Genomic DNA, 55612 nt, shown 5'->3' on the forward strand with positions numbered 1-55612 from the left:
GGCCATTGTAGGTATTGCGCTCTACCTCTAGTTCCGCCAGTTCCTCTAGTTTTGCCAAGTGCTGATCGTAGCGTTCCTGCAACAGCGGATCCCGCAGCATTGAAATTAATGGCGGCGTCATACTCATTGTGATTTTGAAGTCTACGCCGTCACGCTTTAGCCCCTCAAACATGCGGATCAGGGGCACGTAGGTTTCGGTAATCGCCTCAAAGAGCCACTCTTCTTCTAAAACGTAGTCACTCTCGGGGTGGCGGACAAAGGGGAGGTGAGCATGCAAAACCAGCGCTAGATAACCAATTGCCATAGGAAGCTTGCCTATTGATGTATTTGGGACAACGGCGGGGGATCAATGAGATCAGTTGAGTTTCCCCCATCTTAGGCGAAATCGCCAAATCTGCAACGGGTCATTTTTATCTTTTCTTCACATTTATCGTTAGTCTGACATTTTTGCCATGGAGGGTACTACGTATGGCCGCCAACCCCGGCCGCGGAATTTCGGTTCTGGGCAGGGGTGGAGAATCTCAACCAGAATTTCTAGGGAATCCACCAGGCGAGGACCCGGACGGTTGAAATAGGCGTTGCCATCCACAATGTACACTTGACCGCTTTGCAGGGCACGCAATTGCTGCCACTGGGGATAGGTTTGCAGGGCTTGGTCAAGTTCTTGCTGGGTGCGTTCCAGGTCAAAACCACAGGGCATGACAAGGATCACTTCGGGGTCGATCGCCAGCAGGGTTGACCACTCAATGTAGGGGGAATGCTTTCCGGCGGTACCCAGTAGATTTTCACCGCCCGCCAGCGCAATTAATTCTGGGATCCAGTTGCCACTGGCCATGGGGGGGTCAATCCATTCAATGGTTACCACCTGGCGGCGCGGGCGATCGCTCACCCGGCTTTGACAGGCGCGAATCCTGTCTTTCAGGGCACTCAGTAGGGGGTCTGGAGCAACCCCAAGGGCCAGACCCACCCGTCGGATATCTTCCCAGACATCCTCAAGGCAATGGGGTTGGAGGGAAATTAACTGCGGCGGCGAGTCCCAGAGTTCGGCGATCGCCCGCTGGACATCTGCCAAGGTAACCGCACACACATCGCATTGATCTTGGGTAATAATGTGGGTGGGTTTTAGCGCCTGCAGAGTCGCCAGTTCTAAGTCATAAATGCCCAAGGCCGCTTGCAGCAGATCCTGAACCGCTCGCTCAATGGCTAAACTCGACTGTTGGGCATCTAACCTAGGCCGGGTACAGACAGGCAATGCCTTGACCGCGGGCGGATAGTCACACTCATGGCTGCGACCCACCAGAAACGGCAGCAACCCCAGAGCAGCAATAATTTCTGTGGCACTGGGCAGGAGGGAAACAAGGCGCATCTTAGAGCTAATGCCAGGAGCCAGAATTGAACTGGCGACACGAGGATTTTCAGTCCTCTGCTCTACCAACTGAGCTATCCCGGCTTGAAAGTGCTTTATGATTGTAGCAAGCGTCTAGGGGCGATGACAAGTCTCTCAGAAAATCAACTAGGGCAGACGCAGACGTAAGCGGAAATTCCCGCCCAGGCCATCTGCTAGGGCATCAACTGCTGCCTGAGGATGCCTCTGTTTTGGGTCTTGACCACGATTCTTGAGCCGACTAAGCTGCCCTTATAGTGACAGTCCCCTTGTGGAGTCTCCTAATGGGTATTCAAGTTCTTGCCACCACTCCCTTCAAGGATCAAAAACCTGGCACCTCTGGCTTGCGTAAGCCAGTACCTGTTTTTCAGCAGCCCCACTACCTGGAAAACTTTATTCAAGCAATTTTTGACACCATTGAGGCACCGCAGGGGCAAACCCTTGTCTTAGGGGGCGATGGTCGCTACTTCAATGCCACAGCTATTCAAGTCATCCTCAAAATGGCAGCAGCCAATGGCTTTGCCCGGGTCAAGGTGGGGCAGAATGGGATTCTCTCAACCCCAGCGGCCTCCTGCGTGATCCGCAAGTATGGGGCAGTAGGGGGCATTATTCTCTCAGCCAGTCACAACCCCGCCGGGCCCCAGGGGGATTTTGGCGTCAAGTTCAACATTGCCAATGGGGGGCCTGCTCCCGAAAAAGTTACTAATGCGATCTATGAGCGCAGCCTTGCCCTCACCCACTACAAAATCTACACTGCCCCCGATGTGAATCTGCACACCCTTGGGGAGTTTCCCTTGGGTGAAATGATTGTTGAAGTCATTGACCCCGTGGCTGATTATCAAGCGCTGCTGGAGACCCTTTTTGACTTTGATCGCATTGCCGCGGTGATTCGTACAGGGAAGCTGCGCCTTGTCTTTGATGCCATGCACGCGGTTACAGGACCCTACGCCCAGCAAATTCTGGAAAAGCGCTTGGGAGCTCCCCAGGGCACGGTGCAAAATGGCGTGCCCCTACCCGACTTTGGCGGTGGTCATCCCGACCCCAATTTGGTTTATGCCCGTGACCTTGTGCAGCAACTGTTTGGTGAGCAGCCGCCGGATTTTGGGGCTGCCTCCGATGGCGATGGCGATCGCAACATGATCTTGGGGGCCAAGTGTTTTGTCACCCCCAGTGATAGCCTAGCTATTCTGGCGGCTAATGCCCAACTTGTGCCCGGCTACAAAGATGGATTAGCGGGGATTGCCCGTTCGATGCCCACCAGTCAAGCGGCCGATCGCGTTGCTGCTAAGCTGGGTATTGACTGTTACGAAACCCCTACGGGCTGGAAGTTCTTTGGTAATCTCCTCGATGCCGGTAAAGCAACCCTCTGCGGTGAGGAGAGTTTTGGCACTGGCTCCAACCACCTGCGCGAAAAAGATGGCCTCTGGGCTGTGCTCTTTTGGTTGAATATCTTGGCCGTCCGCCAAACCTCTGTGGCCGAGATTGTCAAAGCCCATTGGCAAACCTATGGCCGCAACTACTATTCGCGCCATGACTATGAGGGCATCGAGAGCGATCGCGCCCACACGTTAATGAGCCAACTGGAGCAAAAACTGCCCAGCCTCGTAGGTCAGCGCCTGGGGGCCTATACCGTTGCCACTGCCGATAACTTCAGCTATACCGATCCTGTGGATCACAGCGTCAGCCAAAACCAAGGCATTCGGCTCATTTTTGAAGATGGCAGCCGCATTGTCTATCGCCTGTCAGGCACAGGAACCCAAGGGGCAACGCTGCGGGTCTATTTGGAGCGCTTTGAACCCCATCCTTCCCAGCAACACCTCGATGCCCAAGTGGCACTCGCCGCTTTAATTCAACTGGCCAATGAAGTGGCGAATATCCAAGGCTTAACGGGTCGCGATCGCCCCACAGTCATTACCTGATTGGTATGAAAATTCTCCATGTGTCTGATATCCACCTTGGCAGTGGCCTCAGTCATGGCCACATTAACCCTGCCACGGGCTTGAACACGCGCCTTGAGGATTTTATTGCTGCTCTGGCCACCTGTATTGACCGTGCTCTGCGTGAACCCGTTGATTTGGTGCTTTTTGGAGGCGATGCCTTTCCCGACGCCACTCCCCCTCCCCTAGTGCACCAAGCCTTTGCCCAGCAGTTTCGCCGCCTGGCGGATGCCCAGATTCCCACGGTTTTGCTGGTGGGCAACCACGATCAGCACGCCCAAGGACAGGGGGGCGCCAGTCTCAGTCTCTATCGCACCCTGGGGGTACCCGGCTTTATTGTGGGCGATCGCTTGGCCACCCATCGCATTGAAACTCGCCAGGGCAGTGTTCAAGTCATGACCCTCCCTTGGTTAACGCGATCGACACTCCTCACGCGGCCGGAAACCAGTGGCCTTTCCCTTGCGGATGTGCATCAACTGCTCCTAGAGCGGCTCCACCTTGCCCTTGAGGGGGAAATTCGCCAACTCGATCCTGCCTTACCTACCGTCTTACTTGCCCATGCGATGGTGGACACCGCCCAGTACGGCTCTGAACGCTATTTGAGTGCAGGCAAAGGCTTTACAATTCCCCTCAGTTTCTTGGCCCGCCCCTGTTTTGATTACGTTGCCCTTGGTCATGTCCATCGCCATCAAGTCCTGTGTCACGATCCACCCGTGGTCTATCCCGGCAGTATTGAGCGGGTGGATTTTGGCGAAGAGGGGGAAGAAAAGGGCTATGTCTTGGTGAACCTCGTCAAAGGGAAAACAGAATTTCAGTTTTGTCCCCTACCCACCCGCCCCTTCCGCACAATTCGTGTGGACTTGACAGAGGTGGAACTCGATCCCCAAGCTGCCCTCTTGGCGGCGATCGCCAGCGTGGACATCACTGAAGCCGTGGTGCGGGTCATGTATCAACTGCGCCCCGATCAAATTCCCCTGATTAACCTCCATGAGTTACAAAAGGCTCTTGAAAGCGCCCATAGCATCAGCCTCCTGCCCCAACTTGCCAATAGTGAGCCCATTGCCCGGCTGCCAGAAGTTGCCCTCGAACAATGCCTTGACCCCAGCCATGCGCTGCAACTGTATCTAGATCATCGCCCCGATCTTGAACCCCTGCGGCAGGATCTGCTGGCGGCACTCCAAACCCTTGAGGGCAATCCTGCACCGGAGAGTCAAGACACGCCACAGATACCGCGATCGCCCAAACCTGTGATTGAGCAACTGCAATTGCTCTCCTAGGCTAAGGTTAAACCCTTAGGACTCCCTCAGCGTTGGCAACCTTTCTAACGGTTTCTAACGGCTTGGCATCCGCGGGCAAAAGAGGACTCGGGAGCCTGGGCAAACTTTTTTCTTGGAGCTTATTGACATTTTTTCTCATTTGATCTAGGCTAAGTCTCAGTGTTCTCCTCTCTGAGGAATCGGCAGGCGGGGTCAGTCATTGCGACGACCCCTTTTTTTCTTAATGAGGACTGTTGATTCCCACAAAGCACCGCACTTCCCCCTTTCTAGGGGCAGTCAACTATTGCTAAAAATTTGCAAATTTTTGGCAGGGAATAGGGCGGCTATAGTACCACAGGACAGTATAGGGGGGTAGGGTTCTTCTTGGGCCTTGAGAACAGCAATTTTTGGGCCAACCCACGGGATGACTGGGGTTGAGATATAGGGGGTTAGGGGCTACTGCCATTCATCGAGAGCTGTTAGCCCATAGGAGAAGCCGAGAATATCTAGGGTTTCCTGTTCTTCCTGCTTCAGGGTTGCTTCCCAAGGCATATTTTCTCTTCCCTCCCGAGACAATCCTCTATTCACTTAGCCAGTGATGTTTTTGCAAATATGCACTCGCCTGGCGGATTTTAGAAAAGATTTTTTGCCAAGCCTGGGGGCGGCTAGGCCCTACTCTATCAACGTCTAGCGTCACAGCAGGAGGATGATCCATATCACAAGTCAAGCGTGTTTTCTGTGGCACACTACGATCAAGATTTGCGATATGTCCATGTTTAACCCACTTACCATTCGGTTTTGGGGCGTGCGCGGCAGTGTTCCCTGTCCCGGTTCCCACACTGTCCGCTACGGTGGTAACACCCCCTGCGTGGAAATTCAAGCCAATGGTCAACGGATCATCCTTGATGGTGGTACAGGTTTGCGGGTTCTTGGGGAGCACTTAATGGGCCAACAGCCGGTGACGGCACACTTATTCTTTACCCATACCCACTGGGACCATATTCAGGGGTTTCCCTTCTTTCAACCCGCCTTTGTACCGGGAAATCAGTTCCATATCTATGCAGTGCCGGGGAAAAATGGTCAGGGCATTGAACGACGACTGAATGATCAAATGCTCCACCCCAACTTTCCCGTTCCGTTGCAAATTATGGGCGGAGATTTGCACTTCCATGACTTGCAGGTGGGGGAGCAGGTACCCCTAGGCGGCGGTGTGGTGGTGAGTAATGAGGCTCTGAATCATCCGGGCGGGGGGGTGGGCTACCGTGTCAGTTGGCAGGGCATTCATGTGGCCTATATTACAGATACGGAGCATTTGCCGGATGGGTTACATCCGGGGGCGTTTGCCCTGGCGGATCGCGCGGATGTGATGATTTACGATGCCACCTATACCGATGAAGAATACTATCACCCACAGCAGAGCAAGGTGGGCTGGGGGCATTCCACATGGCAGGAGGCGGTTAAGCTTGCCCAAGCAGCCCAGGTCAAGCAACTGATTTTGTTTCACCATGATCCCAGCCATGATGATGACTGTTTAGATCGCATTGGCGAGTTGGCACGGGCAAAATTTCCGCAGACGCTGCTTGCTCGCGAGGGACTTATTATTTCCGTCTATCCAAATGTGATACACTTCCCGGCAACGCCTCAAGCAAGTTAGCGCCTGTGTTGCCTGTCGTTGTTCTACCGGGATATTTAGCGGCTGCCCCTGACTACTACCCATTGCGGGATTATCTGCGGCAGTTGGGGTTTGTGGTGGAGGTGGTCCCCCTCAGGGGACGCTCGTGGTTGCCCACATTGGGAGGGCGATCGGTGGCGCCAATTCTGCGGGCTCTCGATACCACCATTGAGCGTGTTCTGAATGAAACAGGGGCCCCTTCTGTGCATCTCATTGGTCATTCAGCGGGGGGCTGGATTAGCCGCATTTACCTAGGGGATCAACCCTATGATGGCAAAGTTTGGGCAGGTCACAAATGGGTGCACACACTAATTACGTTGGGTACTCCCCATCGGAGTCAGGAGCGTTGGACCCGTCGCAATCTCGACTTTGTTAACACCACCTACCCCGGTGCCTATTACGCGCAAGTTCGCTATGTGTGTCTGGCGGGCAAAGCAATCTATGGGACATCACGCGGCTCCTTTGCCAATTGGTTTACGTATCAAAGCTATAAACTCACCTGTGGCGAAGGTGCCTGTTGGGGAGATGGGGTGACACCAGTGGCAGCCGCCCACCTCGAAGGGGCAGAGAATCTGGTCTATGAAGATGTGCTGCATGCGCCGCGCAGCCGTTGGCGCGATCGCCCCGATGCCCCTTGGTACGGCTCCCCAGAAATTGTTGCTCATTGGCAGCAGTATCTCAAGACCAGTTAGACAGCACACCGCTCAAATTGCCAGCGGTAAACGGCCAATCCTTTATTGAGGACGCATTTTTCCCGTTCTGTCGCGATGGGCCAAGGGCTCTGGGGTAACCAATCTGGACAGATTGAGCGAAAGGCGCCATGGGCACGAAACTGTTGCACCATTGATTCAGCCACTTCAAAAACATCCGACTGCAGGAAAACATGTCCACCAGCGGGCAGGAGTTCAGCAAGAGTGGCCACCAGTTCAGGGGTGACGAGGCGGCGTTTATGGTGACGGCGCTTGAACCAGGGATCTGGAAACTGGATCGTGACGGTGTGCAGGGGAAGGCCGCTGAGAATTTTGCGCAAGTGGACATTGGCATTGCCCCAAAGATAGTGGAGGTTCCGAAGTTGGTGGCGATCGCGCCGCTCATTGGCAGCGACCACTAACGGGTAGCGAATTTCCAGACCCAGAAAATTTTGCTCTGGGTAAAGTGCTGCCATTTCTAGCAAGAATGTCCCCCTTGCACAGCCAATATCCAGATGTAAAGGCTGCGAAGGTTGCTCGTAAATCCTTGACCAATCGGGAACAGCAATGTCCTGCTGGAATTTTTGACTGAGAGGGTTAACGTGTTGTCGCACCCGTACTGCCATGGCGCGATCGCCCATCCAAAACTCCCTAATGTACTGCTGCTATAGGGTAGCTTATCTCAAATGCAGCCTACGCCAGCTGTACCCTTTCAGACCTACAACCCTGATCAGAAGGATTGAAAATGCTCAAAACTGCTCAATAAGGCCCATACTCTACACAAGGGTTGGATCGTTGCAGCAGCCAGCCCCTAGACCGTTTGTTGTGAAGAGATTGATTCAATGCATTTAGAAGGTAAAGTTGCCCTGCTCACTGGTGGCGCACTTGGAATTGGCGAGAGGAAAATACCGTCTCTCGCGCTCCCGAAAATGCCTCCCTTAAAGCTTGGGGCTGAGTTGATGGGACAAACTTTGACGGCATGTTTCTGGGGTGCAAATACGCCATCCGGGCAATGGGTGGTCCTGGCTCGATACATTCACATTTCGCCACGTTCAGGTCCTGTTGGCATACCGGCAGCCGCTGCCTAGGCGTCAAGTAAAGCCGCCGGTGGCAATCACACCAAAACCATTGCCTTGTATTGCCCTCAGCAAGGGATGAACGTGCGTTGTCATTCTATTCACCCAGCAGCAATCCTTATCCCCATGGGAGAACCCATCCTTGGCACTGGCTCAGAACGAGAGTATGGCCATGTTCCGCCCTTAAGACAGTTTGGACTGCCTGCGGCAGTCGCTGCAGTAGCTGTCATCTTTACTGCTGACGCGTTGAGTTGCACCACTGGCGCAGAAATCAATATTGACGGCGCTGTTGTGGCAGCATCTGCAGCAATCCCCTGACAGTAGATCACTTCCCCTGCTGTTGATGATCAAAAGCAGAGATTAAAAAAACTGCCCTCAAAAGCCGAGGACAGCAAAAACCACCTAGGACAATGGGATCGTCCAGCGGCGTGGTACGACCCCAAACTTATTGGCGGGCGAGTTACTCCTTCAAGAAACCGCTGTAGGCCTCCATGCCATGCTCGCCGATGTCCAAGCCTTTAAGTTCCTCTTCCTCGGAAACGCGAATACCAAGGGTTTGTTTTAAGGCTAGCCAAAAGATACTGGTCAGGAGCACAGTAAAGCCACCGATGGTCAAGATACCAATGATCTGAGCAATCAATTGAGTTACCCCATTGCCGGTGAGCAAGCCTAACTCTTTGTCAAACAAGCCAACGGCTAGGGTACCCCAAGTGCCACAGACTAAGTGGACAGAGGTGGCACCGACGGGATCATCGATTTTGATGCGGTCAAAGAAGAGCACAGAATAGACCACAATGACGCCGCCAATGGCACCAATGATCACGGCACTCCAGTAAGATACACCTGCACAGCCTGCTGTAATGGCCACCAGGCCCGCCAGAATACCGTTGATAATCATGGAAAGATCAGGCTTACCAATAGCTAGCCAAGCGGTAATTGTTGCCGCAATCCCACCGGCTGCCGCCGCCAAGTTGGTGGTTACAGCAATGTAGGGGACGGCTTGGTCGGCAGCCAGTTGTGAGCCAGGATTAAAGCCAAACCAGCCAATCCAAAGAATCAAACACCCCAGCATAGCAAAGCCCATGTTATGCCCCGGTAGGGCTTGGGGAGTACCGTCGGCAGCATATTTGCCAATCCGTGGCCCCAAAAAAGCGGCCCCCATTAACGCAGACCAACCGCCCACTGCATGGACAACGGTTGAACCGGCAAAATCCTTGAAAGCCACCCCCTCGCCCAGGAAGCTGATATTACTGAGCAGGCCACCTCCCCAGACCCAATGACCGGTAATGGGATAGGAAATTCCCGTCAGCAGCAGACTAAAAATCAAAAAGTCAATGAATTTAATGCGCTCCGCCACGGCGCCGGAGACAATCGTCGCCGCTGTGCCTGCAAAGGCTGCCTGGAAGAGGAACGCCACTGGAATGACCAGTCCTTCTGGGAAGGGCTTCAGGCCATAGGTTTCTGGGTTTTCACTGCTGAGGAAAAAGCCCCCTGAGCCGATAAAGGCATTGCCCTCGGTACCAAACATGAAGGAGAAACCGATCGCCCAGTAGGCAAGGGTGGCCAAGGCAAAAACAATTAGGTTTTTAGCAAGAATGTTGACAGCATTTTTCTGGCGGCAGAAGCCAGTTTCCAACATGCCGAAGCCGGCATTCATGAAAATCACGAGAATTGCTGCCACCAATACCCAAATAGTATTGAGCACTCCTTGAACGTCTTCAGGGGTGAGGGGTTTATCCTGAGCCTGCGCAGCCACTCCCCAAACAGTCACAATGATTAAAGCTAGGGGAATGCAGGCGACAAGGGCGGGCGATCGCCAACGGAAATTGGGCTGCCAGTCGAGGTTTAGTAACGGGCGCTTTTGCCGTCTAGCACGTTTCAGTTTTAACTTGGACATCGCTTTCATTCTCAACGGTTATAACGGTTATGGCGTAGAGTTGCGCATGGGTTCCGCGGAGGAGAAATCGCAGTTGCGGCACCATTGCGCCAGAAAATCATCTGGCTGCTGTTTGACTTGAGCCAAGCAAAGCATTGACCCGCAGTTAGTTTCTGATTGCACCAGTTCTCAGATTGGAAAATCTGTATCGCGTTATACATTTACCTTGATGACCAAAACCGCCTATCCTAGGAAAGGCAAATCCCATCAAGTTTGCAGCTAACGTTCCTGACTAGGTGTGAATGGATACGATCTGGGAGTTGGATTTTTATTCCCGTCCCCTTGTGGATGAAAACAACAGGAAAATCTGGGAGCTGCTGGTTTGCGATCGCCAGCAACAATTTCGGTTCAGCAAAACCTGTGCAGGAGCTGAAGCCAATGCCCGCTGGTTAGCAGCGGCACTTAAGGAAGCCATGGTTCAATGGCGACAGCAACTGGGCCTGGCAGAGGGGGTTCAACCCCAGCGAGTGCGTTTTTTTCGCCGAGCCATGACCAGCATTATTACGCGGGGGGGAGAAGCGGCAGGATTAGTGATGGTGCCGAGTCGGCGCACGTTTGCTCTCTATGATTGGCTGCGCGATCGCGCCACAAACTTCTATCCAACCCTACCGAACTACCAAGCGGAGCTGGCAACGCCACCCCAGTTAATCCCGCCGGCAGCGCAACCTTTACCAGCGGCGCTGCGGGGCGATCGCTGGCAATTTAGTGGCCTCCCTCTTGGGGAAATTAAAACCGCCTCCGAATGGGAGCTGCCCTTTGGTGAGGTACCACCCCTGCCCTTTTTGAGCCTCAGCGACGATGCGCTCCTGCCAGGGTTAATTATCTATTCGCAGCGGGCACTGCCCTTGGCGGGTTGGCTATCGGGGTTAGAGCCGGCCTCTCTCAGTTTTGAGGAGACACCGCAGCCGTTGCTGATCTTGGAAACGGGGGCGAGCGATCGCTGGGTTCTCATTAGTGGCCGCAATCCTCAGATTCAAAGGGAACTGGCGGCCTTTAAGGACGCCTGTACCCAAAGCCAAGGGCTGCACTTTATCGCAGTGAAGGAACAACCGACACAGGAGACCCTGCAGGGCTTTTGGTTGTTGCAGCAAACTCCTGAAGTTTGACTAGAGCAGCTTCTCAAGGCCATAGATCAAGCGTTTGAGTTGCCTGACTTTGCGAATGGCGAGCAGTACCCCCGGCATATAGCACTGGCGATCGCTAGTGTCATGGCGTAGTGTATAAATTTGCCCCGGTGCCCCAAAAATCACCTCCTGATGGGCAATTAATCCCGGCAGGCGAACACTGTGGATGCGAATCTCAGCCATGGCACAGGCCCCCCGCGCCCCCGTAAGATGTTCCGATTCCTGCACCTGGGGTGGGTTAAAGGTTTTGCCCAATTCAGCTAAACGCTGTGCGGTTTGCAGGGCAGTACCACTGGGGGCATCGGCTTTTTGATTGTGGTGGAGTTCAATGATCTCCACATGGTCAAAGTATTGGCTGGCGCGGATGGCCGCCTCTTGGAGCAACACCATGCCAATGGAGAAATTCGGCGCAATCACCACCCCCATATCGGCCTTGTCGGCGAGCTCGGCCAGTTCCTCAATTTGTTCAGGACTCAGACCTGTTGTGCCCACCACCGGATAGACCCCATAGGCGATCGCCATGCGCACATTCTCGTACACCGCTTGGGGATGGGTGAAGTCCACCATGACCACGGGTTGTTTTTCTTGGGCAGCCGCCACACACACCTCCTGCAAGCTGCCACTAATGGGAATTTCTAATGCCCCTAGCCCCAAAGCTTCGCCAATATCTTCTCCCACCTGCTTGCGATCGATGGCAGCATAGAGCACTGTGTCGGGTGCTTGGTGTACAGCCTTAACGACTTCGCGCCCCATCTTACCAAGGGCGCCAACAACAATGACTGAGATAGGTGTACTCATGCCAAACTCCGACACAGACCACAGGCTAGGATAGCGCGATCGCTTAGCGATACAATAACCCAATGGTGAAGATTTGTCCGGAAAAGCCAATGTTAGTTTTTTCTTTTCCTGAGTTGGTTGAGCGCTGTCAAACTTGGACACCCAAACGGCCTGGCTATGCCGTTTGTCCCTTGGATCACCATAACCCTGAACTGGCCTCTAGCCTCTACCGCATCGAACCAGGACAAGCCAATTATCCCCACTACCACCATCGGGGGGATGATATTTTCCTGATTGTGTCGGGTGTGGGTGAACTCATCACTTGCCCCATGACACCCCCTGCCGATTCTGTGGCGGCCACTGCCTTGACTCGCACCCCTGTGGAGACCGGCTCCTACGTCCATGTGGATGCCCAATGTCTGCACTGGCTGCGGAATTTATCCCCTGATCAGCCCTTGTATTACTTGAATATTGCACCGCTGTCCCACGAGAGCGATCGCGTCGATGTGACCATCGAGGGCTGGAACCCAAAAAGTACTTAACCAAAAAGTACTTAATTAGTACTTATTAGTGCTTATGCCCTCCTGAACCCACTGGCTGCTTCCTCAAAGGCCTTGCTCAACTCCTCCCCCGCGTCTTGAAACCCCGCTTTGATGGACTCCCAAGTATCATCTCCCCCTGCTTTGAGGGCAGCCAATTATTGAGTGACTTTATTGCGTTTGGCCTTCAAGGCTTCAATTTTGGCTTCAATATCTACTTTGACATCTTCACCAGCGCTGCCCTTGCTTTGGATTGAGTCAAGTTGGGCACCGCGCTGTTGCAGCTTGGCTTTTATCTCCCCTGGCTCGGTCAAGCGATCGGAGGTACAACCATCCTCCCGTTTTCAAGATCAATACCTATCATTGCCCAAGAATTGCTAGATGGATAACAATGCAACGGTGTCATACTTTCGTAGAATGAGGTCAAGGCAGTGGGGATATTTTGTAAAAGTTGCTTTCATTTCTACACAAAAATAAACTAAAAATCTAAAGAATAATTAAAAAACACATCTAATCATTTTATTTTGTGTAGTGTGCCCAGGGATACAGTCAAAGAACCAAAGAGTAAATCTATTCTTTCCATTAGATTCTTTGTATTAGACAGTCAGGGGGATACTCTGCATGAACAACCTGCTTCTAGACTAGGGGCGGGTTATCAGTAAGCCGGTTTCACACTTCCTAGCTTCATTGACAGCTTTGACTCCCGTATTGAAGTGATGCGCAAGAGGTTGCACCTAAGCCAAAATTTCAGTATTGTCGTGTGGGGAAAAGTATTTTAAGCCTCTAAGGCAGAGCGTTAGGTCAGCAGCACTTGTATTTTTCAGGGGGAATCGTTAATCATTTCCGAAATTTTCAGGTTTTGGCGGATTTTCTTGTTAACTTGTAAGAGCAGGCGCTTGACTGAATTCTCATCACTCAATTGTGAATAATCAGTCAATTCACTTGATCTACTAGCTAAATTCATGCAGTAATCATTCAGTGTTTCGAGGTAAAGAAGATGACAATCGAGCCAATCAATTTTATGGCAACAATGGTACGACGAGTCCAGTTGACCGATGAAGACAAATCGCTGTTAGCTGAAGCTGCCCCTTGGGGGAAAGAAATTGCTCCGCAAATGGCGGATATTTTTTATGACTATCTAGGCCGTGACGAAGAAATGAACGCTATCCTCAATGCCACGGAGGGGCGAATCCATCGTCTGCACCAAACCTTTGTGGACTGGTTTTATGAAATGTTCACAGGAATGGACAGTTGGGGCAAAGCCTATGCTGAGCGACGCTGGAAAATTGGCCTTGTCCATGTGCGCATTGGAATTGGCCCGCAGCACGTGGTGCCTGCAATGGCGGTTGTCGTGAATGCCGTACGCCAAAAATTAAGGGAAGCCAACAAATCCGAAGCCCTCAGTGACGCTCTTGGCAAAATTTGCATGATTGATCTTGCCTTTATTGAGCAGGCCTACTTTGAAGTTTCTTCCCAAGCAGTCCTCAAAGAAACCGGTTGGACACAGGCACTGTTTCAGCGTCTGATTGCCACGGGTGCGGCTGCTATGTAGGTCTCCCAACAAGGAGAGCTAAGTGTTCAAAATTCTGCACGAGTATTTAAAGAGGATTCAACCATGCCGATTAACGCTGCAAAACTGGAAGCCACACTGCAAAACTTTGTTGCCAATGCCAGTAATGTCCAAGGGGCAGCCCTCGTGTCTCCCGATGGTCTGACGCTAGCAGCAGCTCTACCAGGAGGCATGGACGATGAACGGGTGGCGGCAATGTCAGCCGCAATGCTGTCCCTAGGGGAGCGGATTGGCCGAGAACTGAGTCGTGGCCAAGTGGAACGAATTTTGGTTGAGGGAAGCAATGGCTATGGCATTCTCACTAGTTGTACTGAAGATGCGGTCTTTCTGGTGCTAGCGGATGCCTCTGCCAAGTTGGGAATTATCAATCTTGAAATTAAAAATGTGTTGGCCGATCTGCAAAACCAACTCACCGATGTGAGTTCAGCAGTGAATGTTTAAGCCACCCTGACTGGCAAAATCGAGGTGCGACCTATGGAAATTATGCGCATTGTCATTACAGGGCCTGTAGGGGCAGGCAAGTCCACATTCATCCGCACGATTAGCGAGATTGAACCAGTGGATACGGATCGCAAGGCAACGGATGAAACTGCTGCTTTCAAGGAAAAGACAACGGTGGCCATGGATTTTGGGCGGCTTCAGTTTGGCCCCAATGTTGCCCTACATCTGTATGGCACCCCTGGCCAAGAACGCTTTGACTTTATGTGGGATATTCTCATTCGCAAAGCCCATGCCTTTATCCTGCTGGTGAGTTCTCACCGTCCCCAGGATTTTCGAGCGGCACGGCGGATTTTGGCCTTTATGCGCCATCGCACAAAGATTCCGATGCTAGTGGGTCTGAGCCATGCCGATAATCCCAATGCTTGGCCTGCTGAAGAGATCGCGATCGCCCTTGGCTACTTAAGTCCCCATCGTCGCCCACCGATGCTGCCAGTCAATGCCTTGGAGAGGTCCTCTGTTGCTGCTGCCATGGTGGCACTCATTCAAGCCTATGCCCGTGCCCAGTCCTCGCAATCAAACTACAGCGCACTCACCACTTAACAATCACTCATTAGGGGGAATGTATGAAAATTACAGGTTATCTATCGGAATTTTCCTTGGGGGAAATTTTTCGTTTTCTAGAGCAAGGGCAAAAAACAGGCTGCCTCTCGATTAAACCAGTGGAAATGGCAGGGATAATGCCACCCATCCCCCAGGCGCAGGAGTACTATATTTTCTTTCGCTTAGGTCAGATTGTGGCAGCAACAACAAGCTTAGATCATCAAGGACTGCAACGGCTTATTGAGCAGCGGGGATGGCTCCGTCCCACAACGATCCAACGCCTCCTGCCCTTTTGTTCCCTCACGGGTTCCCTTGGCCTCTGCCTAAAAACACAGGGTGCCCTTGAGCCGGAACAGCTGCAGTTATTGTTTAAGCAGCAGGTACTGACACCGATTCCTCAGCTCTTTAGTCTCAATGAGGGCTGGTTCAAGTTTGATGCCAACCATCCGCTGCCCTTTCATGAAATGACGGGACTCAGTGCCTCACCGATGGACATTTCCTTAGCGGGTCTACGACTCCTGCGGGATTGGACAGCCTTGATGGATAAGCTGCCCTTGCCCAGTTCAGCGATCGCCAGCACAATTCAGGGACAGCCCCCCTACCGTCTAAATCGCCATGAGTGGCAAGTGTGGGAGTACGCCAAAGGCACAATGACACTTCAGGAAATTAGCCATGCTTTGAACTTACCGATTCTGGAGGTACAGAAAATCTGCTTCCGCTTAATGGTGGTGGGCATTGCCGAGGAGATTGCGGGCATTAGTGCCCCCTCTGCTATTGAGCCTGAACTGAGTGAAACGACAGAAATCAGCAGCTCCTTTTTGGCGGGACTCCTTACATTCCTAAAAACGAAAACCCATGTGAACGCTTCCTATGGAGCCAAAGGCAATGATACAACGCTTTGAATGGACAGATCGCCTGAGTACTGGCGTGCCAACGCTTGACATTCAGCACAAGGAGCTAGTTGCCGCGATTAATGATCTTGCCGATGCCATTGAACAGGGGCGGGGGGCTTCTCGTATTAAACAGCTCATTGTGTTTATGAAATACTACGCTGAGTGGCACTTTGAGAATGAGGAAAGCTGCGCTGCTAAATACCAGTGCCCCTTAGCAGAGGTCAACCATCGCGCCCATGAACAATTCATCGGGCTCTTTGAGGAGCTTCAGCAGCAGTATCGCCACAGTCAAGCGGATGAGTCTGTTGCCGTGATGATTCATGGTAAATTGGCGGATTGGTTGGTCAACCACATCATGAAAATTGATAAGGAAATTGGCCAGCACATCTGTGCCCACCGCTAGCCCAAGAATCGATGAGTAAAAAGCACGTCATCGTCAAACCCAATGCACGGCAGTCTTCTGTCTCTATCACCCCTGAAGGTCAACTTCTGGTTATGGTGCGTGCCCCTGCCAATGATGGTAAAGCCAATCAGGAACTCATTGCCGTCTTAGCAGAGTATTTTCGCGTACCCAAGTCGCGTATTCAGTTGGTTAAAGGGTACACCAGTCGCCATAAGGTGATTGAACTGCTGGATGAAGGGCATCTAGACTAATAACAGCGTGCGGCCTGATGATAACTTTATGACGTTTGATGTCACTCCTGCAAAATCCTTTGTTCTCAGTGGTGCCCGCCCCCACTACAGTCCCGATCGCCCCGGACGGGTGGAACATATTTTCCTGGATTTGACGCTGGATTTAGAGGCTCAAACCTGCTGGGGACAGTGCTACATTCACTTGCGCCCCCTCCACTCTCAATTGCGATACCTACGCCTCAATGCCGTGGGGCAACAGATCAAGGGTGTGACCGTGCAGCACCAACCCCAAACCTTCCACTACGATGGCGAATTCCTGGATATTTCCCTCGATGAGAGCCTAGGGATTAGCCCCGATCAGGCGCTGCTGATTGCCATTGACTATCGCCTTGAGAAGCCTCAGCGAGGGTTATACTTTGTCCCCACCCACCCACCCCAAGCCTGGACTCAAGGGGAAGATGAGGACTCCCGCTATTGGTTTCCCTGTTTTGACTATCCTGGTCAACTGGCCACCTCAGAGATCAGAGCACGAGTGCGCCAACCCTTACAGGCCATTTCCAATGGTGAATTGCGTGCCTGTTATAGCGAGGGGGAGTGGCAAGTCTTTGATTGGTACCAGCCCCAAGTTCACCCCACCTACCTGATGACCTTGGCAGTGGGGGATTTTGCCGTTTTTGATGATCAGTGGCAGGGCAAGCCCGTCACCTACTACGTTGCTAAAGATCGCGCTGCCGATGCCCTACGCACCTTGGGCAAAACGCCAAAGATGATTGACTTTTTCAGCCGCATCTATGGCTATCCCTACCCCTACCCGAAATATGCCCAGGTGTGTGTGGCCGATTTTATCTTTGGCGGCATGGAAAATACCTCGACAACGCTGCTCACCGATCGCTGTCTTTTGGATGAGCGGGCAGCTGCGGAAGATTTTCGCAGTGAAAGCTTAGTTGCCCATGAGCTGGCACACCAGTGGTTTGGGGATCTGGTGGTGATCAAGCACTGGTCCCATGCCTGGATTAAGGAGGGCATGGCCTCCTATGCCGAGGTGCTGTGGTTTGAAGAGGAATATGGCGCTGATTTTGCCGCCTACTACCGTCTTGGGGAGTTGCGCAGCTACCTCAGTGAGGATAGCGATCGCTACCGCCGCCCCATTGTCACCCACATCTATCGCGAGGCCATTGAACTTTACGATCGCCACCTCTACGAAAAAGGCGCCTGTGTCTATCACATGATCCGCCAAGAACTCGGCGAAGAACTATTCTGGAAAGCCATTCAAACCTTTGTCCAGACCTACGCCCATCAAACCGTTGAAACGGTGGATCTCCTGCGGGCCATTGAAAGTGCCACTGGACGCAACTTACTTCCCCTCTTTGACCAATACGTGTTTCGCGGCGGTCATCCCGACTTCCATGTCAGCTATCGCTGGGAAGCAGCGGATCAATTGGCGGTTCTCACGGTCAAGCAGCAGCAGGTGACCGCAGGCGTTACCCCCCTAGAGCGCAATCTTTTTGATCTGCGGATTCCCATCGGTATCGGTACCGTAGATGAGCAGGGACAAGTGTCAGTGAAAATCATGCCGCTGCGCATTCATGAACCAGAGCACACCTTCTATCTACCGCTGCCACAGCAGCCCAGCTTTGTGAGTTTTGATGCCGGCAACCACACACTAAAGACTGTTACCCTAGAGTACCCCCTGCCAGAGCTGAAAGCGCAACTTCAGGACGACCCCGATGTGCTCGGACGCATTCAAGCCGCGATTGCCCTTGGTAAAAAAGGCAACCTAGAGGTGGTTCAAGTCCTTGCAGAGGCGCTGAAACGGGAACCCTTCTGGGGGGTTCGCCGCGAAATTGCCAAAGTCCTAGGCACAATTCAACTGGATCAAAGTTTAGCTGCCCTGAAACTGGCGCTTGCCGATCACCATCCCCATGTGCGCGCCGCAGCAGTGGAGGCCATTGCAGGATTTAAGTCCGCGAAAGCCTACGAACTCCTCAAGCCCATTGCCAAGCATGGCGACCCCAGTTATAGCGTTGAAGCAGCCGCCCTCAAAGGAATTGGTGTCATTGCCGCTGCCAAACTGCAACCGAAACCCAAGCCCGCAAAGGTGCTGAAACGACTGCGCAAAGCCTTAGAAACGCGCCAAGGCTGGAACGAGGTGGTTCGCTGTGGGGCGATCGCTGGTGTGGGGCAACTTAAGAATTTGCCTGAAGCGGTGAATTTAGTTCTCGACTATACTGCTGCCGATGTCCCGCAACCGTTGCGTTTAGCGGCCATTCGTACCCTTGGCACGATTGGCGATCGCCACCATCCCCAACTGCAGCTAATTCTGGAACGGCTAGAGCAACTGAGCCATGAGACCTTCTTCTTTACCCAGATGGCCGTTGTGGAGGCCCTGAGTCAAATTGACCATCCACGGGTTTTGGGTATCCTGCAACAGGTGGGCGATCGCACCACCGATGGCCGCATCAAGCGATTCGTGGATGAAAGCATTGCCAAGGTGCAAAAAGCCATTGGCAGTGATGATCGTCTCAAGACTCTAGAGACCACCCTCAGCGAATTGCAAAAGGAAAATCAAACCCTGAAAAGCCGCCTTGAAGAATTGGAGGCACGAACTAAGGCTACCAATCCGGAATCAGCCCCCAGTTAGGGCTGTAGCATAGATAGAGCAGCAACTAAAGGAGGCTTGGGTGACCAAAAAACGGGTGCTTTCGGGCGTACAGCCCACCGGTAGCCTGCATTTAGGCAATTACCTCGGTGCCATTCGCAACTGGGTAGCCGGTCAAGCAGAGTATGAAAACTACTTTTGCGTCGTGGATTTACACGCGATTACAGTCCCCCACAATCCGGCCGAACTCGCTGCCAATACCTACACAGTAGCAGCTCTGTATTTGGCCTGTGGTATTGATCCTGCCCACGCCACTATTTTTGTGCAATCCCACGTCAGCGCCCATGCCGAACTCACTTGGCTCCTCAACTGCATTACCCCCCTCAACTGGCTGGAGGACATGATCCAATTCAAGGAAAAAGCCGTCAAGCAGGGCGAAAATGTGGCAGCAGGACTACTGGACTACCCAGTACTGATGGCAGCCGATATTTTGCTCTACGATGCCGATCTTGTGCCCGTGGGCGAAGATCAAAAACAGCACTTGGAACTCACCCGCGATATTGCCGCCCGTGTAAACTACCTCTTTGCCCGCAATCAGCCGCCAATTTTGAAGCTGCCGGAGCCCTTGATTCCTCAGGCGGGGGCACGGGTGATGAGTCTCACCGATGGCACCAAAAAAATGTCGAAGTCAGATCCATCGGAGTTGAGTCGGATTAACCTTTTGGACTCCCCTGATGCCATTCGCAAAAAGATCAAGCGCTGCAAAACGGATCCGATTCGTGGCTTGGTCTTTGACGATCCCGATCGCCCCGAAGCCAATAACCTGCTGAGCCTCTATCAAGTGCTCACGGGAAAAACTAAGGAGGCAGTGGCGGCAGAGTGTGCCGATATGGGCTGGGGACAGTTTAAGCCCCTACTCACGGATGCGGTGATTGCTACCCTTGAACCAATTCAGCAGCGCTACAACGAGATTATGGCAGATCCAAGCTACCTGAAGGATTTGCTGAAAAAAGGCCAACAGCAGGCAGCGAGTGTGGCAAATGCCACTTTAGAGCGGGTAAAACTTGCCTTTGGGTTTGCGCTCCCATGAGAATAGGCCGAAGGCTCAGACAGGCTTGGGGGGCGTTTTGGCGGCGATCGCGCCTTGTCAATGGCGAGCCCCTCAATTGGGTCAGTCTCACTGTCATTATATTGGTGGATATTTTTATCCTTATTAATGTCTTTAGTGGCCTCAGCGAAATTCGCAATTGGCCCTTGAGTCCCACTCAAGCGCAGCCCTGCTATGAGCCTTGGCAAAGCTATCGTCAGGATAGAGCCAGCGATCGCGCGATTCGTTTTCTCAAGCAGCAAATTGCCCTGGAGCCATTGCCCCAGGGCTACCTACCCCAGCTAGAAGAAAGCGCCAAAGGGAAACTGGGAACCCTCTCATCCATTTGCTTGACCTATGCAAAATATCAGGATGCTGTCAACCGCCCCCCTAATCAGGCCCGACTCAGACAACTCCAGACAAAACAGGCGCAAATTCAAACCCTCGAGGCTACCAATGCCCGCATTCGCCAAGAGTATGACTCGACCCTATTGGAGCAGCTAGCGGGGCAGCCGCAGGATCAGTCTATCAACTTGGTGGCGGCCGCCAAGGCCAAAGTCACCCTTGAGGCCAACGACCGCCAGATTGCCGCTCTCAAAAATGAGATAGCTGCCCTTGAACGGGCGATTCTCCAGGAACCCGATAGCCAAGCCTTCCTGAATTTTTTAGAGGACACCAGCCAATTTGCCCAGCTTGAAGGCGAATATCAACGCTCTCAATTTTGGTATCCCAGCCTGCAATTGCTCCTACAGGTTCTCTTTTTATTACCGCTGATAGGCATTGCCCTCTGGGTGTATCGCTTCGCGGATCGCCGGCGCTATGGCCTCCTCGCCCTGATGAGTTGGCACCTATTGGTGATCATCTTGATTCCTGCGGTGCTGAAGATCTTTGAGCTGCTGCAGGTGGGCGCACTCTTTGCATGGCTCTCCCAAAGGATTCTTGCCCTCTTTGGCGGCTTGCTTTTTTTGGTGAGCTATGTTTATATCCTGCTGGTTCCAGCACTGGGGTTTGGTATCATCAAGATTGCTCAAGCCTTTTGCCTCAATCCGCAGCGACAGGCGGCAGGACGCATTCAAAAACAACGCTGTGTGCGCTGTGGCAAACGATTGCGAGCGTTCGATCAACACTGTCCCCACTGTGGTTATTTGCAGTGGATGCCCTGTCCCAGTTGTGGGCAGCCCACCTACCGCCACTTGCCCTATTGCCGCCACTGTGGCGCCTTGATCCCCCCCCACAGTTAGTCCCTACAACATCATATTTGTTTGGGAAGTGCCCAGGGGTAAGCTTCTACTTAATGGGGATGGCACTGGGGTCGTACCAGCCTTCGTGGCGCAGCGTTTCGATAAAAATCCGCCAGTGGACAAGGGGAGGCAACACCAAGCGATCGCCACCGGCAATGGGGAGAGAGAAATCTGCAGTCATTCTTAAATTTGTTTTCTACACACAATCATCCCCTTTTTTGCTGGGGAAGACTGATTCCAAGCTAGCTACTTTCATCAACATCTAGAGTATTCTAAACACGATGGCACCGTGATCCCCATCAGGGGTGGTCACCCTTGCAGCCAGGATAGATTGCCCTTAGAAAGACCGCTCAATGTCTCTAGGGGATCATCACATATGCAGGACTTTGAATATTTAGAAAACGGGTGTATGATAGACTAAGAGGGGAAAATGAAGGCAAAATTAAATAATAGTTTGAAAATTTTTTATAACTATTTGCTTTAATGTCTCTAGCACTAATTTAGGAATGATTGCAAAACTAGTCGTTTTATCCCCTCTTGATGACTCACCCCATAACTTGCCAGCCATCATTGAAGCAAAGGCGGCAGGCCCTTTGAAGAATCACTCCCCCAAAAAGTGTGCACTGGCCTCAATCAACCTACTAGTGGTTGCAAGCATTCCCCAAGCCGGTGAAATTTTATATCCCTATCTGATAGAAATTGAGCAGGTTTACTACGACGTTCAAATCTGTTGTTATGCTCATCTAACCCCCGGGGTGGTTGCTCAGGTGAAGCCCCATCTGCTTGTTTTGATAGCTCAGGGGGAGGAGCTCCTCAATACTGTCGAGACCCTCCAACAGCAGTATCCCCAGTTGCCCCTGGTGGTCATTGATACAAGCGATCGCCCTGAGGTCGAAACTCCAGTCCTTCACAGTGGCGCTCAGGACTATTTAACGATTCAAGAACTCAGTCCCAATTTACTCGCCCGCAGTTTTCGCCATGCCATCGATCGCCATCAGGTGGAACAGGCCCTACTACGCCAAGCCCAGTACGATCGCCTGCTGATGGAAATTACGCAGCACATTCACCAATCCCTCGACTTGACTACGATTCTTGAAAATACCGTCAACGATATCCGGGAATTACTGGAGTGCGATCGCGTGCTTATTTATCGTCTCCTCGATCGCGGGCGCGGCATTATGGAGGTTGAAGCCGTAGTGCCTCCTTGGTCATCAGCTTTGGGAGAGCTGGTGGGGGATTCCTGTTTTAGGGACCATTATGCAGAGGCCTACAGGCGCGGTCGCATCCATGTGGTGCATAATTTAGACACGGCGGCCCTTGACCCCTGTTATCGCGATTTGCTGGCCTATTACCAGGTCAAGGCCAATCTTGTCGTCCCAATTGTTGTGGAAGGGCGCCTCTGGGGATTGCTCATCTGTCAGCAATGTGGCCACCCTCGCAACTGGCAGGATAGGGAAATTGGCCTGATAAAGCAAATTTCCACCCAGTTGGCGATCGCCATCCTCCAAGCGGAACTCTATCAAAGAGCCCAAGCAGAAATTCAAGAGCGCAAAGCGATTGAAGCTCAACTGCTGTACCAAGCCCGTCACGACCAGCTCACCCATTTAGCCAATCGCTCGTTCTTTGAGGAAAAATTGCGCCTAACCCTGCGCTATGCCGCCGAGCACCCCAATTACCACTACGCCGTTCTCTGCTTGGATTTAGATCGCTTCAAAACCCTCAACGATAGCCTGGGACACTCCATTGGGGATTTGTTTCTCAAAGCATTTGCCCAGCGCCTGAGTCGTTGTGTCAGCCCACAGGATGTAGTGGCACGCCTCGGAGGCGACGAATTTGCAGTTTTGCTGAACGATATTCAGGGCATAGAGGAGGCTCAGGCCATTGCCGAAAGGCTGCGCGATCGCCTCAGCCATCCCTTTGAAATTGAGCACTACACCCTCTATACCACTGTGAGTATCGGGCTGGTCATGGGCAATCTCCATTACACCAGTAGTGAAGAAGTGCTCCGGAATGCCGACATGGCCATGTACCACGCGAAAACGAAGGGACACAATCGCATTGATGTCTTTCAGCCCCTGCTGCTGCAACAGCTGCGCGATCGCCTGCATTTAGAAGTGGAGCTGCGGCAAGCCATTGAACGGGGCGACTTTGTTCTCTACTACCAGCCAATTGTTAAGCTCCATAACCAATCGCTCAAAGGTTTTGAGGCACTCCTACGCTGGCAAAAGGGGGATACCCTCATTTCCCCCTCCGTGTTTATTCCCGTTGCTGAAGAAACTGGCCTCATTTTTGAACTCTCCCGCTGGGTGCTGCACAGTGCCTGTGAACAGTTGCAGCAGTGGCAACAGCGTTATCCCAAGCTTAAGTCCGTTGGCCTTACGGTAAGTATCAACCTGTCAGCGAATCAGTTTTCTTTGCCTACCCTTGTGCCTGAGATTCGGCAAACCCTTGAGCACCACCATTTAGCCGGTCAATTTCTGAAGATTGAAATTACTGAGAGTACATTGATGCAGCACTTGGATACCGCCCGCGAAATTCTCGCCGAGCTCAAAGCCATGGGGGTGCGCGTTAACATAGATGACTTTGGCACAGGTTACTCTTCCCTGAGCTATTTACGTAGTCTTCCCTTGGATGGCATTAAAATCGATCTGTCTTTTATTTCCCAAATGGATCGCAGCCAAGAAGACTTTGAATTGGTGCGCACGATTTTGGCCTTGGCTCGCAATCTACACCTTGATTGTATTGCCGAAGGCATTGAAAATACCACTCAACTGCAACGGTTGCGATCGCTGCGCTGTCCCTCTGGCCAAGGCTATCTTTTTGCCCCGCCGCTGACCATAGATAAGGCTGAGGTGTACCTCCAAGAGCACATCCTCTAAAGTGCTGCCAATCAAGCCCAAGGCTAAAGATTGGCAACAAGTTAACTTGCCATTATTCCCGACATTCCTTAATCAAGTGGGCAAATTACGCCCATAGAGGGACTTAATCATATTAGCTCATTAGCTCAGGTTATAAGTTTAATAAAAAACATTGACCCAGTTTATAGTATAGACCTATATCTTTTTGGCGGGCTGTGATGATAGATTGTCTACAATCCAAATTTCGGTCTTTCGTCACCGTTAATTGGAAAACCTGTCCCAACCTGCCGGTTTGGGAATCGAGTTTTTTTGTCAACTATTTACTGTTCTCGATATAGGTCACACTATGTCTCAATTATCGCGTCGTCGCTTTTTAATGACTGCTACTGCTACTGCTGTGGGGGCGATCGCCCTCAAGGGATGTGCCCCAGCCCAAAGTCCCCAAGGACAGCAACAGGGCGGTGGAACTGCCGCAGATGTAGAAACAGACACAATTAAACTAGGCTTTATTCCCATTGTTGAGTCTGCCCCTCTAATCATTGCCAAAGAAAAGGGCTTTTTTGCCAAACATGGCCTGGCCAACGCGCAACTGGCCAAGCAAGCCAACTGGGCCAGTGCCCGTGACAACGTCGTCATTGGCTCCGCCGGTGGTGGCATTGATGGCGGTCAGTGGCAAATGCCCATGCCGCACCTCATCAGCGAGGGCATCATTACCCTCAACAATCAAAAGGTACCCATGTACCTGCTGGCCCAATTAAATACCCAAGGCAACGGCATTGCCATTTCCGGAGCCAATCGAGGAAAAGGCATTCACCTAAAAATTGCTGACCCGAACTATATCAAGGATTTTGCCGCTAAAAACGGACGTAAATTCAAAGCCGCCTATACCTTTCCCCAAGTCAACCAAGACCTTTGGATCCGCTATTGGTTTGCCGCCAACGGCATTGACCCTGATCGCGATATTGACCTATTAGCCGTCCCACCCGCCGAAACCGTCGCCGGAATGCGCAACGGCACCATGGACGCCTTCAGTACCGGTGATCCTTGGCCCTTCCGCATTGTCAGCGATGATATTGGCTTTATGGCCACTCTGACAGCCCAGATGTGGCCCTACCACCCCGAAGAGTACCTAGCGGTGCGGGCCGACTGGGTAGACAAACACCCCAAAGCCACCAAAGCCCTGCTCAAGGCAGTCATAGAAGCACAACAGTGGTGTGACGACAAGGCCAATCGTCCTGAATTGATTCAGATTTGCAGCCGCCGTGAATACTTCAACGTTCCTGGCAATATCCTGACACCGCCCTATGAAGGCACCTACACCATGGGGGATGGTCAACCAAATTTCAATGACTTTAACATCGGACCTCTCTACTGGCGGGATCCCAACGGCAATAGTGTTTCTTTTCCTTACAAGAGTCATGATCTGTGGTTTTTAACCGAGAATTTGCGCTGGGGCTTTAATGCCGATAAGCTTAAAGATTTTGACAATATCAAGCAAATCATTGATCGGGTGAACCGCGCCGATTTGTGGCGAGAGGCCGCCAAGGAGCTGGGGATTCCCGCAGCCGACATTCCCAGCAGCGATTCCCGCGGCGTGGAAACGTTCTTCGATGGCGTCAAGTTTGATCCCGACAACCCCCAAGCCTATCTAAACAGCCTCAAAATCAAGGTCAAGTCCTAGTTAATTGGATTCAATAGGAGACTGCTATGGCTACTGCATCTGTGCGCCGCAATGGCCCTGTCAATCCTCTGACAACGCTTTTACGTCAGCGGGGATCTGATTTTTATCTGCCGATTATTGGCCTGATTGGGTTTCTCATTGTTTGGCAAATGCTATCTACCGCCAAAATTCTGGCCCTCCCTGGCCCAATTCAGGTGTTTGCTGATGAGCGCAGTCGCTATCTCATTTTTCATCCCTTTTACTATAACAGTCCCCTTGATCAGGGGTTGGCACGGCAGACGCTAATTAGTTTGACCCGCGTTGCCCAAGGCTATGGCTTGGCCGCGATTATTGGAATTACGCTGGGGATTTTGGTGGGCACCAGTAAAGCGCTCAACAAAGCTCTCGACCCCATCTTTCAATTTCTGCGCATGGTGGCTCCCTTGGCGTGGGTACCTATCTCCCTGGCGGCGTTGCGCCAAAATGAACCCGCTGCAATCTTTGTGATCTTCATTACCGCCATTTGGCCAATTCTCATCAATACTGCTGTGGGCGTACGGGAAATCCCCCAGGACTACAAAAATGTGTCGCGGGTGCTGCGACTATCCAGGAAAACGTTCTTTTTCAAAATTCTGCTGCCCTCAGCACTACCCTACATTTTTACAGGGTTACGGATTGCCATTGGCTTGGCCTGGTTGGCCATTATCGCGGCCGAAATTGTGATGTCAGGCGTGGCGGGCATTGGCTTCTTTATCTGGGATGCCTATCAGCAAAACTATGTCAGCGAAATTATTGTCGCGGTGGTCTATATCGGTGCCATTGGTCTGATTTTGGATCGCTTGGTGGGCTTCCTGCAAAGCAAAATTGCACCAGCAAATCGCTAGGAGGGAATCATGGGCGTTTTCGTGACCGTAGATCAGGTGGAGAAGATCTTTGACCTCACAAATGGAGGGCAGTATCTTGCGCTGAAAGGGATTGACCTGACCATTCAAAAGGGGGAGTTTGTCTCCTTCATTGGTCACTCCGGCTGTGGCAAGTCCACGTTACTGAATATGATCGCCGGTTTAGACCTGCCCACCTCAGGGGTTGTGACACTGGAGGGACAGCGAGTGCGCCAACCGGGTCCCGATCGCATGGTGGTCTTTCAAAACTATTCGCTGCTGCCCTGGCTTTCGGTACGCGAGAACATTGCCCTAGCAGTGGATGAAGTGCTTGCTCACCTGACTGCCGCTGAACGGCGGCAAATTGTCGAGTCCCATATTGACCTGGTGGGGTTGCGCCCCCATGCCCACAAGCCACCCACAATGCTCTCTGGCGGCCAGAAACAACGGGTGGCCATCGCCCGCGCCCTGGCAATTCAGCCGAAGCTACTGCTGCTGGACGAACCCTTTGGTGCCTTGGATGCCCTCACACGGGGCAATTTGCAGGAACAATTGATGAAGATTTGCGAAGCCCAGCAGGTAACGGCGGTGATGGTGACCCACGATGTGGATGAGGCGGTGCTCCTCTCGGATCGGATTGTCATGCTCACCAATGGCCCCGGCTCCAAAATTGGCGGCATCCTTGAGGTGGATATTCCCCGTCCGCGGCAGCGGATGGCCGTTGTTGAACACCCCAGTTACTACAGTCTGCGCAGTGAAATCATCTATTTCCTCAACCAGCAAAAACGGGTGAAACAGTTGCAGGCGCGTCGCAAACCGCCGATCGCCCGCCATGGTCTCGAAAAAACAAATTTGGAAATTGGCTTTGTGCCCTTGACCGCCTGTGCTCCAATCGCCATCGCCTATGAAAAGGGGTTCTTTGCCCACCATGGCCTTGAGGAAGTGTCCCTTGTGCGCGAGAGCAGTTGGCGCGGCATTGTGGACGGGATTGTGGCAGGCTACCTCGATGCCGCTCAGATGCCAGCGGGGATGCCGGTGTGGCTGACCTGTGGCGGCCATGAAGAGCAGCCGCTGCCGGTGGTCAGTGCCCTCACCCTTAGCCGCAATGGCAATGGCATCACCCTGAAAAGGGAATTTGCCGAGCAGGGGATTCGTACCCTGAGTGACTTTCACCACTACTTGCGGCAAACCCGCGATCGCCCCCATCGCTTGGGCATGGTACATCCCTCTTCCATGCACAATCTCCTACTGCGCTACTGGCTAGCAGCAGGGGGCATTCACCCCGATCGCGATGTCCACCTGCAAACAATTCCACCGGCGCAAATGGTGGCGGATCTGCGCTCTGGCAGTATTGATGGCTATTGTGTAGGCGATCCTTGGAACCTCCGGGCGGTCAAAGAGGGACTGGGCTTTACCATTGCCAGTGACATGGACATTTGGGCTGGGCATCCAGGGAAAGTACTGGGGGTGCGGGAAGATTGGGCGATGAGCTACCCCAATACCCACATTGCCTTGGTCAAGGCCCTACTGGATGCCTGTCGCTACTGTGCCGATCCTGCCCACAGTGAGGAGATTAAGGAAATCCTCAGCCGCAAAGCCTATGTGGCCACCAACCCGGAGTATTTGGAGCTAGGGCTCAATGAACAAGGTGGGCCAGTGCACCATCTCTTTTTTGGCGACGGGGTCAATCGTCCCAGTCGCACCGAACACCTGTGGATGATGACGCAGATGGCTCGCTGGGGCACGATTCCCTTCCCTCGCAATTGGGTGGAGATTCTGGAACGGGTATGCCGCGTGAGTGTCTTTAGCACAGCCGCCCGCGAGTTGGGACTCTTGGATATTAAATATCGCACCGGGCCTATCCAGCTGTTTGATGGCACGACCTTCAATGCCGATGATCCCATTAGCTATCTCAATAGCCTCACCATCAAACACGAAGTCTATATGGCCGAGATTCCCCTGAATTTACCTGTGTCACGGGCAGCCTAAGTCCGCAATCCCCCCTGATGTCAGACCCCCCTGGAGTTATCGGAGTTATCCATGATTAGCAACGGCAATCAAACCATGACTACCGCTGTGGCCGTAGGCTCTACGGAATCCTTTTTGCGCCTAGAACAGGTGAGCAAAGTCTATCCCACCCGTAATGGACCTTTCACTGTACTCACGGATATTACCCTCGATGTTCAGGCGGGGGAGTTTATTTGCGTCATTGGCCACTCTGGCTGCGGTAAAACCACCTTACTCAATATGATCTCGGGCTTTGTGCGTCCCACAACGGGGGAAGTACGCCTCAAGGGTCAGCCAATCAAGGAGCCGGGGCCCGATCGCATGGTGGTGTTTCAAAACTATGCTCTCTTGCCGTGGTTAACTGCGGCTGAGAATGTCTATCTGGCAGTGGATGCTGTCTGGCCAGAAAAATCCCGTCCACAAAAGATGGCGATTGTCCGCGAACACTTGGCCATGGTGGGCTTGGCGGATGCGGCCAATAAATATCCGTCTCAATTATCAGGGGGGATGAAACAACGGGTGGCGATCGCCCGTGCCCTGGCGATTCGGCCAGAGATCCTGATTCTCGATGAACCCTTCGGTGCCCTCGATGCCATCACCAAAGAGGAACTGCAGGAAGAGTTGTTGAATATTTGGCAAGAACACCGCTGCACCGTGCTAATGATTACCCACGATATTGACGAGGCCCTCTTTTTGGCCGATCGCATCCTGATGATGACCAATGGCCCCGCTGCCAAAATTGGCGAGATCATGACCATTCCCTTTCCACGTCCGCGCGATCGCGAGCGCATCCTTGAAGATCCCACCTACTATCAACTGCGCAATGATGCCCTTGACTTTCTCTATCGTCGTTATCATCTCGACGAAGAGGCAGAGTAGCTGGCTAATCCTTTTTTCTAGCTACAGGGCACAAAATTGAAATTTCTGCCTTACAGCTTGGGCACACAGGCAGACAGGTAACACCCAACCGCACAGGAGATAACAACTGCCTATTACCGCCACTGTGCTTATCTGCTATCCGCTTGGGATAAGGTAACTTGACCGCAATTCCTGCGGTCACTACGCTACGCTATAGTGGCAGTACCCTTGCGAGGTTTATGATGGCCAGCTTATTTGACCAAAACTTTCGCTATACCGATCGCGCCCGCGCCATCTTCAAAGAACTGCAACGCAATCTCCATCCTATCTATCGGGAGCTCATGGAAGAAGGGTTCTCTCCTCGAGAAATTACCGCCCTCGTCACCAGTGCCGCTGCCCAAACAGAAAATGCCGCCATTGCTGAATGGGAAGAGGCAAGGGGTAGCTCCCACAACAGAGCAGAATCACAGACCACGGCCTAGGGGATGAGTTCTCAAGCTCGCATTTTGGAAATCGAGTCCCTGAGTGTCCACTACGGTGGCATTTGTGCTCTGCAAGAGGTGAGTCTGTCTATGGAAGCCGGGGAGTGCATTACCCTTGTGGGTGCCAATGGTGCTGGCAAAACCACCCTTCTGCGTGCCATCTCTAAACTTGTTCCCAGTGAAGGTATTATTCGCTTTGCCGGTCAATCTATTGCAGGGCGATCGCCCCATGAATTAGTCAGGTTGGGTATTGCCCATTGTCCAGAGGGGCGTCAGGTTCTAGCGCGTCAAACCGTACGGGACAATCTCCTTCTCGGTGCCTACTGCCGTCGAGATGCAGCGCAGATTGCCCAAGATCTCGAAGAGCAACTCAAGCGGTTTCCCAGACTACGGGAGCGGCAACACCAACTGGCAGGAACCCTCAGTGGGGGTGAACAGCAAATGCTGGCGATCGCCCGTGCCCTAATGAGTCGTCCTCGCTTGCTGCTCCTTGATGAACCCAGTTTAGGCTTAGCACCCAATTTGGTGCGGGAAATTTTTGCCATTTTGGCGCAGCTGCGGCAACAGGGAATGACAATACTACTGGTGGAGCAAAATGCTCACCTTGCCCTACAATTGGGCGATCGCGGCTATGTCCTGGAGGCAGGCCAAATGACCCTTAGTGGTAAGGCCTCAGATCTCTTGAGTGATCCAAGGGTTCAGCAAGCGTACCTGGGTTAATGCTATGATCAGAGAGCTGGACGTGTGGCTCAGTGGATTAGAGCATCGGATTCCGGTTCCGAGGGTCGGGGGTTCGAATCCCTCCACGTCCGTTAATGAAGTGTCAGAATAGGGCTTGAGGACAAAATTGATGCCGTCGAGGCCAAACTAGAACAACAGATTAATGCTGTCGAGACCAAGTTAGGGCAGCGGATTGATACGGTAGCATTCACGAGGATATTTGCAAACGACAAGCAGGCACGGATGCGCGGTTATAGGGATTCCTAGTGACCCTGTTGGTGGCTACTGTTGGATGACTAACAACAGTGCTGTTCTTTGATTGACCTCGCCCCTAAATTCGTTACCTTAAAACTGGACTAATTCTTCTTAGCCAGTATGTTTCTCAACCTCAAAGATATTATTTTGCTGTTGCATCCCATCTTGGCCTGCACATTTGTTTTTCCCGTGCTTGGTATCACAACGTTCTTTGCCCTGCAAACCCGGCAGCGTCGCCTCAAAGACACCACCTCAATCCCTGCCACAGTCGGCAGTTTGCACGTGAAATTGGGCAATCTCCTAGCTGCAGGCGTCATTGGTATCACATTGGTGGCCTTGGCCTATTCAGTCGTGTTTGGCTTTCAGGGCTTCTTGATGCAGGCGGCGAAGAACACACTGCAACCGCTCTCTGTGGTCCTCGTAGCGCTGATGTTTATTGTCACCATCGCCGCAACAGTGCTCCTATATCGCGCTCAATCAAAGCTATGGCGTGCTGTCTTTGCCACGCTCTCAGGAATGGGGGTGATCATCCTCGCCCTTCAGCCCGGAGTCTTTCGCCGCGATGACGAGTGGTGGGTTTCTCACTTTTACTTTGGACTGGCGGCGGTGATGCTGATGATTTTTTCTGTGGCCATTGTGCGAGAGATTTACCAAGATCGATCGCTCACGTGGCGGCGGATTCACATTGGCTTCAATTCCCTTGCTTTGGTTCTCTTTTTATTGCAGGGAATTACGGGTACCCGTGACCTCTTAGAAATTCCCTTGAGTTGGCAAGCCCCCGTGGTCTATCAGTGCAACTTTGATCCGCGATCGCCCCAGTTCAAGACCTGCCCCTAAAAGCGAGTCAGGATATACAGCAGTGTGAAGAGGATAATCCAGATCACATCCACAAAGTGCCAGTAGATCTCTGCCATCGTCACCCCCGTGTGGCGGTGGGCGCTGTAATGCCCCGGACGGCGCGATCGCCAGATGACCCCCAAAATCAGCAAAATGCCAATAAAGACATGGAGACCGTGGAAGCCCGTCATCACATAGAAACAGTTGGCAAACACATTAGTGCGCAGACCGTAGCCGAGGGTGAGGTACTCATACACTTGCCCCCCAAGGAACACCGCCCCCATCGCCGCCGTAAGCCAATACCATTTGCGCATGCCGCGAACATCATCCTTTTTGATGGCCACATCGCCGTAGTGGATGACAAAGCTACTGGAGATGAGAATGAGAGTGTTAATTGTGGGCACAAGCAGTTCCACCTCGGTGCCTTCGGGTGGCCATTGCTCATTCATGCCCCGCAGGAGTAAATAGGCCGCAAAGAGGCCGCCAAACATCAGGGATTCAGAAATTAGAAAGACCAGCAACCCTAAAACCCGAAAATCAGGGTGCTCATGGGCATGATCAACCGCTATGGCCGTCCCTTGAGACTCAACAGTACCTTGCATGGCTTGCTCCTAACTCCTAAGTGTCCTACTCTTCCTCGTCACGATCCTCATCGGTGCTTTCCTGGCGCCGCTCAATGCCATAGTCGTAGGGACCCTTGGTAACCACGGGCAGCACCTCCCAGTTTTCAATTGGCGGCGGTGAACTGGTCGCCCACTCTAGGCTAAGACCGCCCCAAGGGTTATCGCCAGCAACTTTGCCCCTATTCCAGCTCCAAATGATGTTAATCAGGAAGGGAATGATTGAGAAGGCCAAGACAAAAGCACCTATCGTACAAATGAGGTTAACTGGCTCAAACTGGGGATCGTACATAGCAACGCGGCGGGGCATCCCCTTCAGACCCAACTCATGCATGGGCAAGAAGGTCAGATTGGTACCAATGAAGGTGAGCACAAAGTGAAGAATCCCTAGGCGCTCATCGAGAAGCCGTCCGGTCATTTTGGGGAACCAGTGGTAAATGCCTGCATAGAGGCCAAACACAGAACCGCCAAAAAGCACATAGTGGAAGTGTGCCACCACATAGTAGGTATCATGGACGTGAATATCCACAGGGGCAGTCCCCAAGGTGACACCGCTGAGACCGCCCAGGACAAACATTGACAGTAGGCCAATGGCAAAGAGCATGGCACTGTTGAGGCGAATTTTACCGCCCCAGAGGGTGGCCACCCAGCTGAAGATTTTCACCCCCGTCGGCACCGCCACAATCAGGGTTGAAATCGTAAAGAACATCCGCATCCAAGGGGGCGTACCGCTGGTGAACATGTGGTGCACCCAGACAAAGAGACCCACACAGCAGATGGCCAAACTGGAGTAGGCGATCGCCTGATAGCCAAAGATAGGCTTACGGGCATGCACGGGGATCACCTCGGACATGATGCCAAAGATCGGCAAAATCATCAGGTAGACCGCTGGGTGAGAGTAAAACCAGAAGAGGTGCTGGTAAATCACCACATTCCCACCGGCATCCGGTTTGTAAAACGAGGTGCCAAAGTTAATATCAAACAGCAGCAAAATCAGTCCTGCTGCTAGCACAGGGGTTGAGACTAGAGCCAGCAGAGAGGTCGCTAGCATTGCCCAACAAAAGAGGGGCAGTTGATTCCAGCGCATACTGGGCACTTTCATTTTCCAGATGGTGACAATGAAATTCACCGATCCCAGAATCGAGGAGGTGCCCACAAGGACGATCGCCAGAATCCACATACTCTGGGCAGTGGTGGCTGTAATTGTACTCAAGGGCGGATAGGAGGTCCAGCCCGCTTGGGCACCCCCAAACAGGAAACTGGCTAAAAGTAATGCCCCCGCCGGCGGGTTCAGCCAAAAGGCCAGCGCATTCAAACGGGGAAAGGCCATATCCCGTGCCCCGATCATCAAGGGCACCAAGTAGTTGCCAAAGCCCCCAATAGCTGCCGGCACCACCCACAGGAAAATCATGATTGTGCCGTGGTTGGTGAGAAAGGCGTTGTAAAGATTGGGATCGAGAAAGTCGGAATCTGCCGTCGCCAGCTCCGTGCGCATGGCCACCGCCATCAGACCGCCAATCAGGTAAAAGATAAAGGCGGTAACCAAGTATTGAATGCCAATCACCTTGTGATCAACATTGAAGGTGAAATAGTCGTACCACTTCCATGCCTTAGGATGCTCAGGGAGGGACAAGGGGGTATCGAGGGGCAGTTGTGCTTGCGCCATAACGCTCTCAAGAATGCAACAGTGAAGACTAAAGCTTTTCGGGAGAATGGTGGTGGGTCATTGCTTCTACTTGCGCCACCAGTTGCGGGGTGATCCCCATCTGCTGGATATGGCGATCGCTCAGGGAGGGAATTACGGGAGCCGTTGCTATCGCTTGGTTTTGATGGCGCCACCTTTCAAAATCCTCTGGGGTATGCACAATCACCTGGGTACGCATGGCACCGTGGTAACCACCACAAAGTTCCGCACAGACCACAGGGTATGTCCCAACTTTAGTGGCCTTAAAGCGCAGTTCAGTGGGCACGCCAGGAATCGCATCCTGCTTCAAGCGAAACTGGGGCACCCAAAAGGAATGGATCACATCCCGCGCAGAGATATTTAACTGCACGTCCTTGCCGACTGGGATATGCAATTCGCCGGCGACAATGCCACTGTCGGGGTAGGTGAAAATCCAGGCATACTGCATACCCATCACATCCACTACTAGGTCTGGGGCTTTGCCTTGAACATCAGGGCTAGCCCCAATGCCAATTTCAGGGGTTTGCGCTGCTGCTAAGAGGGCAGCTGCATCACTGGTAGTTTTCGAGGAGGCTTGGGCAACAACGGCCATCCCTGACTTGGGCGCATGCCGCGAGTGCATCGCATGATCCCCCGGATTCAGTCCCCCCATGCGCTGGAAAATATCCACGCTGTAAATACCAAGGAAGATCACAATCAAAGCAGGAATCGCTGTCCAGAAGGCCTCTAGGGGTAGGTTGCCCTCCACGGGGAGCCCATCGCCTTCCTCACCGGCACGGCGGCGATAGCGAATCACGAAAAGGATGATGGCACCCTGTACTACCAGAAAGAGGGCAGTACCAATTGTGAGCATAATGTCAAAGAAGTTATCCACCAAGGGAGCCTGCTCAGAGGCCTGTTCCGGCAGGAGGCCATGGTGATGTCCTACCCAAAAACTAATCAGGGTAACAACAACGCCAGCGGTCAGTGTCCAAATTGAAGCGGGTATTTGTTCCATGGTGCCAAAGCGTCCAGAAAATCCCACCCTGATCCTAGGCAGATTCCCCCAGGATGTGGGTTAAAAGAACCTAAAGATTTATGTTGATTTATTCATTATGCTTGAGGCAGATTGGGCACAGATTAAGACCTTCCCGATGTCATTGAGGATGAGTAGACTCAAGCAATTGTTTACCGGAGGATGACGAATGCTCAGTGTCCTTCCCTGGGCTGGGATGTCTTTGGCAAGTCTCCACTACTCGACCCATAGAGTAGATCAAACGCAGGTGTATATGGTGGCGGCGCCGATGGCCGACTATCGGGTGGTCATGACAGAACCGGCCACCCGTGGCCAAGATACCTATTTAGAAACAACGGCGGCATTTGCGCGGCGTACAGGCGCTGTAGCAGCCATGAATACCAATTTTTTCCGCTGGCTAAATGCTCAGTCCCTGCGCTCTTTTCAGGACTATCAAAAATGGATCATGGGGGAGTCCCATCCTGACGGCATTAGTTACCAAGCACTGCGGCAAACCTGCTTGAGTGGTCGAGGCACTATTCCAGCGGGGCTTCTCGGAGCCTACATTGTCAATGGTCGGGTCGTGCGTCCCTATGGAGGGGGCTATTTGGGAATTGTAAATTTTCCTGCCCAAGGAGGCATTGAGTTTTATCGCGGCAGGTTGCCAGAGCAGCCCTTTAATGTGGTCAGTGGCTCGCAGCAGCTTTTAGACGGTGGCAGAAAGCTACCCGTTGATGACAGCGATCGCACGTCCCCAAAGGCAATTCTTGGCAGACGCGGGAACGAGTATGTCTTTGTTGTCAGCGATGGCCGTGGGAATGGTGGCTCACCGGGCCTTTCCTTTGCGCAACTTCAAGATTTCTTACTGCAGCAGGGAGTAACGGAGGCAACAGCCATGGATGGGGGTGAGTCGGCCACCTTGGTAGTGGAGGGGCAAGTGAAAAATCATCCCCGCGATCGCTATTGTGAACTGGCGCGTTGGCTCCCCGCTCCTACCCTAATGTGGATTAATCCGGAGGAAGAGGCGCGGGAAGCAGCGATGGCCATGGGGCGATCGCTCAGACCGGTTGGCGCCAACATTGGCTTAGTCCCCCGAGAACAACCCCAAAGCACCTTTTCCTTTTCCTTCGCATTGTGGGAACGGATTCGGCAGCATCTACTGACGCAGTTACGGGCTTGGCGAGATGCCGTCTAATTCCTGAAAACCAAAGCCAGATTTTGTTAAAATCCTAGTGTTCACTTTGACCGGCACACGCAAAGCTATGATTCAGTCTGCATACTCCCTCCTGCTGACCATTACCCCTTCCCTGAAAGGTTTCTTTATTGGCCTATTGTCCGGCGCCGTGGTTTTGGGTTTAACCTTTGCGGCTCTGATCGCCATTAGTCAGATTGATAAGGTGCAGCGTTCTTTATAGTCAGCAGACCTAGTAGTGGACCTTGCAATCTCCCTAAAATAGGGTCATGGCCATAAAGCCGTGACTCAGGTTTTTTATTTTGCCCCTTTAGTCAATGGGTTAAATGACTTATCTTTCCTTCTCCCCTCTCCTTGGTCAAATTGTTAATGTCGGGCTTGGACCTGCTGGTCTTTTGGGGATTGGCCTTGCCGTTGCTGGGGCGCTTCTCTATTTCCTGCGCTCGATTCAGCCGGAGTTAGCGCGAGATCATGATATTTTCTTCGCCGCAGTGGCACTCCTGTGTGGGGGAATTCTCTTTTTCCAAGGATGGCGCCTCGACCCAATTTTGCTGTTTGGCCAGTTTCTGCTGACCGGCACCGCTGCCTTTTTTGCCTACGAAAGTATTCGTTTGCGGCGAGTGGCCACAGAGCAGGCGCGGCGGAATACCCCCATTGTGGATGAGGAGCGACCCGTCAGCCGCAGCTACACCTATCGGGCAGAAATAGAGGAACTGGAACCCTATGATGATGAAGAGGAAGAGGAGGAGTACCCACCCTTACGGCGAATTCGGGGTAGCCGCGATGTGTCGCGATCGCGCTATGAAGACGAGGATGTGGAGGATACCCCCCCAGTAGGACGTTTACCCTCGCGGCGTAGTAGCCCGCCCCGTCCTGAACCCCCCAGCCGTCCTAGTGTACGTCGTCCCCCATCACGGCGTCCTCGACCGACAACATCACCGTCAGATGAGATTGTGGATGAACCCTATCGTCCCCCGACGCCAACGCGCCAGCCCACCCGCCGTCCCCCGCCACCTACCACCGAAACAGCAACAGTGAGCGATCGCCCCACGCGCCGCCGTCCTCCCCGGCCGCGTCCTGAAGGCACCACCGATGGCAGTGAGTATGTGCCCTACCAACCCTTGGATCGTCCTCCCAGTGATGAGCAGGATAACTCCGCCAATTTTGACGATGAATAAACCCTAGGAGCAAAGGCGGTTCACCATGCGTCGCTACTTTCTGCTTTCAGTCCTTGGCTTGGCAGCAATTGCTGGGGGTGTTTCAGGAAAGACTTGGGCGGCCCCCCCAGAGCAAGCCACTTCGGCTCCCTTACCGCAATCAGTGCAAGCGGTGGTCAATGGCTTGGATGCAGCAGCCAGTCAAAAGAATTTAGAGGCCGTCTTGGCTTTCTATGATCCTGAGTTCAAAACAGGGGATGGTCTCACCCTTGAGACATTGCGCAAACAACTGCCCACTTTTTGGCAACTCTATCGCGATATCCGCTACCGTACCACAGTCAACCGTTGGCAACAGCAGGGCAGTGACTGGGTTCTAGACATTAGTACCACCATTGAAGGCACAGGCGGCACCAGCGATCGCCCGCAAAACATGCGTGGCAACCTCCAAGCCACCCAAGTTATCCGCAACGGCAAAATTATTCGCCAGGACATTACCACCGAGAAAACCACCATCACCATTGGTGCGACACCGCCCACGGTTCAATTTTCGCTCCCCCAAACGGTGCGCACAGGCGAGGAATTTAGCCTTGATGCTATTGTTCAAGAACCCATTGGCAATGCGATTCTCCTTGGTGGTGCCAGCGATCAGCCCATCAATGCCCAAACCTACGCCAATCCCAGCTCGGTGAAATTGGAGCTTCTCTCTGCGGGCGGCATTTTTAAGGTGGGACGTGCCCCCCAAGAACCCGGCAATCGTTGGGTCTCTGTAGCCTTAATTCGGGATACGGGCATGGTCTTGATTACACAGCGACTGCGGGTAGAAAAACCATGAGTGAGGCGGAGTCAACCCCCGTAGAGGAACCTGTCTCGGAAAGTACTGCAGGCATTGAGGCAATTCCAGAGGTTGAGCAAAATACAGCGCTGGTCAGTGGCCTTACGTTAGAACACTCCGAAGGACGCTACCGACTCACGTTGCCTAGCGATTTAGACTGGATTGATTTGTGGCCGCAGGTGCAACTCTACCTTATCGGTCAAGAACACCTCTGGTCAGAGACCTTACCTGTCGATTGTGTCTGTGGACAGCGGCTCTTAGATCAGTCACAGCTGCAACAGTTGGCCGAGGCCCTCAGCGAGCATCAGTTGCGCTTGGACAAAATTATCACCCAACGCCGCCAGACGGCGATCGCCGCTGCTACCCTTGGCTACAGTGTTCAACAGGGGGAACTGCCCCCCTTGCTGGCTAAGGAAATCGATGGCAACCCAGAACCCACTGCCAATCCCCTCTACTTGAAAACAACCCTGCGATCAGGAATAGAAATTCACCATGATGCCAGTGTGATCATTGTTGGCGATGTGAATGCCGGTGCCAGCATTATTGCCGCCGGCGATATTATCGTTTGGGGCCGCTTACGGGGGGTTGCCCACGCCGGCGCTAAGGGTCATCTAGGGGCGCGGATTATGACCCTTGAAATGGCGGCGACACAGTTACGGATTGCTGATCTAGTGGCCCGGACACCGGATCCCCCTCGTCCTCCCTATCCAGAGGTGGCCTACGCCACCGACCAAGGGATTCAGATTGCCCCCGCCTATAGTTGGGGGCGAGTCTTCGCTGTATCCGAAGCACCTTGAGCTAATCTATTCTAGTAAGCCAATTCCTAGGGAGTTCAATGGGGCGCACGATTGTCATTACCTCGGGTAAAGGAGGTGTAGGGAAAACAACCGCCAGTGCCAATATCGGTGTTGCTTTGGCCAAATTAGGGCGATCGGTGGTGCTCATTGATGCAGACTTCGGCTTGCGCAACCTCGACCTACTGCTCGGTTTGGAAAATCGGGTAGTTTACACCGCCATTGATGTGCTGACGGGGCAGTGTCGCCTCGATCAAGCCCTTGTGCGTGATAAGCGCCTCAATAAATTGGTCTTGCTGCCCGCCGCCCAAAGCCGCAATAAGGATGCCATTACCCCAGAGCAAATGCGACAGTTGGCAACTGCCCTGAGCAAGCACTATGACTACGTGCTCATTGATTGTCCGGCAGGGATCGAGGCGGGATTTCGGAATGCCATTGCCCCCGCGCAGGAAGCCTTAGTGGTGACCACCCCCGAAATTGCCGCCGTGCGGGATGCTGATCGCGTGATTGGCCTGCTGGAGGCCTACCGCATTCGCAATAGCCATCTCATTTTGAATCGGTTGCGCCCGGCAATGGTGGCAGCCAACGATATGATGTCCGTCGAAGATGTCCAAGAAATTCTTTCTATTCCCCTGATTGGCATTGTCCCTGAGGATGAGAAGGTGATTGTTTCCACCAATAAGGGGGAACCTTTGGTCTTGGCAGAGTCTCCCTCCTTAGCTGGGAAAGCGTTTATGAACATTGCCCGCCGCCTGGAGGGAGAAACCGTTGAGTTTCTCGATCTAGAGGCGGCAAGCGGGGGATTATTCAGTCGGATTCGACGCTTGTTTGGGGCAAAGGAATGATCAGTGAACTTCTGGAGCGGCTGTTTACGCGCACTCCTCCCAGTCGCACCACCGCTAAAGAACGCCTGAAGCTGGTGTTGGCCCACGATCGCACGGCGCTGACGCCACAAATTCTAGACAATCTGCGGCGCGATATTTTAGAGGTAGTCTCCCGGTATGTGGAGCTAGAAACAGAGGGGCTAGCGGTTTCCCTAGAGTCAGATCAGCGGACAACAGCCCTAATTGCCAATTTACCCATTAAACGGCTGAAGCTGTCCCCAGAGGATGCCCCGCCGCCAGAGAATTTCCCCCCAGAAAACGAGGAAGAAGAACGTTGAGTACCGTTGCAGTTGGGCTAGCAGCGATCGCCAGCGGCGCGATCGTGGCACAGGCACCTTGGGCGGCTGTTTTGATCGCCCGTTTGGGGTCGGGTTGGCGACGCCCTTCCCCCTTGACCCCTCAGCCCTCCCGCCCAGAAAACTTGGCCAAGGTATCAATTATTGTGCCCACCCTCAATGAGGCGCAGCGACTGCACCCCTGTTTGGAGGGTCTCATGCGCCAGGGCTACGAGGTGCGGGAAATTCTGATTGTTGATAGCCATTCCCAAGATGGCACAGTTGAGATTGTGCGGGCAGCGCAACACTGCGATCCCCGTCTGCGCCTGGAGTTTGATCCTCCCCTACCGCCGGGGTGGGTGGGGCGGCCTTGGGCACTACATACGGGCTTTTGTCGTGTCCATCCCGATAGTGAATGGATTTTGGGGATTGATGCGGATACGCAACCGCAGCCCGGTCTTGTGGCCAGTCTTTTGGAAACAGCACAGCGGGAGCAATTGGATCTCATTTCCCTCTCCCCCTGCTTTGTCCTCAAAACAGGGGGCGAATGGTGGCTGCAACCGGCGTTGCTTTTAACCTTGATCTATCGCTTTGGTGCAGCTGCGCCTGTGGCAACGCAACCGGAGCGGACTTTGGCCAATGGTCAGTGCCTGTTGGTGCGGCGATCCTGCCTCGCAGCGATCGGGGGGTACCAGGTTGCCGCTTCCTCCTTTTGTGACGATGTGACCTTGGTGCGAGCCATAGCAGCGGCGGGGGCACGGGTGGCCTTTCGTGATGGCTCAAAGGTACTCAAGGTGCGCATGTATGAAGGAATGGCAGAAACTTGGCGGGAATGGGGGCGATCGCTGGACCTGAAGGATGCAACCCCAGTCGCCCAAGTGTGGGGCGATGCCTATTTCCTCTGGGCAGTCCAGGGATTGCCGTTGCCCCTGTTGGTTTTGGGGTTAGTGGCCCTGGCAGTAACTACTCCTACCCTGCCCCTTGAGATGGCGACATTGCTCAATGGCCTACTGGTGCTGATTCGCTGGGGCATGACACTGGCGATCGCCCCTGTCTATGATTGGCAGACGGGTCAAGGGCGCTGGCTCTTTTGGCTGTCACCTCTTGCGGATCCCCTAGCGGCACTGCGCATTACCCTCTCCTCTTGGCAACGTCCCCAGCAGTGGCGAGGCCGAACCTACAGTTCGCAAACTTAGAGCTTCTTATTTATCAGGTTGACCGGAACGATGACATTGGCGAGAACATCACTCATCACTGCTGCCCAAGGGGCACTTGCAACCACATTTGCGGAAATTGATGGCCGCGTCAAGAAAAATTTGGATCGCGTTCTAGCAGCCTTTCGGCAGCACCGACTGGGGGTACACCACTTCAGTAGCATGACCGGCTATGGCCACGGCGATCTGGGGCGAGAGGTCCTGGATCGAGTGTTTGCAGAGCTGATGGGGGCAGAGGCAGCTTTAGTGCGGGTGCAATTTGTCTCTGGTACCCACGCGATCGCCACCGCCCTGTTTGGGGTGTTGCGTCCTGGGGATGAACTCATTTCCCTTGCCGGTGCCCCCTACGACACCCTAGAAGAGGTGATTGGCCTGCGGGGTCAAGGACAGGGCTCCCTGAAGGACTTTGGTATTCACTATCGCGAGATTCCCCTGCTGGCCAGTGGTGAGCCAGATTGGGGGGCGATCGCCACCTGTGTTCAACCCCAAACCCGACTGGTGCTCATTCAACGCTCCTGCGGCTACACATGGCGCCCCAGCCTCAGCCTCGAAGACATTGGCAAAATGATTCAACTGATCAAGAGTCAAAATCCCAATGTGGTCTGTTTTGTGGATAACTGCTACGGTGAATTTGTCGAGACCCAAGAACCACCCCATGTCGGTGCCGATTTAATTGCTGGCTCACTGATTAAAAACCCTGGGGGTACCATCGCCACAGCGGGGGGCTATTTAGCAGGACGCGCTGATATCATTGAGCAGGCCAGTTATCGCCTCACCGCACCGGGAATTGGGCATGAAGGGGGGGCCACGTTTGATCAACATCGCCTGCTCTTTCAAGGGCTCTTCTTAGCACCACAAATGGTCGGTGAAGCCCTTAAGTGTGCCCACCTATTGGCCTATGTCTTTGACCAACTGGGCTATCCAGTCAATCCTGCCCCCCTCACCCGCCGCCGCGATGTCATTCAAGCCATCCAATTGGGCAGTCCTGAGAAGCTGATTGCCTTTTGCCGCACCTTGCAACGCTACTCCCCCGTGGGTTCCTACTTGGATCCGGTACCGGCACCCATGCCCGGCTATGCCGATGATCTGGTGATGGCTGGCGGCACGTTTATTGATGGTAGCACCTCAGAACTGTCTGCTGATGGCCCTTTGCGTCCGCCCTATATTGTCTTTTGTCAGGGAGGGACCCACTACACCCACATGGCCTTAATTTTAGAAGCGCTCCTAGAGGATCAAACCTTTTGAGGCCAGCCGTAGGCTTGGGCAACTGCTTCCCATTGAAACAAAATGCTTTGCTCAAAGGCTGCCTGCCAGGTGGGGCAGGTCGCTTGGGTAATTTGGTGTGCTTGTGCCCCCATCCGCTGGCGATAGTGGGTATCGTCTAACAGCCGGCTAATGGCAGCTGCCCAATCTTGGGGGTCGCGACTGCAAACCACTACCCCATCCTCCCCTGCAGCTTGGACATATTTGCGTCCAGCATCAAAACCAGAAATGACGACCGGTAATCCCGCTGCCCGTGCTTCCACCACCACATTGGGTCCTGTTTCCGACTCCGAGGGAAAAACAAATAGATCACTGCTGGCATAAATTGCCCCCAATTTTTCTTGGGGCACCTTGCCGATGAGGGTGACGCGATCGCCCAAGAGGTCTTTGACAAGGGCAGCCTGCGCCCCTTCACCCACAATTAGCACATGGAACGCCTTTCCCTGGCTAGCTAACACCTGAGCTGCCCGCGCCAACAGGAGCACATTTTTACTGGCATCTACCCGACCGACAAAAAGTATGATCGGCTGCTCTGGCAGGTGATACTCCTCCCGTAGCCATCGGGGATGGCGAAATCGCGGATGAAAGCGATCGCGATCAATGCCCCGCTGAAACCACGCCACCCGCTCAGGGGGCAAAAACGTGAGCAGCCAATCGGCATCCTGCTGCCGCGAGACCAGCACGCGATCGCTGGCCCGCATAAAGCCCGCTAGTTTTCGTTCGGCTTGGCAACCAAACCACTGATCCACTTGTAGTTGCTTCAGCCATAGCCACCGCCAAAATTGCCGCCCCCCAACTGCGGCCACTCATGCGCCAAATAATTTCCCGTGAATAGGTGCGCGTCAGTAATGGCAAATCCGTGTGAATCGAACTGAGGAGCGGACGACGCTGCTGGCGGCAAAAGCGGCGCACTGTTTGAGCAAAGCTAAAGGTATCTGTAATGTGAAACACCTGATGCTGGGGTAAATAACGGCGCAATCCCCAGTGAAAGGGAGCGACATCGGTCATACCTGCCCCTTGGCGCATGATCTCTAGTGAGTGCGTGCTGCATTGAGGCGGCAGCAATTGGTAGCGAACATTGGCCCCCACCGCTAGGGTTTGTTGTTTTGCACCCAGGAAATAGAGCGTCAGGTCAACGCGGTCTAGGTAGTGGCTGGCAGCTTCAGCAAAACGTTCCCAACACTTGACATGCCCCCCGGCATCGGGGTGCCATTCTAAGCCAATGAAGACAGCAACAGATAATGGTTGTGGCAATCTAGTCTTCTCAAGGTTGCATTTTGTTAAAGTTCACTGAATATCACATTATAAATATCGCATTATTAGAGTCATTCACAGTGAGCAATGATGGGCTATCGTAATCGCGCGATCGCTATTCTCTTAGCGTTGGCTGGCATCTTTCTGCCGGGACTTCATAAGTTTTATTTGCGCCAACCCCTATGGGGTGGAGTTTACCTGATGCTGGGGCTACTTTTTTCGACAGAACCCCACGGTTCTCTAGGTAGCATTGCGCGTATTGCCTGTGTGATTGAGGCCGTGTGGTATTTGTTTCAGGGGGCTGAGGCCTTTGATGCCACCTTTAACCCCAACATTAGTGCGGTGGTTCCAAAGCTGCCGAGCCCCTCCTCTTGAGAAATCAACCTAGTACCGCCAATAACGACGACCTTGCCAGAAAATCCCCAGGGCTGTGCCAATCAAGAACACGTCGGTGGCCGGGAAAAATAGGGGCCGCAGTCCGAAGGTACTGCCAAAAAAGCTCAAAAACATACTGCTCACTAGGACACACAGAAATAACGCCCAAAGGGTACTGCTATAGATAGGTGCTGGGTTAAACCACGCCTCTAAAAAGGTCACTGCCACCATCCCAAGGCCAATGCTCAGACCAAGGCGGACTAGCAGAACCACAGGAGGTTGAAGCAGGATGATCAGGGCCTCGCGCACTGCGGTAACGGCAGCCGCAATATAGTAAAGCCCTGTATCAAACAGCGCTGCAAGCAAGGCAACGAGAAGACCCGTGGGCACTAGCGATCGCCACGGTAGTGCCTTAAACTGTTGCCGAGGATCAGACACAACCAAGACTCACATTCAGGATATTCAGGATATTGGCAGAACCTAGGGCATCGGTAGATCGCCGAGGCGCATTTCCAGCTCCATGCGCTGTTCCATCTGGCGCAGAAAATACCCCGTCATCATGGCTGAGGCCAATAACCCCGCCAAGTTATCGCGATCGGTGGCAATTTGGACATTAAAATCCTCAGAGGGCAGACCACCCACGAGACCTTGAACATTTTGGCTGATAATTTGGCGAATTTCTGGACTGACGGAACGAGCAATACGGCTCAAAACTTCTGGCGATTGGCTTTGCAGGTACTTCAGGAGCAGATTGGGCTGCCCATCCTCCGTAGAAGGCTGGTAGAAATTAGCGTTTCCGGGATCAAAGACCATAGGCAGTGCTCGTTAGTTATGTTAACTATATGTTACCAAAACAAAATACCGTCCTAGAGCCAAGGCTCCCGTGCTCGCTGCTCTAACTGTAGAATAGACCTCAGCACTCGGTAAGACTGAATACACAAGGATTCTTGCATGACCGCCCTCGATCAGCTTCAGCCTGCCAACCCTCGGGAAGTCAATATCTTTGCCCCCTATATGCGTGCTGAGAAGCGTCCGCTACTACCCTTGGGCATCGCCCTCTACCGTGTGGGTAAGTTGGAGGGACAACGCGGAATTGAAGGCGGTAACAATGTTGATTTTGTTGCCACATGGACGATCGCTAACTTGCCGGCGGATTTATCCCGCTGTACGGTGACCTTTGATAACTCTCCTGATCTGCAGTACGAAATGTCTATCACCACATTTGAACTGGTGGATTATCTCATTGATGTGATTATCAACTATAAAAAACATCGTATTGCTGATTTTTCCAAAGCGTTTTATCGTAAGCTGTTACGGCTTGAGTAAGGCTCGTGGGTTTAGGGTTGGGTCGCGGGAGGAGTAACTTAACGGTGGGAAAGCATTTATTGATTGGCTCAATGGTTCCCTATAGCGGCAAGTCTGCAACGATTATAGGCTTGGCCAAGCTCTGTCGCGATCGCCATCTGCGCATTGCCTATGGTAAGCCCCTGGGTACATACCAACCCGCCACCGATAGTGAAGACACCGAAGCCGATGTCAGCTTTTTACAGGAAACCCTCAACCTGGAGAATGTACGGCCCACCTTGCTCACCCTGACGCCAGAAGCCATCAAGGCGCGACTTACGGGCACAGATCAGCAGGATTATCGCCAAGCCCTAGCAGCCTATCACCACATCAACAGCGAAGACTTGGTGCTTCTCGAAGGGCCAGCAACATTGGCAGAGGGGCGACTGTTTGATTTGGACTTAGCTCAGATGGCAGCGGTGTTGGAGGCACCGATTTTACTGGTGGTGCGCTATGAATCCCCCTTGGTGGTGGAATTGCTCCTCCTAGCCAAGTCGGAATTGGGCGATCGCCTCTTGGGGGTGATCATCAACGATATTCCCGCAACCGAGACCGAACCCTTGCCTACTATTCGCCAATATCTCGAGGCCCACCAAATTCCAGTTTTTGGTATGTTACCCCGCAGTCAGTTGCTGCGCAGTGTCAGTGTCAAGGAACTGGTACGCCAGCTAAATGCCGAAGTTTTATGCCGTCCTGATCGCTTGGATTTGCTAGTAGAAGAACTCACCATTGGCGCAATGAATGTCAGTGCTGCCCTGAAGTATTTCCGGAAAGCGAACAATATGGCGGTGATTACCGGGGGCGATCGCACCGATATTCAATGGGCGGCCTTAGAGACCTCCACCCACTGCCTGATTCTCACGGGACATTTGCCGCCTTCCCCTGCCATTCTTGCCCGTGCCGAAGAGTTGGAAATTCCTATTCTCTCTGTGGATCTGGATACACTAACGGCAGTCGAAATTGTGGATCGTGCCTTTGGTCAGGTGCGTCTTCATGAAATTGCCAAAGTTAAGTGTGTCGAGCAAATGATTCAGGAGCATGTGGATGGCGATCGCCTGCTGACCCAGTTGGGCCTCTTGACGGTTGAGGCCTAGCGTTTGACAGTCAGGGCAAATATCAGGACTTGGGTCGGCGTTTTGCCGTCAAAGTTGTTGTCGCCAATGATATAGAGCGATCGCGCCCCATCGGCCAAGGGGGGGCCAAAACTCATCCCTTCCAAATTGGTCAGGGGAATCCCCAAGGTGTTCAAATCCAAAACCAACCGTTTCTGCACAGGACGGATTGTACGCAGATCAACTGGTAGTGTGGCCATGCCAAGGGTATCTGTCGCTCCCGCCAGGGATACTTCAAAGAGTTTGATGCCATGTCCCACCCCCGGACTGTAGGTGCGCTCCAAGCTGAGAAAATGGCCACCATTGTCAAGGGCAAGTAGCTCTACGAGGCCATTAAACACTGCCTCTGAGGGAGCCAATGGATAGAGATGCTCCGCCAGCAACACCGGGGCAACATCCCCCCGCAGGTAATGAAGCAGACGGCAGTAAATCGGGATATTGGGGCGGACATCTTGGGCAAGGGCAGATTCAACACCGACAAACAAGCGATCGCCCGCCGGGGAAAGTGTCAGCGCCTCAAAGCCAAGATTATTACGAATCCCTTGCTGACCATTGGGCAGATAGTATTTGGGAATGGGTAGTGCTGTAATGGTGCGCCCATTGCTGCGCTCAAACTCCTTGATCCAGGGCGAGCTCGCTGTCGCCGTTACCCCTTCACTGCTCATCAGCAGGTGTCCCTCGGGCGTCAGCGCAATTCCCTCAGTATCGGCGGTGTTGGGCGGATACACCTCACCATTCATCTGCTGGAGAAAGGTCACGCCCTTGGGGGTAATGGTTTCGGGAGTGATCTCGAGGGTGTAAAACCGAGGTTGCTGGCGATCGTCACTAATGGCATAGAACTGCCGTTGCCGCGGATCGTAGGTCAAACCCGACAGCCCTCCCACCTCGGTATTTTGCCACTGGCTGCCAACGGCTAATTGGACTTCGCCGCGAAGTTCTACCCCCACATTGAGAAACAGACGCTCCTCTGCTCGCACTTGGGGCAGGGCACATCCCCACAGTAAGCCAAGGAACAGAAGTCCCATGAGCAAGCGTCGCCAGTGCATCAGCGATTCTTAACGGTTCTTAACGGCTGCGATTTGTGCCTTGACCGCCCCCCTGGGGATTTGGCCGTTGGGGGGAAGCGGGTTGATTCGCTGGGTTTGGGCGCTGGGCATTATTGCCACCGCGCTGTTGCAGGGCAAACTGAATCGCCTCAGGAGTTTGTACCAGTTGAATTTGACCAGCTACGGGATCGTTGGTGCTCAGCATAGTTGCCACCAAATTATCCAGCATGACCACGCGGATACCCGTATCCTTCACCAGTTCCGGTCGCTGCTGACGGGCTTGATCCACTTCCCGTTGGAGTTGCATTTTATCAAAGTAAAAGGGAATAAACCGCTGCGTGCGGGTCTGGCCGTTTTCGCGCACTTGTGCTTCTACGGCGATGGGGTTGCCTGTTTTGCTATCCGCTAGGAAAAACAGGGGAGTACCACCGATGAACGGTTTGCCATCCTTGGTCAGAATTTTGCCATCGCGCTCGACCAAATCACCACTTTGTTTGAGCAGATTCACCGCCGCCTCCAGTTGGGGTTTTGAGGGGATAATGTCCACACCAACAACAGGATTTTTCCGGCTTTCGAGGGCAATTTTCACCGCACCACTGAGGGCAGCTGCAGAAATCCGCGCCACACGACCAATCTCCGGCTGCTGCGTTTTGATAGCATTGAGGGCACCTTCAGCATCTTTCTGATTAATAAAGAACGTAAACACTTGGGTTTTCTTATTTCGATCTTGGGGGTTAGGGATTTCAAATGTCAGCGGCTCCCCTTTGTCGTTGGTGATCATAAAAACGGGCACATTGTTGAGAATCTGCAGCACCTGTTCTTCCGGTAAGGCGGTGGCAGTCTCATAGCGGCCAATAGCGGGAGCGAGCCACAGGCTACTGACTAAACCTGCCAAAACACCCAAGTGTGCCAATCTCTTCATACAGTCTCCTAAATGAATGCTCTATTGCCATAGGTGAACTCTCCAAATTCAGGCCCTTAGTTGGAGAGAGGGGTCGCGATCGCAATGTAGTACCTAACTCACACCGAAACTTATGCACTAAACCAGTGGGTATTTTTACATAGGACATACTCCCTTTGCTTTTCCACCCTAAGCCAATTTGACGCAATGGACAAGGGGCAAGTTTCTAGCGTCTTCGCCGAACTAGCGTTCAGGGTCTAGGGGTGCCAAACTGGTAGCTCTTTTGAACCAGCCCTTGTGCCAGAAAAAGAAAAATAAACTGGCCGCGACGGTGAGCATGAGCACCCAGCAGGCCGGATAGCCCCAATACCACCGCAGTTCCGGCATATTCCAAGGGGAGGCATCGGGATCAAAGTTCATGCCATAGATACCGACAATAAACGTTAATGGTATGAAAATCGTTGAAATGATCGTCAGAATTTTCATAATTTCGTTCATTTTATTGCCAATGGAGGAAAGATACACCTCCATCAAACTGGCCGCCAGTTCACGGTAGGTTTCCACCATATCTAGCACCTGAATTGCATGGTCATAACAATCCCGCAGATAGATGCGCACCTCCTCCGAAAGGAGGGGGCTGGAATCTCGAATCATGGCATTGATGGCATCCCGTTGCGGCCAAATGGCACGGCGCAGCGCCAGTAATTCGCGGCGCACTTGGTGGACTTCTTCGAGAATGGCGGGACTGGGATGGGTAACAACAGCATCCTCTAGCGCCTCAATACGCTCGCCATAGTCCTCCAGAACCGGATAAAAGCCATCAATAATGGCATCAAGGAGGGCATAGGCCAGATAATCGGGGCCGTAGCGGCGAATAATGCCACGACTTGTCCGAATCCGCTGCCGCACCATGTCAAAACAGTCCCGCGCGGGTTCCTCCTGGACGGTGAGCAAGAAATGTTGCCCCAAGACAAAGCTCACCTGTTCGGTATAAAAGCCGTGTTCATTTTCTTTGGGGGTGACCATGCGGGTAATCAGGACCATGTAATTGTCATGGTCTTCAACTTTGGGGCGCTGCGGAACGTTGACAATGTCCTCAAGAACAATGGGGTGCAGCTGAAAAACTTGACCGAGGCGCCGCATCACCTCTTCATCACCAATGCCTTGAACATCAATCCAACTGACAGACGGACTCCTGAGGTAGGGGCCACATTCTTCCGGAGTTTCTAAAATGCGACGGCTGGCCTGATCTAGCTGATAGTCAATGAGAATAATGGTCGGTGGTGGAGCGTCAGCCTCAATACTGAGGGTGCCGGGCATGGCTCCGGGTTCATCAAAGAAGTAATCTTCGAGATAGTTATCTTCTTCCTGGGCAGGGGGTGGGGGGACGCTACGGAAAAAGCGAAAGGGTTTTCTGGCCATAAAGGGGAATAGACGGAGGGCAAACGGGCTACTAGCAACCTAGGGCAAATTGAGCGGCAACGTCCCAAAACTGCCTGAAAAGTTAAGATTTTTAAGTGTACTGGCATTCACGGTGGGAGCGGTGCGGTGAATTCTCAAGTTTCGAGAACTTCAGTGTCAATTTGGGTCGCGATCGCCCAACTGTTGCGGTGGCATAAGCCGGCAGGTCGTTTGATTCTCCTCATTCCTGCCCTCTGGTCTTTGACATTGGCCAGTGAGGGCTTGCCGTCGTTGAAGTTGCTACTGATTATCACGGTGGGGGCGATCGCCACCAGTGCGGCGGGCTGCATTGTCAATGACTGCTGGGATCGCAATATTGACCCCCATGTGCAGCGGACTCAAAACCGCCCCCTAGCCAGTCGCCGACTCTCCCTTGGTGTGGCCTTGGGCTTGATGGTGATTGCTTTACTCTGTGCTTGGGGATTGACATTCTACCTCACTCCCTTGGGGTATTGGCTGGCGGTGGCCGCAGTGCCGGTGATTCTCCTCTATCCCTTGGCGAAGCGAGTGTTGCCAATTCCACAACTGGTCTTAGCAGTGGCCTGGGGGTTTGCTGTGCTCATTCCCTGGGCAGCGGTACAGGGACGCTTAACCTTGACCACCGCGTGGTTGTGGGCAGCAGTGGCGATGTGGACATTAGCCTTTGATACGGTGTATGCCATGCCCGATCGCCCCGACGATCGCCGACTGGGGGTCAATTCCAGTGCCTTATTTTTCGGTGCCCATGCGCCCTTGGCGATCGCCCTATTTTATGCGCTGACGGTGGTATTGCTCATGATTGTTGGCTTGAGGGCAGGACTCACTTGGCGATTTTGGCTGGCTTTGGCAGTCACCACCTACTTTTGGCTGCGCCAATCCCTGCAAATTTATACCCACGAGCGCCGTGATACCCAAACAACAACGCTCCCCATTCAGACCTATGGTCGTTACTTCAATGAAAATGTCTGGTTGGGCTTTTTGCTCTGGGTGGGGATGTGGTGCCCTAGGCCTTAGTCAAGAGCTTGGGAGAAACCTGCCACGGCACAATTGCCAGAATATCCACTTGGGCACAGTATTTGAGATCGGCTTCATGGCCCAGATTAAGGAGGCGCTGCCCGTGGCTGGAATGGTGAAAGAGGGTCAATAGATCATCTTGGTAGTAGCGGTACAGAGCAGTGGCAGCAATGGTTTCGTCATTGCCAGCAAGGGTTTCGAGGGGGGCATCCTGTTGACCCCAGAGGTAATGAATCAGTGCGCCAGCACAGACGGTATCTTCGAGGGAATAGCTGCCTTCCCAGCCCGAACCAACAATCCAGAGGGTTTGCGGTTGATGTTTTTGGACAAACTCAGCAACGGCGGCACGATTGACAAGGGCAGCGGCGAGAACGAGGGGACTTGCCTGAATTCGCTCAAGGGAACGGGTGCCATTGGTCGTGCTCATAAAGAGGCGACAGCCTCTCACCCGCTCCGGCAAGCATTCCGCAGGGGAGTTGCCCATGTCAAAGCCAGCAACTTTTTTCCCCCCCCGTTCACCGACGCGAATCCGCTTGGCTGCCGGCCATTGCTGACTGACTTGTTCGAGTTCTGTCAGATCACTAAAGACTTGAACGGCTTCTGCTCCAGCGGCTAGAGCAGTGGCGATCGTGGTGGTTGCCCGCAGGACATCAACAGCAATGGCACAGTCGGGTTGCCAGTCGGCTGGTACCCCCTCTGGTGTGTGGTAGGTATAGATTTTCATAAATGAAAGGAGAGTTTGGCTACGATGATCCTTGATACATAAAGTATGTCACCATTGGGATCACTGTAGCGGCGATGAGCAGGGCAACCACAATAATTGTGGCGGAGCGATCGTCCGTTTCCTCTTTGCTTTTGTAGGTTTTCTCGACAGCCACTTCGCGTACCACTGGGGGTCCTGGATCTGGTTCGCCCTTGAGGACTTTCCCAAGGCGATCAACGGTGTCAAGTACCGATTGATTGTAGTTGCCCTCCCGCAGGGGTAGCCGCATCGTTTCTTGGACAATACTCTCAGCGGTCTCAGGCTTCAAGCGCTCGGCCACGGCATCGCCATAATGAATCGCTGTACCATTGGTGACGGTATCGAGGGCAATGATCACTTGATTAGCCTGGGACTCAGGATCGGGAAACCACTGGTTAAAGAGGTCGTCCACAAAGCTCTGGGGGGTTTCGCCATAGTCAAGGCGGTGCAATGTAACAATATGAACGTTAATGCCCGTTGCCTTGGAGAGGTCTTGGAGCGATCGCCCAACACTGCCTTGGGTGACGGCACTGAGCACATTGCCCTCATCAATGACCCCGGACGCTGTTCCCGGAAAGGGGATATCGATTGCACTGGTTGCCCAGACAGGGGTGACCCACAAGGTACTAGCGAGTAGTGCCAGCACAAGGTAGCGAATGCCGTTTTTCCAAGCCACTTGCCAATGCATCTGTGCTTCATCCTGTATCTCTCAATGCAATTTTCCCAGATATTGCTTGCAAAACTAAATTTTCTTCTAACAAATCTTAAAATGTTTCCTAGAGAACTGCTCTCCGAAGGAGCACCCCCAAGCGTAAACCTTGCCCAAAAATAATGTCCTTGGTTAGTCAAGGATTTGAAAGTCACTGGGTTTATCAACCTAACCCATAGAAGTGGTACGGCTGTCTTTCGATAGAATCCGCTGAACGCTGTGAAGGTCACTGTAGGGTAGTATCTCATCGCCTTCGTTTATTCTATATCTAGAGAAACCTCCATATTCTTAGAAAAAAGGCTGCATGTCTGCTTCGGTAACCCAGTTCCTCTTCTCGTTGGCGATCGCTACGCAATAATGCCCTGTTGATTGGGGTGGCTGTGCTGATCACGCTCCTGATTCGCGTTTTTGTCGCGGAGTCGCGTTTTATTCCCTCAGAGTCTATGGAGCCGACACTTTGGCCGGGCGATCGCATTGTGGTGGAAAAGATTACCTATCGCCAGCGATCGCCCCAGCGGGGGGATATTGTTGTTTTCTATACCCCACCCCTCTTGCAAACCCTGGGCTATCGTGCTGATCAAGCCCTAATTAAGCGGGTGATTGCAACAGCCGGGGATACCGTTGCCGTGCATGATGGCCGTGTTTGGGTCAACGATCGCCCCCTCGATGAGCCCTACATTGCTGAGCCACCCATTTATACGCTCTCCCCAATCACCGTGCCAGAGAATATGCTTTTTGTTATGGGGGATAACCGCAACCACAGCAATGACTCTCACATCTGGGGATTTTTGCCCCTGGAGAATGTCATTGGTCGGGCGATCGCCTGCTATTGGCCCCCTAACCATGCGGGCAAAATTTTGTCTCCGGCTACCTAGGTAACCAGCTGCATCACTGTTTAGCATCCTCCAGCCTTCCTCACTCAACTAGCAATGGTGCTACTTGTGCCACCGGCTTTGTTGGAGTTGCTTGCAAGCAATCTGTCTGCAAACTATAAAACTACAAACTATAAAACTATAGTTGTGATTTCGTAAGCTCGAAAGTTGGGCAGCTCGGCTCACCTAACCAATAGGTTTTAATGGTTTTAATAACCGTTGTTCCCACCTGTAGCGCGCTATGGGTTTGGCTGCGAGCCAAAGATATCGTAAGAAAACACTGCTAACCAACTCAAATGATCGTTACAGCAAGAGACTGCCACCAAATTGTGTCTTCTGTTTTAGAAAAGTAATTAGAAAGATAAAAAGTGATACATTGACAGTTGACGCTGCCGCAAGCGATCGCTAGGCTAAAGATGCCTCCTTAGGAAGTGTCATCATGTACAGTGAACATACTCCCCAAGCGATCGCCAACCGCTGTTATCAGGTCAGAATTGGTCAATACTTCAAGGAGGGCTGGCAAATTTTCAGCAGCCAACCCGCTCCCTACATTGGCTTCCTGGTTCTGATGACAATTATCAATGGTCTACTCAACAATATTCCAAGGGTTGGCCTAATTGTTAGCACGATTTTGTCAGGTCCCTTCGCCGCAGGCTACTACTTTTTCAGCTTTCGCATTGCCCACAACCAAAGACCCACATTTAGCGAATTTTTTAATGGGTTCAAAAACAACTACTTTTTGCCCATCCTATTGACGAATCTAGCCATGGTCTTGATTACGAACGTGTTTGTGATCAGTGCCAGCATTCTATTCATGATTGCGGGGTTACCCTTGTTGCAAAGCATATTAGAGCAGGCAGCAGCTGAAGCAGCGGAGCCCGATGCCGACTTAGAACAACTGCTCGCGTTGCTGGAGCAGCTCCCCCCTGTACCGGCTGGACTCACCCCTGTTTTAATCTTCCTGGGTGTGGTCCTGCTGTTGCCGGCGATTTACTTTGGGATAGCCTACGTGTTTGCTGTGCCCTTGGTGGTGGAACACCAGTTTGACGTGTGGCCAGCCCTAGAAACAAGTCGCCGCTTGGTCTCCCGTAATTGGTGGCGCTTCTTTTTCCTCATTGTGTCAATTGTTTTCTGCAATATTTTGGGCGTTTGTCTCTGCTGTGTGGGGCTGCTGGTGACTGGTCCCTGGAGTAATTGTGTGATTGTGGCAGCCTACCGCGATATTATTGGCCTCAGACCCACCACTGATACCACCAACCCGTCTTAGAGCAATGACGCTGCCCACCCTTGCGGATTTCAACCTCGACCCCTTTTGGATGCCCTTTACGGCCAATCGCCAGTTCAAGCAAAGCCCGCGGCTCCTCGTTTCGGCAGCGGGGATGTACTACAGGAGTATAGATGGCCGTGAGATTCTCGATGGCACGGCTGGGTTGTGGTGTGTTAATGCCGGGCACTGCCGTCCGGAAATTGTCAGCGCGATCGCCCAACAGGCAGCAACACTGGATTTTGCCCCCACCTTTCAGATGGGACATCCCGGACCCTTTCAGGTGGCCGATCGCCTGCGGGCCATTACCCCTGACCCCCTCAACCATGTCTTTTTTGCTAACTCTGGCTCTGAGGCCGTGGATACCGCCTTAAAAATTGCCCTCGCTTATCATCAGCTGCGGGGGGAGGGGACGCGGCAACGGCTCATTGGGCGGGAGCGGGGCTATCACGGGGTTGGCTTTGGTGGAATTTCCGTGGGGGGAATCGCCCCCAATCGCAAGTTCTTTGGTTCTCTCTTGGCAGGGGTAGATCATTTGCCCCACACCCACAACTTGGAACACAACGCCTTCAGCAAAGGGCAACCCCCTTGGGGGGCACATTTAGCCGATGAGCTAGA

At 53.0% G+C, this 55612-nt stretch carries 59 protein-coding genes and 2 tRNA genes (2 of these 61 only partly in view); 41 read left to right on the forward strand and 20 right to left on the reverse strand.

The genetic code is table 11. The features are described 5' to 3' along the window. The 3 genes from Q0W94_RS01125 to Q0W94_RS01135 form a co-directional block, all read right to left on the reverse strand. Positions 1–304, reverse strand: the start of a protein-coding gene (locus Q0W94_RS01125) for a glycoside hydrolase family 57 protein (protein WP_297760005.1). The gene continues 1286 nt to the left of window position 1, outside the view; 304 of the gene's 1590 nt are visible here — the first part of the coding sequence; the start codon lies at positions 302–304; its stop codon lies off the left edge, out of view. A 129-nt stretch (positions 305–433) separates the two neighbouring features. Next, on the reverse strand, positions 434–1366 hold the full coding sequence (locus Q0W94_RS01130; RefSeq protein ID WP_297760007.1) for a cobalamin-binding protein: 933 nt from the start codon (positions 1364–1366) through the stop codon (positions 434–436). A gap of 11 nt (positions 1367–1377) precedes the next feature. Next, positions 1378–1450, reverse strand: a tRNA-Phe gene (locus Q0W94_RS01135). Between the two features lie 218 nt (positions 1451–1668). On the opposite strand from Q0W94_RS01135, the gene Q0W94_RS01140 reads away from it, so the two are divergent. The 4 genes from Q0W94_RS01140 to Q0W94_RS01155 all read left to right on the forward strand — a co-directional run bounded on the left by Q0W94_RS01140 (position 1669) and on the right by Q0W94_RS01155 (position 6941). Next, positions 1669–3303, forward strand: a complete 1635-nt coding sequence (locus Q0W94_RS01140) for an alpha-D-glucose phosphate-specific phosphoglucomutase (RefSeq protein WP_297760009.1) — start codon at positions 1669–1671, stop codon at positions 3301–3303. A 5-nt stretch (positions 3304–3308) separates the two neighbouring features. Next, entirely contained in the window at positions 3309–4598 is a 1290-nt protein-coding gene (gene sbcD / locus Q0W94_RS01145; protein ID WP_297760011.1) for an exonuclease subunit SbcD, read from the forward strand. A 751-nt stretch (positions 4599–5349) separates the two neighbouring features. Beyond that, on the forward strand, positions 5350–6231 hold the full coding sequence (locus Q0W94_RS01150) for an MBL fold metallo-hydrolase (RefSeq protein WP_315863077.1): 882 nt from the start codon (positions 5350–5352) through the stop codon (positions 6229–6231). Between the two features lie 5 nt (positions 6232–6236). After that, entirely contained in the window at positions 6237–6941 is a 705-nt protein-coding gene (locus tag Q0W94_RS01155) for a triacylglycerol lipase (RefSeq protein WP_297760015.1), read from the forward strand. On the opposite strand, the gene trmB is transcribed toward Q0W94_RS01155, so the two are convergent. Beyond that, complete coding sequence (trmB, locus tag Q0W94_RS01160; RefSeq protein WP_297760017.1) at positions 6938–7579, reverse strand: tRNA (guanosine(46)-N7)-methyltransferase TrmB; 642 nt, start codon at positions 7577–7579, stop codon at positions 6938–6940. The genes Q0W94_RS01155 and trmB overlap by 4 nt on opposite strands. A gap of 492 nt (positions 7580–8071) precedes the next feature. Here trmB and Q0W94_RS12245 point away from each other — a divergent pair, with 492 nt between their 5' ends. Next, complete coding sequence (locus Q0W94_RS12245; RefSeq protein ID WP_315863078.1) at positions 8072–8332, forward strand: SDR family oxidoreductase; 261 nt, start codon at positions 8072–8074, stop codon at positions 8330–8332. A 142-nt stretch (positions 8333–8474) separates the two neighbouring features. On the opposite strand, the gene Q0W94_RS01165 is transcribed toward Q0W94_RS12245, so the two are convergent. After that, positions 8475–9896 (reverse strand): ammonium transporter, encoded by a 1422-nt coding sequence (locus Q0W94_RS01165; protein ID WP_399372436.1) that lies wholly within the window; start codon positions 9894–9896, stop codon positions 8475–8477. Positions 9897–10192: 296 nt separating this feature from the next. Between Q0W94_RS01165 and Q0W94_RS01170 the strand changes: the two genes are divergently transcribed. Beyond that, complete coding sequence (locus Q0W94_RS01170; RefSeq protein ID WP_297760021.1) at positions 10193–11056, forward strand: Tab2/Atab2 family RNA-binding protein; 864 nt, start codon at positions 10193–10195, stop codon at positions 11054–11056. Here the strand turns inward: Q0W94_RS01170 and dapB are convergent, their stop codons facing one another. Further along, a complete protein-coding gene (dapB, locus tag Q0W94_RS01175) occupies positions 11057–11872 on the reverse strand; it encodes a 4-hydroxy-tetrahydrodipicolinate reductase (RefSeq protein ID WP_297760022.1) in 816 nt (271 codons plus the stop codon). It lies immediately after the preceding gene. 89 nt (positions 11873–11961) lie between these two features. Between dapB and Q0W94_RS01180 the strand changes: the two genes are divergently transcribed. Beyond that, positions 11962–12393 carry a cupin domain-containing protein gene (locus Q0W94_RS01180; RefSeq protein WP_297760024.1) on the forward strand — a complete coding sequence of 144 codons (432 nt, stop codon included), beginning with the start codon at positions 11962–11964 and terminating at the stop codon, positions 12391–12393. Between the two features lie 155 nt (positions 12394–12548). Here the strand turns inward: Q0W94_RS01180 and Q0W94_RS01185 are convergent, their stop codons facing one another. Then, positions 12549–12704 carry a hypothetical protein gene (locus Q0W94_RS01185; protein WP_297760026.1) on the reverse strand — a complete coding sequence of 52 codons (156 nt, stop codon included), beginning with the start codon at positions 12702–12704 and terminating at the stop codon, positions 12549–12551. A 683-nt stretch (positions 12705–13387) separates the two neighbouring features. Here Q0W94_RS01185 and Q0W94_RS01190 point away from each other — a divergent pair. The 9 genes from Q0W94_RS01190 (at position 13388) to Q0W94_RS01230 (ending at position 21454) form a co-directional block, all read left to right on the forward strand. Continuing rightward, entirely contained in the window at positions 13388–13942 is a 555-nt protein-coding gene (locus Q0W94_RS01190; protein WP_024125019.1) for a protoglobin domain-containing protein, read from the forward strand. A 63-nt stretch (positions 13943–14005) separates the two neighbouring features. Continuing rightward, entirely contained in the window at positions 14006–14401 is a 396-nt protein-coding gene (locus tag Q0W94_RS01195) for a roadblock/LC7 domain-containing protein (RefSeq protein WP_297760028.1), read from the forward strand. A 33-nt stretch (positions 14402–14434) separates the two neighbouring features. Then, positions 14435–15001, forward strand: coding sequence for an ATP/GTP-binding protein (locus Q0W94_RS01200; protein ID WP_297760030.1), 567 nt, complete (start codon positions 14435–14437; stop codon positions 14999–15001). 23 nt (positions 15002–15024) lie between these two features. After that, entirely contained in the window at positions 15025–15903 is an 879-nt protein-coding gene (locus tag Q0W94_RS01205) for a DUF4388 domain-containing protein (RefSeq protein WP_297760032.1), read from the forward strand. Next, on the forward strand, positions 15887–16297 hold the full coding sequence (locus tag Q0W94_RS01210) for a hemerythrin family protein (RefSeq protein WP_297760034.1): 411 nt from the start codon (positions 15887–15889) through the stop codon (positions 16295–16297). The genes Q0W94_RS01205 and Q0W94_RS01210 overlap by 17 nt, the downstream gene beginning before the upstream one ends. Positions 16298–16308: 11 nt before the next feature. Beyond that, entirely contained in the window at positions 16309–16548 is a 240-nt protein-coding gene (locus Q0W94_RS01215; protein WP_297760036.1) for a DUF167 domain-containing protein, read from the forward strand. A 28-nt stretch (positions 16549–16576) separates the two neighbouring features. Next, positions 16577–19168 carry a M1 family metallopeptidase gene (locus Q0W94_RS01220; protein WP_297760038.1) on the forward strand — a complete coding sequence of 864 codons (2592 nt, stop codon included), beginning with the start codon at positions 16577–16579 and terminating at the stop codon, positions 19166–19168. 40 nt (positions 19169–19208) lie between these two features. Beyond that, a complete protein-coding gene (trpS, locus tag Q0W94_RS01225) occupies positions 19209–20216 on the forward strand; it encodes a tryptophan--tRNA ligase (protein WP_297760040.1) in 1008 nt (335 codons plus the stop codon). After that, positions 20213–21454: a hypothetical protein gene (locus Q0W94_RS01230; protein WP_297760042.1), complete on the forward strand. Its 1242-nt coding sequence runs from the start codon at positions 20213–20215 to the stop codon at positions 21452–21454. The genes trpS and Q0W94_RS01230 overlap by 4 nt, the downstream gene beginning before the upstream one ends. Positions 21455–21500: 46 nt before the next feature. Here the strand turns inward: Q0W94_RS01230 and Q0W94_RS01235 are convergent, their stop codons facing one another. Continuing rightward, positions 21501–21635, reverse strand: coding sequence for a hypothetical protein (locus tag Q0W94_RS01235; RefSeq protein ID WP_297760044.1), 135 nt, complete (start codon positions 21633–21635; stop codon positions 21501–21503). A 463-nt stretch (positions 21636–22098) separates the two neighbouring features. Here Q0W94_RS01235 and Q0W94_RS01240 point away from each other — a divergent pair, with 463 nt between their 5' ends. The 9 genes from Q0W94_RS01240 (at position 22099) to Q0W94_RS01280 (ending at position 32012) form a co-directional block, all read left to right on the forward strand. Beyond that, the gene (locus Q0W94_RS01240) at positions 22099–24333 is read left to right on the forward strand and encodes a bifunctional diguanylate cyclase/phosphodiesterase (protein ID WP_297760046.1); all 2235 of its coding nucleotides are present in this window, start codon (positions 22099–22101) and stop codon (positions 24331–24333) included. A gap of 325 nt (positions 24334–24658) precedes the next feature. Then, complete coding sequence (locus Q0W94_RS01245; RefSeq protein ID WP_297760048.1) at positions 24659–25993, forward strand: CmpA/NrtA family ABC transporter substrate-binding protein; 1335 nt, start codon at positions 24659–24661, stop codon at positions 25991–25993. A gap of 26 nt (positions 25994–26019) precedes the next feature. Then, the gene (gene ntrB, locus Q0W94_RS01250) at positions 26020–26856 is read left to right on the forward strand and encodes a nitrate ABC transporter permease (RefSeq protein ID WP_297760050.1); all 837 of its coding nucleotides are present in this window, start codon (positions 26020–26022) and stop codon (positions 26854–26856) included. A 9-nt stretch (positions 26857–26865) separates the two neighbouring features. After that, positions 26866–28842 carry a nitrate ABC transporter ATP-binding protein gene (locus tag Q0W94_RS01255; RefSeq protein WP_297760052.1) on the forward strand — a complete coding sequence of 659 codons (1977 nt, stop codon included), beginning with the start codon at positions 26866–26868 and terminating at the stop codon, positions 28840–28842. A gap of 75 nt (positions 28843–28917) precedes the next feature. Then, complete coding sequence (locus tag Q0W94_RS01260) at positions 28918–29739, forward strand: nitrate ABC transporter ATP-binding protein (protein WP_399372438.1); 822 nt, start codon at positions 28918–28920, stop codon at positions 29737–29739. Between the two features lie 158 nt (positions 29740–29897). Beyond that, a complete protein-coding gene (locus Q0W94_RS01265; RefSeq protein WP_297760056.1) occupies positions 29898–30200 on the forward strand; it encodes a hypothetical protein in 303 nt (100 codons plus the stop codon). A gap of 3 nt (positions 30201–30203) precedes the next feature. Continuing rightward, positions 30204–30920: an ABC transporter ATP-binding protein gene (locus Q0W94_RS01270; RefSeq protein WP_297760058.1), complete on the forward strand. Its 717-nt coding sequence runs from the start codon at positions 30204–30206 to the stop codon at positions 30918–30920. A gap of 18 nt (positions 30921–30938) precedes the next feature. Continuing rightward, positions 30939–31012, forward strand: a tRNA-Arg gene (locus tag Q0W94_RS01275). Positions 31013–31295: 283 nt separating this feature from the next. Next, positions 31296–32012, forward strand: a complete 717-nt coding sequence (locus tag Q0W94_RS01280) for a DUF4079 domain-containing protein (RefSeq protein WP_297760060.1) — start codon at positions 31296–31298, stop codon at positions 32010–32012. Here Q0W94_RS01280 and Q0W94_RS01285 read toward each other — a convergent pair. The 3 genes from Q0W94_RS01285 to Q0W94_RS01295 are packed head-to-tail and all read right to left on the reverse strand — an operon-like array spanning position 32009 to position 35313. Continuing rightward, positions 32009–32614 carry a heme-copper oxidase subunit III gene (locus tag Q0W94_RS01285; protein ID WP_297760062.1) on the reverse strand — a complete coding sequence of 202 codons (606 nt, stop codon included), beginning with the start codon at positions 32612–32614 and terminating at the stop codon, positions 32009–32011. The genes Q0W94_RS01280 and Q0W94_RS01285 overlap by 4 nt on opposite strands. Before the next feature lie 25 nt (positions 32615–32639). Further along, positions 32640–34298, reverse strand: a complete 1659-nt coding sequence (gene ctaD, locus Q0W94_RS01290) for a cytochrome c oxidase subunit I (RefSeq protein WP_297760064.1) — start codon at positions 34296–34298, stop codon at positions 32640–32642. A 28-nt stretch (positions 34299–34326) separates the two neighbouring features. After that, positions 34327–35313: a cytochrome c oxidase subunit II gene (locus tag Q0W94_RS01295; RefSeq protein WP_315863142.1), complete on the reverse strand. Its 987-nt coding sequence runs from the start codon at positions 35311–35313 to the stop codon at positions 34327–34329. 187 nt (positions 35314–35500) lie between these two features. Here Q0W94_RS01295 and Q0W94_RS01300 point away from each other — a divergent pair, with 187 nt between their 5' ends. From Q0W94_RS01300 to Q0W94_RS01340, 9 genes are all read left to right on the forward strand, one after another. Then, complete coding sequence (locus tag Q0W94_RS01300) at positions 35501–36505, forward strand: phosphodiester glycosidase family protein (protein ID WP_297760068.1); 1005 nt, start codon at positions 35501–35503, stop codon at positions 36503–36505. A gap of 67 nt (positions 36506–36572) precedes the next feature. Further along, positions 36573–36725 (forward strand): photosystem II reaction center X protein, encoded by a 153-nt coding sequence (locus Q0W94_RS01305; RefSeq protein ID WP_024125038.1) that lies wholly within the window; start codon positions 36573–36575, stop codon positions 36723–36725. A gap of 103 nt (positions 36726–36828) precedes the next feature. After that, complete coding sequence (locus tag Q0W94_RS01310) at positions 36829–37680, forward strand: Ycf66 family protein (RefSeq protein WP_297760070.1); 852 nt, start codon at positions 36829–36831, stop codon at positions 37678–37680. Positions 37681–37705: 25 nt separating this feature from the next. Continuing rightward, entirely contained in the window at positions 37706–38491 is a 786-nt protein-coding gene (locus tag Q0W94_RS01315) for a nuclear transport factor 2 family protein (protein WP_297760072.1), read from the forward strand. Further along, positions 38488–39288, forward strand: coding sequence for a septum site-determining protein MinC (gene minC / locus Q0W94_RS01320; protein ID WP_297760074.1), 801 nt, complete (start codon positions 38488–38490; stop codon positions 39286–39288). The genes Q0W94_RS01315 and minC overlap by 4 nt, the downstream gene beginning before the upstream one ends. 38 nt (positions 39289–39326) lie before the next feature. After that, positions 39327–40130, forward strand: coding sequence for a septum site-determining protein MinD (minD, locus tag Q0W94_RS01325; RefSeq protein WP_297760076.1), 804 nt, complete (start codon positions 39327–39329; stop codon positions 40128–40130). Further along, on the forward strand, positions 40127–40447 hold the full coding sequence (minE, locus tag Q0W94_RS01330) for a cell division topological specificity factor MinE (RefSeq protein WP_297760078.1): 321 nt from the start codon (positions 40127–40129) through the stop codon (positions 40445–40447). The genes minD and minE overlap by 4 nt, the downstream gene beginning before the upstream one ends. Next, the gene (gene cruG, locus Q0W94_RS01335) at positions 40444–41640 is read left to right on the forward strand and encodes a 2'-O-glycosyltransferase CruG (RefSeq protein ID WP_297760080.1); all 1197 of its coding nucleotides are present in this window, start codon (positions 40444–40446) and stop codon (positions 41638–41640) included. The genes minE and cruG overlap by 4 nt, the downstream gene beginning before the upstream one ends. A gap of 30 nt (positions 41641–41670) precedes the next feature. After that, on the forward strand, positions 41671–42903 hold the full coding sequence (locus Q0W94_RS01340) for a methionine gamma-lyase family protein (protein ID WP_297760082.1): 1233 nt from the start codon (positions 41671–41673) through the stop codon (positions 42901–42903). Here the strand turns inward: Q0W94_RS01340 and Q0W94_RS01345 are convergent. Beyond that, positions 42891–43622, reverse strand: a complete 732-nt coding sequence (locus tag Q0W94_RS01345; RefSeq protein WP_297762457.1) for a glycosyltransferase — start codon at positions 43620–43622, stop codon at positions 42891–42893. The two genes, Q0W94_RS01340 and Q0W94_RS01345, sit on opposite strands and share 13 nt — an antisense overlap. After that, a complete protein-coding gene (locus tag Q0W94_RS01350; RefSeq protein ID WP_297760084.1) occupies positions 43549–44175 on the reverse strand; it encodes a hypothetical protein in 627 nt (208 codons plus the stop codon). The genes Q0W94_RS01345 and Q0W94_RS01350 overlap by 74 nt, the downstream gene beginning before the upstream one ends. Before the next feature lie 87 nt (positions 44176–44262). Between Q0W94_RS01350 and Q0W94_RS01355 the strand changes: the two genes are divergently transcribed. Continuing rightward, positions 44263–44550: a TM2 domain-containing protein gene (locus tag Q0W94_RS01355; protein ID WP_297760086.1), complete on the forward strand. Its 288-nt coding sequence runs from the start codon at positions 44263–44265 to the stop codon at positions 44548–44550. 9 nt (positions 44551–44559) lie between these two features. Here the strand turns inward: Q0W94_RS01355 and Q0W94_RS01360 are convergent, their stop codons facing one another. Then, positions 44560–44988, reverse strand: coding sequence for a hypothetical protein (locus tag Q0W94_RS01360; protein ID WP_297760088.1), 429 nt, complete (start codon positions 44986–44988; stop codon positions 44560–44562). A gap of 42 nt (positions 44989–45030) precedes the next feature. Then, entirely contained in the window at positions 45031–45363 is a 333-nt protein-coding gene (locus Q0W94_RS01365; protein ID WP_297760090.1) for a DUF760 domain-containing protein, read from the reverse strand. A gap of 138 nt (positions 45364–45501) precedes the next feature. Here Q0W94_RS01365 and ebsA point away from each other — a divergent pair, with 138 nt between their 5' ends. Both ebsA and Q0W94_RS01375 read left to right on the forward strand, forming a co-directional pair. Continuing rightward, complete coding sequence (gene ebsA, locus Q0W94_RS01370) at positions 45502–45876, forward strand: type IV pilus biogenesis protein EbsA (RefSeq protein ID WP_297760092.1); 375 nt, start codon at positions 45502–45504, stop codon at positions 45874–45876. A gap of 44 nt (positions 45877–45920) precedes the next feature. Then, positions 45921–46988 (forward strand): phosphotransacetylase family protein, encoded by a 1068-nt coding sequence (locus tag Q0W94_RS01375; RefSeq protein ID WP_297760094.1) that lies wholly within the window; start codon positions 45921–45923, stop codon positions 46986–46988. Here Q0W94_RS01375 and Q0W94_RS01380 read toward each other — a convergent pair. The 3 genes from Q0W94_RS01380 to corA all read right to left on the reverse strand — a co-directional run bounded on the left by Q0W94_RS01380 (position 46985) and on the right by corA (position 50375). After that, on the reverse strand, positions 46985–48052 hold the full coding sequence (locus Q0W94_RS01380) for an esterase-like activity of phytase family protein (RefSeq protein ID WP_297760095.1): 1068 nt from the start codon (positions 48050–48052) through the stop codon (positions 46985–46987). The genes Q0W94_RS01375 and Q0W94_RS01380 overlap by 4 nt on opposite strands. A 19-nt stretch (positions 48053–48071) precedes the next feature. Then, positions 48072–48974, reverse strand: a complete 903-nt coding sequence (locus Q0W94_RS01385) for a Tic22 family protein (RefSeq protein ID WP_297760098.1) — start codon at positions 48972–48974, stop codon at positions 48072–48074. A 222-nt stretch (positions 48975–49196) separates the two neighbouring features. Next, positions 49197–50375, reverse strand: a complete 1179-nt coding sequence (gene corA / locus Q0W94_RS01390) for a magnesium/cobalt transporter CorA (RefSeq protein WP_297760100.1) — start codon at positions 50373–50375, stop codon at positions 49197–49199. A gap of 153 nt (positions 50376–50528) precedes the next feature. Between corA and Q0W94_RS01395 the strand changes: the two genes are divergently transcribed. Continuing rightward, the gene (locus Q0W94_RS01395) at positions 50529–51407 is read left to right on the forward strand and encodes a 4-hydroxybenzoate solanesyltransferase (protein ID WP_297760102.1); all 879 of its coding nucleotides are present in this window, start codon (positions 50529–50531) and stop codon (positions 51405–51407) included. Here Q0W94_RS01395 and Q0W94_RS01400 read toward each other — a convergent pair. Next, a complete protein-coding gene (locus tag Q0W94_RS01400; RefSeq protein WP_297760104.1) occupies positions 51397–52131 on the reverse strand; it encodes a 2-phosphosulfolactate phosphatase family protein in 735 nt (244 codons plus the stop codon). The genes Q0W94_RS01395 and Q0W94_RS01400 overlap by 11 nt on opposite strands. Before the next feature lie 19 nt (positions 52132–52150). Continuing rightward, positions 52151–52837, reverse strand: a complete 687-nt coding sequence (gene psb32, locus Q0W94_RS01405; protein ID WP_297760106.1) for a photosystem II repair protein Psb32 — start codon at positions 52835–52837, stop codon at positions 52151–52153. 401 nt (positions 52838–53238) lie between these two features. On the opposite strand from psb32, the gene lepB reads away from it, so the two are divergent. From lepB to Q0W94_RS01420, 3 genes are all read left to right on the forward strand, one after another. Beyond that, positions 53239–53733, forward strand: coding sequence for a signal peptidase I (gene lepB / locus Q0W94_RS01410; RefSeq protein WP_297760108.1), 495 nt, complete (start codon positions 53239–53241; stop codon positions 53731–53733). Between the two features lie 436 nt (positions 53734–54169). Then, positions 54170–54997, forward strand: coding sequence for a hypothetical protein (locus Q0W94_RS01415; protein WP_297760110.1), 828 nt, complete (start codon positions 54170–54172; stop codon positions 54995–54997). Positions 54998–55001: 4 nt separating this feature from the next. Then, on the forward strand, positions 55002–55612 hold the 5' portion of the coding sequence (locus tag Q0W94_RS01420) for an aspartate aminotransferase family protein (protein ID WP_297760112.1). The gene runs 715 nt beyond the window's last position; 611 of the gene's 1326 nt are visible here — the first part of the coding sequence; it begins with the start codon at positions 55002–55004; its stop codon lies off the right edge, out of view.

Source organism: Thermosynechococcus sp., assembly GCF_025999095.1.
Taxonomy (GTDB): Bacteria; Cyanobacteriota; Cyanobacteriia; order Thermosynechococcales; family Thermosynechococcaceae; genus Thermosynechococcus.

What these genes read in the sequence shown, in the direction of transcription:
- Q0W94_RS01130 (WP_297760007.1), bottom strand. Translation starts at nt 1,366, where the DNA reads ATGCGCCTTGTTTCCCTCCTGCCCAGTGCCACAGAAATTATTGCTGCT.
- Q0W94_RS01140 (WP_297760009.1), top strand. Translation starts at nt 1,669, where the DNA reads ATGGGTATTCAAGTTCTTGCCACCACTCCCTTCAAGGATCAAAAACCT.
- sbcD (WP_297760011.1), top strand. Translation starts at nt 3,309, where the DNA reads ATGAAAATTCTCCATGTGTCTGATATCCACCTTGGCAGTGGCCTCAGT.
- Q0W94_RS01150 (WP_315863077.1), top strand. Translation starts at nt 5,350, where the DNA reads ATGTTTAACCCACTTACCATTCGGTTTTGGGGCGTGCGCGGCAGTGTT.
- trmB (WP_297760017.1), bottom strand. Translation starts at nt 7,579, where the DNA reads ATGGGCGATCGCGCCATGGCAGTACGGGTGCGACAACACGTTAACCCT.
- Q0W94_RS01170 (WP_297760021.1), top strand. Translation starts at nt 10,193, where the DNA reads ATGGATACGATCTGGGAGTTGGATTTTTATTCCCGTCCCCTTGTGGAT.
- dapB (WP_297760022.1), bottom strand. Translation starts at nt 11,872, where the DNA reads ATGAGTACACCTATCTCAGTCATTGTTGTTGGCGCCCTTGGTAAGATG.
- Q0W94_RS01180 (WP_297760024.1), top strand. Translation starts at nt 11,962, where the DNA reads ATGTTAGTTTTTTCTTTTCCTGAGTTGGTTGAGCGCTGTCAAACTTGG.
- Q0W94_RS01190 (WP_024125019.1), top strand. Translation starts at nt 13,388, where the DNA reads ATGACAATCGAGCCAATCAATTTTATGGCAACAATGGTACGACGAGTC.
- Q0W94_RS01195 (WP_297760028.1), top strand. Translation starts at nt 14,006, where the DNA reads ATGCCGATTAACGCTGCAAAACTGGAAGCCACACTGCAAAACTTTGTT.
- Q0W94_RS01200 (WP_297760030.1), top strand. Translation starts at nt 14,435, where the DNA reads ATGGAAATTATGCGCATTGTCATTACAGGGCCTGTAGGGGCAGGCAAG.
- Q0W94_RS01205 (WP_297760032.1), top strand. Translation starts at nt 15,025, where the DNA reads ATGAAAATTACAGGTTATCTATCGGAATTTTCCTTGGGGGAAATTTTT.
- Q0W94_RS01210 (WP_297760034.1), top strand. Translation starts at nt 15,887, where the DNA reads ATGATACAACGCTTTGAATGGACAGATCGCCTGAGTACTGGCGTGCCA.
- Q0W94_RS01215 (WP_297760036.1), top strand. Translation starts at nt 16,309, where the DNA reads ATGAGTAAAAAGCACGTCATCGTCAAACCCAATGCACGGCAGTCTTCT.
- Q0W94_RS01220 (WP_297760038.1), top strand. Translation starts at nt 16,577, where the DNA reads ATGACGTTTGATGTCACTCCTGCAAAATCCTTTGTTCTCAGTGGTGCC.
- Q0W94_RS01230 (WP_297760042.1), top strand. Translation starts at nt 20,213, where the DNA reads ATGAGAATAGGCCGAAGGCTCAGACAGGCTTGGGGGGCGTTTTGGCGG.
- Q0W94_RS01235 (WP_297760044.1), bottom strand. Translation starts at nt 21,635, where the DNA reads ATGACTGCAGATTTCTCTCTCCCCATTGCCGGTGGCGATCGCTTGGTG.
- Q0W94_RS01245 (WP_297760048.1), top strand. Translation starts at nt 24,659, where the DNA reads ATGTCTCAATTATCGCGTCGTCGCTTTTTAATGACTGCTACTGCTACT.
- ntrB (WP_297760050.1), top strand. Translation starts at nt 26,020, where the DNA reads ATGGCTACTGCATCTGTGCGCCGCAATGGCCCTGTCAATCCTCTGACA.
- Q0W94_RS01255 (WP_297760052.1), top strand. Translation starts at nt 26,866, where the DNA reads ATGGGCGTTTTCGTGACCGTAGATCAGGTGGAGAAGATCTTTGACCTC.
- Q0W94_RS01260 (WP_399372438.1), top strand. Translation starts at nt 28,918, where the DNA reads ATGACTACCGCTGTGGCCGTAGGCTCTACGGAATCCTTTTTGCGCCTA.
- Q0W94_RS01270 (WP_297760058.1), top strand. Translation starts at nt 30,204, where the DNA reads ATGAGTTCTCAAGCTCGCATTTTGGAAATCGAGTCCCTGAGTGTCCAC.
- Q0W94_RS01280 (WP_297760060.1), top strand. Translation starts at nt 31,296, where the DNA reads ATGTTTCTCAACCTCAAAGATATTATTTTGCTGTTGCATCCCATCTTG.
- Q0W94_RS01285 (WP_297760062.1), bottom strand. Translation starts at nt 32,614, where the DNA reads ATGCAAGGTACTGTTGAGTCTCAAGGGACGGCCATAGCGGTTGATCAT.
- ctaD (WP_297760064.1), bottom strand. Translation starts at nt 34,298, where the DNA reads ATGGCGCAAGCACAACTGCCCCTCGATACCCCCTTGTCCCTCCCTGAG.
- Q0W94_RS01295 (WP_315863142.1), bottom strand. Translation starts at nt 35,313, where the DNA reads ATGGAACAAATACCCGCTTCAATTTGGACACTGACCGCTGGCGTTGTT.
- Q0W94_RS01300 (WP_297760068.1), top strand. Translation starts at nt 35,501, where the DNA reads ATGCTCAGTGTCCTTCCCTGGGCTGGGATGTCTTTGGCAAGTCTCCAC.
- Q0W94_RS01305 (WP_024125038.1), top strand. Translation starts at nt 36,573, where the DNA reads ATGATTCAGTCTGCATACTCCCTCCTGCTGACCATTACCCCTTCCCTG.
- Q0W94_RS01310 (WP_297760070.1), top strand. Translation starts at nt 36,829, where the DNA reads ATGACTTATCTTTCCTTCTCCCCTCTCCTTGGTCAAATTGTTAATGTC.
- Q0W94_RS01315 (WP_297760072.1), top strand. Translation starts at nt 37,706, where the DNA reads ATGCGTCGCTACTTTCTGCTTTCAGTCCTTGGCTTGGCAGCAATTGCT.
- minC (WP_297760074.1), top strand. Translation starts at nt 38,488, where the DNA reads ATGAGTGAGGCGGAGTCAACCCCCGTAGAGGAACCTGTCTCGGAAAGT.
- minD (WP_297760076.1), top strand. Translation starts at nt 39,327, where the DNA reads ATGGGGCGCACGATTGTCATTACCTCGGGTAAAGGAGGTGTAGGGAAA.
- minE (WP_297760078.1), top strand. Translation starts at nt 40,127, where the DNA reads ATGATCAGTGAACTTCTGGAGCGGCTGTTTACGCGCACTCCTCCCAGT.
- Q0W94_RS01340 (WP_297760082.1), top strand. Translation starts at nt 41,671, where the DNA reads ATGACATTGGCGAGAACATCACTCATCACTGCTGCCCAAGGGGCACTT.
- Q0W94_RS01345 (WP_297762457.1), bottom strand. Translation starts at nt 43,622, where the DNA reads ATGCGGGCCAGCGATCGCGTGCTGGTCTCGCGGCAGCAGGATGCCGAT.
- Q0W94_RS01355 (WP_297760086.1), top strand. Translation starts at nt 44,263, where the DNA reads ATGATGGGCTATCGTAATCGCGCGATCGCTATTCTCTTAGCGTTGGCT.
- Q0W94_RS01365 (WP_297760090.1), bottom strand. Translation starts at nt 45,363, where the DNA reads ATGGTCTTTGATCCCGGAAACGCTAATTTCTACCAGCCTTCTACGGAG.
- ebsA (WP_297760092.1), top strand. Translation starts at nt 45,502, where the DNA reads ATGACCGCCCTCGATCAGCTTCAGCCTGCCAACCCTCGGGAAGTCAAT.
- Q0W94_RS01380 (WP_297760095.1), bottom strand. Translation starts at nt 48,052, where the DNA reads ATGCACTGGCGACGCTTGCTCATGGGACTTCTGTTCCTTGGCTTACTG.
- Q0W94_RS01385 (WP_297760098.1), bottom strand. Translation starts at nt 48,974, where the DNA reads ATGAAGAGATTGGCACACTTGGGTGTTTTGGCAGGTTTAGTCAGTAGC.
- corA (WP_297760100.1), bottom strand. Translation starts at nt 50,375, where the DNA reads ATGGCCAGAAAACCCTTTCGCTTTTTCCGTAGCGTCCCCCCACCCCCT.
- Q0W94_RS01400 (WP_297760104.1), bottom strand. Translation starts at nt 52,131, where the DNA reads ATGAAAATCTATACCTACCACACACCAGAGGGGGTACCAGCCGACTGG.
- psb32 (WP_297760106.1), bottom strand. Translation starts at nt 52,837, where the DNA reads ATGCATTGGCAAGTGGCTTGGAAAAACGGCATTCGCTACCTTGTGCTG.
- Q0W94_RS01415 (WP_297760110.1), top strand. Translation starts at nt 54,170, where the DNA reads ATGTACAGTGAACATACTCCCCAAGCGATCGCCAACCGCTGTTATCAG.